Source organism: Mesorhizobium sp. M0136 (genome assembly GCF_040322515.1).
Classification (GTDB): domain Bacteria; phylum Pseudomonadota; class Alphaproteobacteria; order Rhizobiales; family Rhizobiaceae; genus Mesorhizobium.
Genome location: NZ_JAMYTP010000010.1, coordinates 112,219 through 166,048, shown reverse-complemented (window position 1 = coordinate 166,048; position 53,830 = coordinate 112,219). Strand labels below are relative to the sequence as shown.

Below are 53,830 nucleotides of genomic sequence, written 5' to 3'. Positions count from 1 at the left end.
GCCGCGTTGCCGTGTACGACAGGACGCATGTCGGCCGGGACGATCGTTCCGAGGTCGGTCAGCGTATGGCCGAGCTCGGTCAGTGCGGTGGCCAGGCCGGCCGTGCGCAGCGCACTCGGCCCCATCTCGCAGCCCATGCGGCCTGAGCCGGCCTGGATCGGTGCGCCCACGATCGTGCAATGCATTCTCATACCCCGCCAATTACGATGCCTTTATTGAAGCCCGCATCGCTGGCAGAATGAACATGTCAAATTGGCAAATTTGTCGAAATGCCTTACCATAGTGGCATCATCTACTTCCGTTGTGAGCAATCATGGACCAGCTCGACGAGCAGATCATCACCTCTCTGCGGCACGACGCCCGGCGCAGCATTTCCGATCTTGCCGTCGGCCTGGGTGTCTCCCGGGCAACGGTAAGGTCCCGGATCGAGCGACTTGAGAGGGACGGCGTCATCGTCGGCTACACCGTCATTCTGCGCGCCGACGCGGTCGATCAGCGCGTGCGTGGCATCATGATGATCGAGATCGAAGGCCACGCCGCCGATCGCGTCATTCGGGCGCTGGGTGGCTTCTCCGAGGTCTCGACCATCCACACCACCAATGGCCGCTGGGATCTGGTGATAGAACTCGGAACCCAGACCCTGAGCGAGTTCGACGCGGTGCTGAGACGTATCCGCCTGATCCCCGGAATTACCGGCAGCGAAACAAGCCTGCTCCTGGCAACGCCACGCACCACCAAGGCTCGGCTGTGACTTCGAGGAACTGCGCTTGACCTGCAGCGGTAACGAAATCCGCCAAGGAACCTTCAATTGCCGCCGCGGTTAGAGCAGTTCCAGTAAAAGTGTGGAACGGTTTTCCGTTCGGAATTGCATCAGAACGAAAAGATAGAGCGGGTCAGCGTTTCCGGGAAACGACGAACCGTTCTGGGCCGGACAGGCCTCCTTCGAGGGAGAACAATCATGGCTCACGCCCAGCAGGAACTGGTCGAATTCGTTATCAGCAAAGCCTTCAACCCGGTCATGCGAGCCAAACCGGACGGAAAATCCGATGCCGAGCGCAAGACGCTCGAACACGTCCAGCAGGCCACGAAGACCGAGATTGAGCGCTATCGCCGTTACGGCTCGGCCGAGGAGGTCGCGACCAACTTCAGGCGCGACCTGAATTCCGACGCTGCCAAAAAGTTGCACGCCCAGCTGCGCCGACTGCATCTGCCGACGATCGAGGACATTCGTGACGACTTCGAGGACAAGGCCCGCAAGCTCGGGGTCAAGGCCTCGTCGTAGATCCGCGACCGGTCGCCCCGGTGATGTCCGTCAGGCCGTCATCACAATCCATCCTTGGTCGGAGGCCACCCTGACCGAGCTGTCTCGGGGATGTTGTCCGACGTCAGCTCGCCGCGATTGAGCTTTTCAATCGCTTCATCGGCTTCGCTTTCGTCGAGACCGGAAAGCGGCAAGCCATCGACCACGACGGCTTCGTCGCTCTCGCTGTCATAGACCTCCCAGAGGCCTTCCGGATCCTGTCGTTTGTCGTAAACGGTTGGCATGGCCATTTCCGTAACCACTCCTGCAGGCAACGCCGCTATTGCACGCCCGCCACCCATTTCAGGGCCTGGGCCTTTTCTGACTTGCTGCCTGCCCGAAACAAACTCGGGCCATTTGTGGATGTTCCCTGCCGGAGGCGTGCTTGACTTCAACCTGACATGGCTAGAATCGGCCGGCTTCTCCGATCGGCCCTCGGATCGCCTGGGTCACGACGGTGTAACGCGTGACTTGACCCTCCTCCGGGTCCTCCCCGTGGAAATGGATTGCCGCGTTCGGCGGCAGCCGCGCAGTGCTGCCGAACTGCTTGACGGCGGAGACATGCACGATCTGCATGTCGGGGTCGCGCGTCATGGCGTCCATCGCTGCCAGCTCGGCGCTGCTGCTGCCACCGATCCGCCAGCTGGCTTCCAGCACACCCGATCGCCAGATGCCCGAGGAATCGACACCTTGGCCGATGTCGTAGTTGCGTCGCGAAGCGAAGAATCCTGGATAACCATCCATCGCTGCGTCATAGGTCCTCGCCTGCGCCACGGCCAAACCCAGCGCCGGAGATAATCGCAGCTCATCCAGCGCCTCCCATCCGCCGCGCACCACAACCAGATCGGATCCGCCGTAAACGGGCTGTCCGTCGTTGTCGGTCGTCGTCCGCTGGGTGCCGTAATAGCTGATCGACAATTCGTCGATCATGGTTCTGCCAACGCTCAGCGTAACGATGTCGCGAAGCTGCGTTTCGAGAACAAGGCCGTATTCGCTTAGCTCAGACGATGGATATTGGTCCAACAGCCTTTCGACATCGCCGACCGTCGCGGCGGTGTGCTGGTCGCGGCCCCGCGAAGCGCGCGGTGGCTTGAACCGGACCAGCCCGAGCTCCAGCAGACGTTGCGCTGCGCGCAGCGCGTCATGGCGTGAAAATGCAGTGTAGCCGGGCAGTACGGCCGCGGCGACGGCGCTGCCGAAGCCGGCGAGCCATTCTTTTGGCCGTGCCGCCGATCCGTCCACCAGCTCGTGGGTTATGGCCTTGGTGGTTGCGAGGCGCCAGGGCACCACCCCGCCGAAGAGATCGTCGGGCCCGTTTATGCCCAGTTGAACCGCATCGGCAGCAAGCAGGCTGTCGTCCGGCACGAAATACAGCCTGCCGCTGTCACGGCCACCGTCACGCAGGCCCTCGCGGAAGGAAAATCCCTTCAACGCTGCAATCGTGCGTGCGACGGCAGCGACGGTTTCCCGTTCGTGGGCGTAGATGGTCTCGCCGCCGGGCGCGGAGAATGCGACCACAACACCTTTCGCCCAGCTTGATTGCCTACCGCTTAGCCCGGTCATGTCGCGCCCTTCGTCCATTGCCGAGCCCATTGCCGTTTCCGCGGCAATGCGTCCGAACCGAAAAACCCGTTGACGCGGCGAATGTTCCGGCCAACGGCCGGCTGCGGGTTTGACCAGGTGGCTGCCCGGAGCCTCTTGCGGTCGACGTCGAGACGCTGCGTCCCGGCGAGAAGGCCGCCGTGGACGACGTGCTGAAGGAGGCCGCCCCACACGTCCTGGGAGACGCCGAGCTCGTCGGCACATTCGAATGGGCTTGAGACCGGAGTTCGCTGTCGCATGAACTGCGGCCGATGGCCGGAATAATCGCTAAATCAGCGGTTCATGTTCATGATCGCGTTCATCGGCATCAAATTGTGGTCGAGATTGGCCATGATCCAGATCGAGCCGCCGATCACCAGAACTACAATCAGCACGCCGAAGGCAAGCGCCAGGGCGTTGTTGGTGTTGTCCGGTCCCGTCGTGATGTGCAGGAAGAAGACGAGATGCACGCCCATCTGGGCGATCGCCAGCACGACCAGCGCCACCGGAACGCCGGGTGCCCATACCAGGTCGGTTCCGGGCAACCAGAACGAGGCGATGGTCAGCAGCGTTGCCAGCCCGAGGCCGATCACATAGCCGCGTAGCCCGGATCCGACGTCGGTGTCGCCGAGGTATTCGTCACCCGGCGCCGTATCTATGTCGTAGCGCTCCAGGCCATGGGTGTCGCGCCGTTGCGCGTGGCGATCGTCCGCATTGCTCATCGACTTGCTCCCAGGAGATAGACCACGGTGAACAGCGCGACCCAGATGATGTCGAGGGCGTGCCAGAACAGGCTGAAGCACATGAAACGCCGAAGAATATCGTCGCGGAATCCCTTGGCGAAGATCTGCGCCATCATCGTGAGCAGCCACAGCAGCCCCGCCGTGACGTGAAGGCCATGGCATCCCACCAGCGTGAAGAACGCCGACAGGAAAGCGCTGCGCGTCGGTCCGGCACCACTGGCAACCATATGCACGAACTCGCGCAACTCGAGCAGGATGAAGCTGGCGCCGAGCACGAAGGTAACAGTCATCGCGACATAGAACCAGGAGCTTCGCCGCGCTGTCACGGCAAGGCCGGCGAGACCGCAGGTAAAGCTCGACAACAGCAAAGCGGCCGTCTCGATCGCGACGTTGCGCAAGTTGAACAGCTCGGCCCCGCTTGGTCCGCCCGCCGTCTTGCCCGCCAGCACGCCATAGGCCGCGAAGAAGGCGGAGAACATCACGATGTCGCTCAGAAGGAAGATCCAGAAGCCATAGCCGACGACGATCCGGATCGGGGCCGGGCCGCCGAGTGCATGGCCGTGCCCGCCATGGATACGGTAAGGGTCACGCTCTCGAACGTCTATCGCGGTCATGGCCTTGGCCCCGTGTAGGTAGCCAGTGCCTCGCGGCGCGCGCTTCGGTTGGCGCGGTCGATCCGGGCGACTTCGGCGGCAGAAATGACGTATTCGGGTTTGTCGCGCCATGCGAATACGACGAAGGTAGCGAAAGCACCGAGCGCGCCGAGTGCCACCATCCACCAGATGTGCCAGATGAGAGCGAAACCCATCACGGTCGCAAAGAAGGCGCAGATGAACCCGGTGGGACTGTTGCGCGGCATCTCGATCGGCTCGTATTCAGGCTCGTCGCGCAGGCGGTTTTGCTCGCGTGCCCGCTGCTTGATGCTCCAGTAGGGCTCTTCGCCCTCGACGTGCGGAAGCGCGGCGAAGTTGAAGACCGGCGGCGGCGAGGGCGTGGCCCATTCCAGCGAGCGCCCGTCCCAGGGATCCCCTGTGGAATCTCGAAGCGCCGCACGCTGCCGGATGCTGACGACGAGCTGTATGATCTGCGCGACCACGCCGGCGGTGGTGATGATCATGCCGGCGCCCGCAACCAGCACCCAGGGATACCAGGCCGGCACGTCGAAATGCTGCATGCGGCGGGTCATGCCGAGCAGGCCGACGGCGTAGAGCGGCACGAAGGTGGCGTAGAACCCGATCAGCGTCAGCCAGAAGGCCAGCTTGCCCCAGCCCTCGTGCAGCCGGAAACCGAATGCCTTGGGAAACCAGTAGGTATATCCCGCGAAGGCGCCGAACAGCACGCCGCCGATGATGACGTTGTGGAAATGCGCCACCAGGAACAGGCTGTTGTGGAGCAGGAAATCGGCCGGCGGCACCGCCAGCAACACGCCCGTCATGCCGCCGATGACGAACGTGACCATGAAGCCCAGCGACCACAGCATTGGGGTCGCGAAGCGGATGCGGCCGCCATACATGGTGAACATCCAGTTGTAGATCTTCACGCCGGTACCGACAGCGATGATGCTGGTGGCGATGCCGAACGCAGCGTTGACGTCGGCGCCGGCGCCCATGGTGAAGAAGTGGTGCAGCCACACCATGAACGAAACGATGCAGATGAAGAGTGTCGCGGCCACCATCGAGCGGTAGCCGAACAGCGGCTTGCTGGAGAAGGTGGAGATGACCTCCGAGAAGATGCCGAACGCCGGCAGGACGAGGATGTAGACCTCGGGATGGCCCCAGGCCCAGATCAGGTTCACGAACATCAGCATGTTGCCGCCGGCTTCGTTGGTGAAGAAATGAAAGCCGAAATAGCGGTCGAGCGTCAGCATCGCGAGCGTGGCTGTGAGGATCGGGAACGCGGCGACGATGAGCAGGCTGGCGGCGAGCGAAGTCCAGCAGAACATCGACATCCTGAGGTAACTCATGCCGGGCGCCCGCATCTTCAGGATCGTGGTGACGAAATTGATGCCGGTGAGCAGCGTTCCGACACCCGCTATCTGCACCGCCCACAGATAGTAATCGACACCGACGCCCGGCGAGTAGGCGGTCTCGCTGAGCGGCGGATAGGGCAGCCATCCGGTGCGCGCGAACTCGCCGATCACCAGCGAGATGTTGACCAGCAGCGCGCCGGTGGCGGTGAGCCAGAAACTCACCGAGTTGAGCGTTGGAAAGGCAACGTCACGGACGCCGAGCTGCAGCGGCACGACCAGGTTCATCAGGCCGATGACGAACGGCATCGCCCCGAAAAAGATCATGATGGTGCCGTGGGCAGAAAAGACCTGATTGAAGTGGTCGGGCGGCAGATAGCCGGGCGCCTGGAAGGCGAGGGCCTGCTGGGACCGCATCATGACGGCGTCGCTGAAGCCGCGCAGCAGCATCAGCAGCGCCAGCAGCGTGTACATCACGCCAATCCGCTTGTGATCGACGCTGGTGATCCATTCGCGCCACAGATAGGGAAAATGGCCGGCCAGGAAGACCCAGGCCAGCACGCCGAGGATTGTCAGGGCGACGACCGCCGAGGCGATCATCGGCAGAGGCTGATCGAACGGAATGACGTCCCAGCTCAATTTTCCGAGCATTGTCAACCTCCTGTCTTGGGCGATACGCCCGGCTCGGGGCGATCGGCCTGGGGACCGGGCGCGGGCGGAACGCCCTGCGTCGCGATTTCATGGAAAAGGTCCGGCTCGACCGAGCGATAGGTTGAAGGTGGCACGTCGATGCTCTGTCTGGCTAGTTCGTGGTAGCTGGCCTTGTCGAGTGCCTGTCCCCGGCTTCGCGCCGAATTGACGAACGCGTCGAAGGCATCCGCTGCGACGGCATGCAGCACGAATTGCATACCTGGAAAACCGTCGCCGCTGAAATGGGCCGACCGCCCATAGAATTCGCCGGGCTGATCCGCCTGCAGGTGAAGCTGCGTCGTCATGCCGTTCATCGTGTAGATCATGCCGCCGAGCTGAGGCACGAAGAACGCATTCATCACGCTTGCCGAGGTGAGCGAGAAATGCACCGGCCTGCCCGCCGGCACCACAAGCTGGTTGATGCTCGCGACATTCTGCTCGGGGTAGATGAACAGCCATTTCCAGTCGAGCGAGATGACCTGCACCTCGAGCGGCTTTTGCTGGGAATCCAGCGGCTTCATTGGATCGAGGTCATGCGACCCGATCCAGATGATGCCGCTCAGAAACAGGATGACGAGGATGGGGATCGACCAGACCACCAGTTCGATGCGCCCGGAATAGGCCCATTCCGGCAGGTACTGCGCCCTTGTGTTGGTTTCCCGGAACCACCAGGCAAAACCGAGTGTCGCCAGGATCGTCGGGATGACGATGGCCAACATGATGGCGACCGAATTGAGCAGGATCGTCCGCTGCGCGGCGCCGACTGGTCCTTGCGGGTCGAGTACGCCGCCCTGGCAGCCGGCAAGCAGCGCGGCAAGCAGCATCGTCGCGCCGACGCGGCCAACACGGATGGCCGCACAATTTCGAACGATCGCTCTCAGCAACATGAGATCTCGCAGTGTCCTGAAAACCGATTGGAACGTTGCAGGCAGCGTGGCTGCCAACCCCGAATGTGCGCGCCGGTGTGCTCCTGGCGACAGTTTCTTCACGCACGGGGCCCCGGCTCGCAGAACCACATGCGGCGGATGTCATCGTTAAGCGGTCGACCTGTCGAGAACCCCTCCAAATCCTAAAAACCAGCGGCAAATCCCAAGCAACCAGAGCCAAATCCTAAGAAAACCAGAACCAAATCCCTAAGAAACCAGAAACAGTACCCAGATCGAAGTTATCGCCAGAAACGTGGCGAATGCCAAGGCGGCAAACCGGTTCATGGCCGCGCCCATAGTTGGTCCATTTAGTCCGCTCCCTGCGACGTGGCTGCTGATTCCAGTGATGCTGCTCTGGAGGGCTGCGCCAACCGAACGAATGTTCGTCGCGAAAGTTCCCAAAAACCTAGATCCACCGCAGCCTTTGGTTGCAGCGCAGGGCGGCAACGCGATGCGAACCAGGGGCGGCTGGGCGGCTTTCTGCCAAACCGGAAACGAGTTCGGCTTTGCGTATGTAAAAACTACTTGTGTAGGTGAAAATAGTTGCTACTAATCGGCTGGGCCGGCGCATGGGCGGCTCTGGGAGGAATTTCGGCATGACAAGACTGCGCGGCCTCGCGTGGGATCACCGACGCTGCTGGGGTCCGCTCGAGGCCAGCATCGGGCCGTATTGCGCCGCCAATCCCGGTCTTGAGATCGAATGGGACCGCCGCAGCCTCTATGAGTTCGGCGAGGGCGCGCTTGGTCCGGTGCTCGGCGCCTATGATCTTGTCGTGTTCGATCATCCGTTCATCGGCGATATTGCCGAAGGCGGGCTGATGGTGCCGTTCGATTTGTCGGCTGAGCAGCGCCGCGGCTTCGAACGGGATTCGGTCGGCGCATCCTGGCAATCCTACACGAGGGACGGGCGCCAATGGGCGTTGCCGATCGATGCTGCCTGCCAGGTTGCCTCGTATCGCCCTGATCTACTGGAGCGCTACGGTTCGCTGCCGCGTAGCCATGACGAGGTGCTGGAGCTCGGCCGGCGCGCCTTGAAGGACGGCAGATGGCTTGGGCTGCCGTTGGTGCCGACTGACGCCATGTGCCTGCTTTTGACGCTCGGTGAGCCCCGCGAAGACGGCGACGAGTTCATTGCGGGGGAAAAAATCGAGCAGGCCGTCGGGCAGTTGCGCCAGCTTGCGGCGCTGTCGCACCCGAACTCGCCGAAATGGAACCCGATCCGCTGCTACGATCATATGATCGCGCATGACGACGTGGTCTACGTGCCATTCGCCTTCGGCTATGTGAACTACGCCTCCAGGGCAGACAGGCCGTATCTGCGCTTCGCCGACGTGCCGACGCCGCGATCCGCCGGCGCCTTGCTCGGCGGCGCCGGCATCGGCGTCAGCGCTCAATCGAAACACAAGCAGGCAGCCGTCGATTACGCGCTGTTTCTGTGCTCGCCCGGCTATCAGCGCGGCGACTACGTGAAATCCGGCGGACAGCCGGGATCGCTGGCGGCGTGGCAGGATGCCGAGGTCAACGCTCTCTCAGGCGGCTTCTTCGCCTCGACGCTGGCGACGATCGAAGCTTCCTATCTTCGCCCGACCCATCCGGGCTTCATCAGCTTCTTCCGCCAATGCGCCCCTCACGCCGCGGCGGCCATCACCGGCGAATTGCCGGCGGCGGAGCTCGCGGACCGGCTGAACCGGCTCTATCGCGAGACCAGGCATGGCCAGCCGCAACGGAGCGTCGCGTAATGGCCACCGATATTGCCCAGATCGTCGACGAAGGCGAAAGCGGCCGCAACGGCTACCGCGTGCCCGCTGTGGAGAAGGCGCTCGACATATTGGAATTCATGGCTGCCAGCGGCGAGCCGCTGACCCAGACCGAGATCGCCACCGGAATGGGGCGTTCCATTCACGAGATCTATCGCATCCTGCTGCTGCTGGAGAAGCGCGGCTACATTTTCCGGACGCAATCGGACCGCTTCCGCCTGTCGCTGAAGCTGTTCGAACTGGCGCATATGCATCCCCCGGTGAACCGCCTGGTCGAATGCGCGCTGCCGGTGATGCGCGGCCTCGCCGCCAATGCCGACCAGAGCTGCCATCTCGTCGTGCGCGAAGGCAAGAGCGCACTGGTCGTGCTGCAGATCGATTCGCCTTTGCCGATGCGTTATTCGGTTGCCCTTGGCTCGCATTTCCCGATCCTCGAAACGAGTTCCGGCGCGGTGCTGCTGGCGCATTCGAGCCGCGCCGAGCGCGACCGCATCGTGGAGCGGATCGTCGCTGCAGGCGAAGGCCAAGGCAGCCGGGCGGAAATCGAAGCGCGGCTGAACGAAGTCGCAAGGCTCGGCTATGAAATGCGCGCCTCGCTGGCTGTCGAGGGCTGCATCAACATCTCGACGCCGGTGCGCGACCATACCGGCGCGGTCATTGCCGCGCTCACCGTCCCGTTCCTGCCGCAAAAGGCCGCGCGCTTCGATCGCAGCACCGTCTTTGAACGGACTAAGGCGGCGGCCGAGACGATATCGGCGGCGCTGGGCGCGGGCGAAGCTGCCGTCTCTTCACGTGCCGACCCGGAACGGCGGGACTATCCGTTCAGCAACTGACAAGAAATACAGGGAGAAGAAACATGAACTGGTCCAAATCGATGCTGTTTGCCTCGGCGGCCGTGCTGGCTCTGAGCGCCGCCGCGGCACAGGCCGAAAACATGCCGAAGCGCATCGGCTACGTCACCAACTACGCCACGCATGAGTGGTATCAGAACGTCATCAAGGGCATGCAGGCCCGCGCCAAGGAACTCGGTATCGAGCTCGAGGTGCAGGACGCCAATCTGGACGTCGCCAAGGAGGTCTCCGCCGCCGAAGATTTCATGGCCAAGGGCGTCGACGTCCTGATCATCACGCCCGTCAACGAGGAAGGCGTCGTGCCGCTGCTGCGCCAGGCGAAATCCAACAACGTTCCGGTCGTGCTCGAAGGCAATCCGGTTAAGGGCATGACCACAATGGTCGCGATCTGCGACTACGACACCGGCTACACCGCCGGCGTCGAAGCCGGCAAATACGCCCAGGAAAAGCTCGAAGGCAAAGCCAAGGTGATGAATGTCGGCCTGCCGCTGCTGTCCGCCACCGTCCTGCGGTCGCAGGGTTTCATGGACGGCCTGAAGACCATCATCCCCGACGCGGTCATGGTCCACGACCTCGACGGCGGCGGCAATCCCGATCGCGCACTCGAAGTCTCTTCGGCGGCTCTTGCCAAGAACGCCGACATCAACATCATCTACGGCATCAACGATTCCTCCTCGCTCGGCGGCCTTCAGGCCTGGAAAGCGGCCGGCAAGCCGCAGGACGGCCTGCTGACTGTCGGCACCGGCGGCGAAGGCCTCGCCTTCATCAATGCGATGCAGAACGAGCCGTCCTACCGGATCGAGGCCGCGATGTTCCCGGAAAAGGAAGGCTACACCGCCATCGATGCAGCGGTTAAGCTCTTCAACGGCGAAGAGGTGCCGGAACACATCGTCAGCCCGACCGCGCCGATGAACGGTGACGACTGGAAGAAGTTCTACGACTACGATGGCACCATACGCAAAATCAAATGGGATGCCGTCAATGCGCTTCAGCCACCGGAAAAATGCATGAAAACGTCCGCCGATCTGAAGAAGTAAGGATTCCGGGTAGCCCTTCCCACACGGCGGGAAGGGCAGCGGATCGGATATGCCGACGGAAAAACAGGGCAACCGTCCTGTTTTGGCCCGCAGGTTTCCAAACGGCGACGGCACCGATACGGGCCCGGAAATGAAATGGACATGAGCGAGCTTACGCAATCCTCTGCGCCAAGGCGTTTCATCGGCGGCCAGCTGCTGGGCAGCAGCCAGCTGGTGCTCGGCGTGATCCTGGCCGTGCTCTGCATCGCCATGTCGATTGCGGCGCCGCAATTCTATTCCGAGGCCAACATCATCGCCATCCTGCGCCAATGCGCGCTGGTGCTGATCGTTGCCTCCGGCATGACGATGCTGATCATCACCGCGGAAGTCGACCTGTCGGTCGGTGCATCGCTGGCTTTTGTCGGCTGTATCGGCATGGCCGTGCTCAATTCAACACACAGCCTGACGCTCGGCCTGCTGGCGGCACTCGCCTTTTCAGGCGCGGTCGGTCTGTTCAACGGGCTGGTCGTCACCATGCTCAAGGTGAACTCGCTGATCGCCACCATCGGCACCATGATGATGCTGCAGGGCGGCGTCTATCTGTTCACCCGCGAGGCGGTGCAGAACCACCACCGACTTGCCGGCTTCACCGATCTCGGCGCCGGTTACATCGGCGCGATCCCGCTGCCCGTGGTCGTTGCCGCGGTGATTTTCGCGCTGGCCGCAGCAACGCTGCGCTTCACCACGCTCGGCCGTTATCTCTACGCTGTCGGCGCCAACGAGCGCGCGGTTCGTCTCTCCGGCGTGCGCTCGCAACGCTTAAAACTCTTCGCCTTCGTCGTCACCGGCCTCTGCGTCGGCATTGCCGGCATGATCCTGTCGTCGCTGATGAATGCCGGCCAGCCGACCGCCGGCCGCGGCTTCGAGCTGACGGTGATTGCCGCGGTCATCCTCGGCGGCACCAGCCTGCTTGGCGGCCGCGGCTCGCTGCTTGGCACGTTGCTTGGCGTGCTGGTGCTGAAGGTCATCGACAACGGCATCATCATCCTCGGCTGGAACCAGGATCTGCAGATGGTGGTGCCCGGCATCGTCATCATCCTGGCGACCTATCTCGACATCGTGCGGAACAGAGCCAATGTCGGTTGATTTCCTTCACCCCGCCGAAACCGTGGCTGTCGATAAAAGCGTGCCGGCGCTGGAGATGCGCGGCATCGGCAAGCGTTTTCCGGGCGTGATGGCGCTGGATAACGTCGACCTGACCCTGGAACCCGGCAAAATCCATGCCCTGATGGGCGAGAACGGCGCCGGCAAGTCGACGCTGATCAAGATAATGGCCGGGGTCTACGGCAAGGATGCCGGCACCATCCGCCTGCGCGGCCGCGAGGCCGACATCAAGTCGCCGCGCGACAGCCTGAAAGAGGGCATCAAGGTGGTGTTCCAGGAGATCGCGCTGATCGCCGAATTCAGCGTCGCCGAGAACATCTTCCTCGAAGGCTATCCGACCGGCAAAGGCGGCTCGATCGACTGGAAGAAGATCCGTGCCGATGCGGCCGCTCTGTTCAAGCGTATCGGCTTCAATGTCGACCCGGCGGCGCGCACGGGATCGCTGCCGGTCAGCCAGCAGCAGATGGTCGAGATCGCCCGCGCACTCGCCCATGAAGCACGTGTCGTGGTGATGGACGAGCCGACCTCCTCGCTGACGCCGAACGAGGTCTCGCTGCTGTTCACCGTCATTCGCCGGCTGGCCGCGCTCGGCATCGCCGTGCTCTATGTCAGCCACAAGCTCGACGAGGTCTTCGAGATCGCCGACACGGTGACCGTGCTGCGCGACGGCCGCCACGTCTCGACCAGGCCGATCGGCGAGCACACCAACGATACGCTGATCCAGGAAATGATCGGCCGGCGCATCGAAAACCTGTTCCCGCGCAAGCGCGGTGCACCAGGCAGCAAGGTCGCCCTTTCCGTGCAAGGACTTAGCACGGCGAAGAAGCTGAAGGACGTGTCGTTCGAAGCGCATGCCGGCGAAGTCCTCGGCTTCTTCGGCTTGATGGGAGCGGGCCGGACCGAGCTCGCCAAGGCGATTGTCGGCTTCGATCCGATCACCTCCGGCACGATTTCGGTCGATGGCAGCCCGCTGCTGCCGCACGACACGCACACCGGCGTCCGGCTCGGCATCGGCCTGCTCACCGAAGACCGCAAGAGCGAAGGGCTGATGGGCGAGCTGCCGGTCTACCAGAATGCCAGCCTCGCCTCGCTCCGTGCCTTCGCCAGGATGGGCTTCGTCGATAAGGCAAGCGAACGCAAAGCGGTGCAGGACTATGTCGACCGTTTCCGCATCAGGACGCCGAGCTTGTTCCAGCAGGTCAAGAACCTGTCGGGCGGCAATCAGCAGAAAGTGCTGATCTCGCGCTGGCTGATGCGCGGTCTCAAGGTGATCGTCGTCGACGAACCGACCCGCGGCATCGACGTCGGCGCCAAATCGGAGATTTTTGCGCTCATCGACCGGCTCGCCGGCGAGGGCCTGGCGGTCGTCATGATGACGTCCGAAATGCCCGAGCTGCTGGGGCTTGCCGACCGCATCGCGGTGATGTGCGAAGGCCGCCTCACCGCGATCATGTCCCGCGACGAGGCCACGCAGGAGAACATCCTCAATGCGGCGATCGGCTAAGACGATGACGCTTCGCAAAGGGACCAAGTGATGAGCCTGGCAAGCACCGACACGATGAAAGCTGGGCCGTCCATGCTGGCACGGCTCGTCGCACGGCAGGAAGTGGCATTGCTCCTCTGCCTCATCCTGGTGATCGCGTTCTTTTCCTTCACCGCCGAGAATTTCTTCTCTGTGCGCAACATCACCAATGTGCTCGGTCAGGCTTCGCTAGCACTGACAGCCGGCATAGGCTGCGCCATCGTCTTCATCTCCGGCGAGGTCGACATCTCGATCGGGTCGCTGCTGGCGACGATCGCGCTGCCGCTGATCATCATCATGAACGACACCAGCTCGCTTGTGCTCGGCATCAGCGGCGCGTTGCTGTTCGGGCTGATCATCGGCGTTGTGAATGGTTATCTGACGGCCTATGCCGGCATCAACTCGCTGATCGTGACCCTGGGCACGATGTTCATCATGCGCGGCGGTGTCTACTTCTACACCGGCCAGCGCGCCATCCCCGACGATGCAGCGCTCGACAGCTTCATCGCGCTGTCGGACGGTCGCCTGTTCAACGTCGTTCCCTATTCGGCTGTCATTGCCATCGTTCTGCTCGCCGTCTTCGCCTACGTGATGCAGCACCGGCCGTTCGGACGGCAGATCTATGCCGTCGGCGGCAATCCGGAAGTGGCACGGCTGGCAGGCTACGACGTGCGCCGTGTCAAGTTCATCTGCTTCATCATCAGCGCGCTGCTGGCAACGGTAGCCGGCATTATCCTGGCCGCCCGCGTCGGCTCGGCGCAGCATACAGCCGGGCTGAATTTCGAGTTCCAGGTCGTCGCCGCCACCGTGCTCGGCGGGGTGAGCCTTGCCGGCGGCATCGGCAGCCTGACCGGCATGGCGCTCGGCGTGCTGATCCTGCAGTTCCTGTCCAACGGGCTGCGCGGGCTCGGCCTGCCGACCGAATGGCAATTGGTCATCACCGGCATGATCATCATAGCCGCCGTCGCTTTCGACGAAGCGAAGCGCCGGCGCGCCATTGGAGTCTGACATGGATCGTCTCAAAGGGAAAACCGCAATCGTCACCGGCGCCGCCGACGGCATCGGCCATGCGATCAGCGAGGCAATGGCGAGTGAGGGCGCGCACGTCTTCCTCGGCGACATCGATGATGAGAAGGGCGAAAAATTCGCAGCCGAGCTGCGCGCCGCCGGCCACCGCGCCGACTACATCCATTGCGACGTGGCGGAGGAGGCCGACATCGCCGCCCTGGTAGACGGCGCCGTCGGCAGGACCGGCCATCTCGACATTCTGGTCAACAATGCCGCCCTCGCCATCGGCGGCATGCCGGTCCATGAGATGACCGACGAGCAGTGGCACCGGCTGATCGCGGTCAACCTGACCAGCGTGTTCCGCGGCTGCAAATATGCGCTGCCGCATATGATCGCGCAGAAATCGGGCTCGATCATCAACATGGCCTCGGCGCAAGGGCATATCGGGCTCGACGGCTGGACCGCCTATGCCGGCGCCAAGGGCGCGGTGATGGCGATGACGCGTCAGATGGCGGTCGAGTTCGGCCCGCTCAACATCCGCGTCAACTCGATCTCGCCCGGAACCATCAACACGCCGATGAACGACAAACTGATCAAGGAGATCGGCGGCAATCTCGCCAAGGCCTGGGTGAAAATGCATCCGCTCGGTCGCATCGGCAAACCGTCCGAAGTGGCAGAAGCCGCCGTCTATCTCGCCTCCGACGCCGCCGGCTTCACCACCGGTACGGACCTGCGCGTCGACGGCGGCCTCACCGCGGCACCCCGCTACGTACCCGACCTGCTTTGACAACCAATGAGACAAAAATGAACAAGGCCCTCGAAGGCGTCCGCATCCTCGATTTCAGCCATCTGCTGCAGGGGCCGTTCGCCACGCAACTGCTCGGCGACATGGGCGCCGACGTCATCAAGATCGAGCGTTCAGGCGCCGGCGACATGTTCCGCGGCATGACCTTCTTCGCCAAATGGGTCGGCGGCTCCGAAAGCCCGAATTTCCTCGCTTGGAACCGCAACAAGCGCTCCATCGCGCTCAACCTGAAAAGCCGCAAGGTGCATGCCATCATCATGGACATGGCCAAGAAGGCGGACGTGGTGGTGCAGAATTTCCGCCCCGGCGTGCTCGCCAGGCTCGGCTATGGCTACGAGGATTTCAAGGCTGTCAACCCCGCCATCATCTATTGCTCTGGCTCCGGTTATGGCGAGGAAGGCCCCTATGTCGAGCGTCCCGGCCAGGACATGCTGATCCAGGGGCTGTCCGGGCTGATCTCCAACACCGGCCGCGGCGATCAGGCTCCTGTCCCGGCCGGTGCCGGCCTCGCCGACCAGATCGGCGCCATGAACATGGTCTACGGCATATTGTCGGCGCTCTACTATCGCGAGAAGACCGGCAAGGGCCAGAAGATCGAGGTCAATCTGCTGGCCGGGATGCTGGCGCACCTCAATCAGGAATATGTCGCCGTGCTCAATCTCGGCGAGGATTTCGTGCGTCCGAAATCAGGCATCGGCCACCCCGGCATGCAGGCGCCGTTCGGTATCTACGAAGCGAAGGACGGTGGCTATGTGTCGATCGCCATGAGCCCGTTCAAGACGCTGTATGAAGTGCTGGAGGCGCCGCAGCTTGCTGTCTACGATGATCTGAAGACGCTGTTCGACAAACGCGACGAGGTGTTCGACAAAGTCAACGCCGAAACCAGGAAGTTTGCCACGCAGGACCTGCTGGCGCGGCTGCTGGCAGTCGACATCTGGTGTGCCGAGGTGAAGGACATAAGGCGCGCAGCCGAGGACCCGCAGGTCAAGCACTTGGGCATGATCACCAGCTACGATCATCCGCGCGGCGGTAAGGTCAGGGTGGTCGCACCGGCGGTCAAGATGAGCGAGACGCCGCCCACCATAGAGCGGCCGGCGCCGCTGGTCGGCCAGCATAGCCGCGAGATACTGGCCGAGTTCGGCCTCTCCAGCGGCGAGATTGCAGCGCTTGAGGCGTCCGGCGACATGACCGTGGATGCTGTCTGACGATGAGCGTTTACCAGACACTCAGCTTGGAAATATCCGGGCGCGTCGCAGTCGTCACCTTCCGGCGCGCCGATCAGCTCAACGCCATGAACCGGCTGATGCAAAGCGAGATCACCGATGTTTTCGAGGTGCTGTCGCGGGATGACGGGGTCGGCGCGATCGTGGTGACCGGCGAGGGGCGCGGCTTCATGGCCGGCGCCGACATCAAGGAATACGCCGCCCAGACAGCTGCCGAGTTCGATGCCTTCCAGGCTGCCGGCACCCGCATGTATGCGGCGGTCGAGAACAACCGCAAGCCGGTCATCGCCGCGGTCAACGGTTTTGCGCTCGGCGGCGGCATGGAGCTGGTGCTGTGCTGCGACATCGTCATCGCCAACCAGTTCGCGAAGCTCGGCCTGCCCGAGATCAAGCTCGGGCTGGTCCCCGGCGGCGGCGGCACGCAGCGCAGCGTCCAAAAGCTCGGCCGCAACCGCGCCAGTCTGCTGCTGATGACCGGCGCCATCGTGCCGGCTTCCGAGTTCGTAGGCGCCGGGCTGGTCAACGAGATTGTCGACGCCGAACGGCTGATGCCGCGGGCGCTGGAACTCGCCGGCATGATAGCCGCCGAACCGGCTGCCGCGATCGAGGCATTGAAGGCGCTTACAGCGCACGCCGTGTCGGGCGACTTGGCGAGAGGCCTTGCCATGGAGCGCGACGTACTGGGCCGGCTTTATCGTAGCGAGACCGGCCAGCAGCGGGTGAAGGCGTTTGCCGAAAAAAGTGCCGCGCGGGCGAAGGCTGGGCAATGACATCCCTGGTCAAGCCGAACCGGCCGCGCTTCACCGATGTCGAGAGCCTGGCCGCGATGGTCGGCGGCGGCGATGTCTTCGGCGTCGGCGGGCATCATTTTGCCCGGTTGCCGATCGCCCTGCTGCGCGCCATCGCCCGCTCGGGCGTCGAGGGCCTACGCTATGTCTGCTGGGCCGGCGGCCTGCCGCTCGAACTGCTCCTCGAAGCGGATGCCGTGGCGGAGATCGACATCTGCTTTTCCAGCCTCGACATTTTTGGCTTGCCGCCGCGCTTCCGCGCGGCCGCCGAGACAAATGTCGTGCCGGTCCGCGACTGGACGGCGCTGGCCATGATCCAGGCGCTGCGGGCGGCGCAGCAGAACCTGCCGTCGATGCTGTTTCAGCTTCCCGAGGGCTCGGACATGCTGGCGCGCGTGCCGGGCGCGATCGCCGTGCCAGATCCCATTGCCAGAACCGAGATCGGATTCATCCCCGCCTTGCGGCTCGACACGTTCGTCGTCCATGCCCAGCGCGCCGACGAGAGCGGCAATGTCCAGATCATCGGGCCGCGGGCGCTGGATTTCGCCATGGCCGGCGCGGCGCGCCAGGTGCTGGTCACGGTTGAGGAAATTGTCCCGGTCGGGGCGCTGCGGCATGACGGCCGGCAAAGCATTTTGACCCGCAATCAGGTGTCGGCCATAGCGCTGGCGCCGGGCGGCGCCTATCCCGCTTCCTGCCTGCCATTCTATGTGACGGATTATCAAGCGTTGGCGGGGACGTTCGCGGCCAAGGAAACACCTTTGTCGGACAGCCTGAGCATGCCTTCGGAAGGCGTGCCGGAGCGGGTTCAAGACGCTGCAAAAGTCCGGGCTGAGACAGTCCTCGCCATGCCCGGGCTCGTGCACGGTGAAAAGCAGGCGTCCATCGACGAGATCATCGCCGCTCGCATCGCCGCCGAACTCGACAATGACAGCTTTGCCAGTGCCGGCGCGGTGTCGCCGCTGGCCAATGTCGCCTATCGGCTGGCCAAAGCGGCGCACGCGCCGGACATGATCATCGCCACCATGAGTTGCGGCCATCTCGACATCGCGCCGAGCCCGATGATCCTGTCGCTGATCGAAAGCCTCGATTGCGAAACGGCGGTGGCGCATGCCGGCGGCGACGACACCTATTCGACCTACTATCAGGCCGGCGCGGTTACGCATGAGATCGTCGGTGCCGCGCAGGTCGATCGACGCGGCCGCGTCAACACCATAGCCTTGCGCAAACGCGATGGCAGCGCCATCCGGCTGCCCGGGCAAGGCGGCATGGCCGATGTCGCCAACATGCACCGCGATTATCTGCTCTACGTCCCCCGCCATTCGGTGCAGTCGCTGGTCGAGAGGGTCGAGATCGCCAGTTCGGCGCGCGGACTGTTGACGCAGGCCGAACGCGAGCCGATGGGCTACCGGACCGGCGCGGCATTGCTGTTCACCGACCTTTGCGTGTTTCGGCTCGACCGGGAGAGCCGGCAATTGGTAGTCGTCGAGACGATGCCGGGCGTGACCCGCCGGCAGATCCAAGATGCCACCGGCTTTGCTCTGGTATTCGCTGCCGATTGCCGCGACGTTCCGCTGCCCGCGAACGAAACGCTCGATGTCCTGCGAAACCGGATCGACCCGCTCGGCCTGCGGCGACTGGAATTCGTCAGCGCCAAGGAGCGCGGCGCGCTGATCGCCGAGATCCTCGCCGCCGACCGCATCATGGTCGAGCGCTGCATCGCCGCGCAGCAATCGCATACCGAAACAGGCTGAAGAGGGGGCGGCGCATGGCAAAGCCGTTGCTCGAAATGTCGGCCGCGAAGGTCTTCTTCGACGGCATCTTCACCAGCCCGCGCGTCGCGCATGCTGAAGGCGTGGCCATCCATCGCGACGGCTCGATCTGGTGCGGCACCGAAACCGGCGACCTGTTGCGGCTGGCCGCCGATGGCAGCTCGGTCGAACGCATGGGCGGCACGGAGGGCTTTCTGCTTGGCATCGCTTTCGATAGCGCAGGCAACTGCTTTGCTTGCGATCTCAGACATGCGGCGGTCTTTCGCTGGGATGCCGCGGTGGCCGAGATGCAACGCTTCGCTTCGGCCGGCATCCGCGTGCCGAATTATCCGATCGTCGACGAGGCGCGCGGCTGGCTCTATGTCTCCGATAGCCTCGGCGAAGACAACCGTTCCGGTATCTTCCGCTATGATCTGAAGACCGGCGAAGGCGGCCTGTGGTGCCGCGAGGCCATGGCCTTCGCCAACGGCATGGCGTTGGCGCCGGATGGCAATGGGCTTTACGTCGTGGAAAGCCACGCGGCCTGCGTCAGCTATGTGCCGATCCGTGCCGACGGCACGGCAGGACCTCGCCAGCTCGTCGTGGACGGCGTGAACAACGTCCCCGATGGCGTCGCCGTGGCGCCGGACGGTTCGCTGTTCATCTCGTGCTACGAGCCGAGCCGCATCTATCGCTGGCGACAAGATAGCGGGCTCGAGGTGCTGATCGAGGATCCGGCGGCAACCACGCTCGCCCATCCCACCAACATCGCCTTCAAGGGCGATAAGCTCTACACCGCAAATCTCGGCCGCTGGCACATTACCGAGATCGACCTGACGGCGATTTCCTAGATCAGGCGGGCGGCGCTCACCAGGGCTATTGCAGGCGACCGTGACTGGTGCGGATGCGCAGCACCTGCACCCGCGACGGCAGCTCGATCAGGAACTCTTCGTCCCGCTCCAGATGATGGATTTTTGTCGGATCGCCACCGGTGAATGCCGCCATCGCCTCGACATTTTCCCAATAGGAGATCGTCACGAATTCCGAATGGGTGGGCGTGTCCTCGCGAAAGGTCTGCACGCCCAGGGCCTTCTCGATCAGCGGCTTGATGCCGACTTCGTAATTGTAACTCTCGTAGGCATCCGCCTTTTCAGGCATTGTTCTGCCGCGCCAGATACGGGCGATGGTCGGAGTTTTCTCCGTAATTTTCTCTGTCATGGCCAACGAATCCCTGCTGGTCTGATTGGTCCGCCGGCGTTCGAATGCCAGCCAAGGAACGGATCTCCCCGGCTGACAGCCTGGTATCCCGTTGCCAGCGGCGGTTTTCATCTTCCCGGCCGACGTAGGTGGCGCTGCCCAGACAGGGCTTCCTCGCCGACCGCTAGGGACTTACTCCTGATCCTCCGCGCCGCCTCCGTGAAAGAAGGACCGGATTTCCTGCATGTCGACGCTGCCGTCACCGTCCTCATCGACGGCGTTGAATATCCGCCCGACGAAATCCTGGACTTCGCTCTGGGAAAGCGCGCCATCGCCGTCGGCATCTACTATGGCGAACATCATTCGCATCCTCGCGCCGTGCATCCCGCGTCCCATGCCACCGCGGCCTCCCGTCTCCCAATCTCGGTCAGGCGGGCCCATCCTGTAGTCGTGATGCCAGCGGTCGCGACCGCGCCGTTCCGCCCGGGGCGCGCGATCCTCTTGCATTCTCTCCTCCAGCATCTCGGTCATCATCTGGCGCATCATATCGCGCATGGCATCCTGGCTCTGCCCGCTCATTCCGGGCGCCGGAGCTGCGGGCGCGGGCGGGCTCGTCTGGCCGAATGCCGGCGCGGCCAACATGGCCAGCACCGCGGCAACTACAGTGGTTTTGCTTGCGAGCGTCATCGTAATCTCCATCGGTATGAATTGGTGGCTGCTGCATCCAAGCCAAACCGGCTGCTCGCCTCATGGTTCCTGGTCAGTCGGCTCAACGGCGCAAAAGTCCGCCTGGTCGCGGCAACGAAAGCCGCTTGCCCACGTTGCCGTTGATGCGAAGCTCCACCAGGAGGAAGAAATGGCCGACGACAAGAGCAAGCGAGATTTCCGCGACCGCGATCGCGTTTCGGCGGAAGACGACCGTGAAGTCGAGTATTTTGCCCAGCAGAACGGCATCACCGCCGACCAGGTCCGCCAGCTGATCAAGAGCTTCGGCAATGATCGCGGCCGCCTGGTCGAAGCCGCGAAGGCGTTGCGGGGGATTTCACCTGCCGGAGCCGACGAGGTGACCAGGGAAGCCCGCCAGCAGGCAACACCCATGCATCTCGGTAAACCCGACGAGTGATGCCAGGCAGCTGCTCTGCCGCTGCCGCAGGCGTCAGAATTTGCGGCTCAGATAATCCGAGCCGCGCAGCCCGAACCGCCACTCGGCATCGACAGCCTTGGAAATGCCGATCCGGCGGCCTGTAAGAATGGCGCTGGCGTCGCCCGGCTGCCTGAATTCGAATGGCGGCGCGTCCAGTGGCAGCCCGTCATGGGATTTGTCGATTGCCAGCGCCTGGCAAAGGCGACCCGGTCCCGAGCAAAGCAGCCGGGGGTCGTCAATGCCGCGATTGGCCCGCATCACCTCCAGCCCGGATTGCGGTTCGATTGCGCGGATGAGCACGGCGCTGCCGGGCAGGCACACGGCATTGAGACACCAGTGCAGGCCATAGGAGCGATAGACATAGGCGCTGCCCGGGGTGCCGAACATTGCGCCATTGCGCACCGTCCTGCCACCGAAAGCATGCGAAGCCGGGTCATCGGGGCGATAGGCCTCGGTCTCGACGATGATGCCGCCAACGCCGTGCAAAAGCAGCGCCGCGCCAATCATGTCGCGCGCCACGGTGGTGGCGTCTCGGGCAAAGAATTCGTGGTTCGTGGTCACGTGCACCGGACTGATCGCGCCTCAACCTGGCGCGTCAGCAAATTCTCGGACCGGAAGCAAAATGTCCAGCCATTGCGTTGTATTCAGCGCAGCATGGCTGCGCCGATGAAAACCGCAGCGGCGAGCACGACGATGGCGGCAATCACCATGACTGGCCCATATCTGCTCGGTTGGACGTCGGGCGCATCGTTCAGCGGGCGCATCGCATTGGCATAGCTCGCCTGGTTGGTGAACTCCTTTTCATGAGGCGCAGACCGATCGTTTGCCGGAACGCTGCCGGCCGATTCCGCGTCCGTCTCCATGGGAGCCGCGGCTGGGTCGATTCCCGGTGTCTTATCCCCTCCGCGTCCGGCGTCGATATCGCCCCGCGCTTGAGCCGGGCTTCGCCCAACAGGTGCTGCGTCGGTCATCGTCGAGGTCCTTTCAGAGCATCGGCCTCAAGCATTCTAACCTGCGTCTCATTCCAAAGTTCCCCCGTTTCAAAGTTCCCCCTCTTAAAGTTCTCCCTTCTTAAAGTTCCAACAAGCGGAAGCCACCTGGGCCTGCTTACAGGAACAACCGGCGATCGAGCGGGTTGAGCAAGCATTGGAGAGAGCAAGATGGACTTGGTGCGCCACGCGCCTACATGCGCGGCAGTTCGACAACGGCCCCCAGCGAGCGCGCATGATCTACTTCACCGCCGACACGCATTTCAGCGACCCGCGCATTTTGCGCATTGATCGCCGCCCGTTCGGCTCGCTGGCGGAGCATGATCGGGCGCTCATTGCGTTCTGGAACGAGACTGTCGGCCCGGACGACGAGGTCTGGCACCTCGGCGATTTTGCCAAGGGCTCGGCGTCCTTCGTGTCGTCGCTGCTGGCGTCTCTTCATGGCAGCAAGCACTTGATCATCGGCAACAACGATGCTGCGGCCACCATTGACGCGACGGGTTGGGCGAGCACGCAACACTACAGGGAGCTGAGCCTCGACGGCAGCCTGCTGATCCTTTGCCACTATCCTTTTCGCACCTGGAACCAGATCGGCCGGAAATCAATCGACCTGCATGGCCATTCGCACGGCCGGCTCACCCCGGTCACGCGCCAGTATGACGTCGGTGTCGACAGCTGGGATTTTCGTCCGGTCACGCTTCCCACCATCCTCACCAGCCGCGGCCGCCGGCCGGCGCGGGCAAAACCCGGCTGAAGGCGGCTGGCCGCAACCGGAACCTCTGCGGAGCTGAGGCGTTCGAAAAATTGCAAGGCGTAAAGGCAACGGCAATGGCTCAGAAGATCACGACAGGCGCGAACGACCGGCCGCGCAATGAAACCATCGGCCAATCCGGCGTAGGCCTGCCGGACGATAGCAGCAGGCCGCTCGAGGTCGACGAAGGCTGGGTCGCCCGGTTGAGAAACAAGCTGCAGGGCAAGCCCCGGCAAGCCGCTCAAACCAACATGGACGAGGTTCCGGCAGGCGTCCCCGGCGCTGGCGAGAACATTTGCCGCCGCTGTGCAGGGTCAGGCATGATCGACGGCCGAACCTGCCCCGAATGCGGCGGAACCGGCAAGGTGACGACGCCGATAGGCTGATGCTAGAGCAATTCCAGGAAAAGTGCGAAACGGTTTTCCGTCCGGAATTGCGTCAAAAAAGATAGACCGGTTCTGCGTTTCCGTAAAACGATGAACCGTCTAGCGCCGGTCAGATCGCCGGCACCCACTTCCAGAACACGCCTTCCTTGCGGTCGGGGTAGTGCTTGAAGTCGCATTCGAAGCGCCAACCGTAATTCTTGGCGGCGGCAAGCGCCTCCTTGCTGACCGGGTTCATGCCCGTTCCCGGCGCAAACCAGTCCTCCAGCAGGTCGTCAGGTATGTAGGCGCCGATCCTCAACGGCAACTTTTCGAGAACGACATCCATTTCGGGCGGTGCGGGCACGGGGCGCTCCCTTCGGGGTCTGTTGACGAAGAAGTCACTTGAGGCCGATTGAGTTCCAGACTTGCAAACGCCTTCATTTTTTGCCCCTCTCAACAGGCCAACCCGATATGAATGCGCGGTGCATTTGAGATTGCAAAGCCAGCGTTGGGCTGATGTATTCCACCGATTCGATAGGGGGGCATGATGGCAGCTGGCAAAGTTACACAAGCAGAAATCAACAAGGCGGCGTGGGCTGCCTGCGACACCTTCAGGGGCACGGTCGACGCGTCGGTCTACAAGGACTACGTGCTGACCATGTTGTTCCTGAAATACATCTCCGATGTGTGGAAGGATCACTACGAGACCTACCGCAAGGAGCACGGCGACCATCCCGACCTGATCGAGGCCCTGATGAAGAACGAGCAGTTCGTGCTGCCGAAAGGCGCGAGCTTCTATGATCTCCACCGCGACCGACATAAGGCCGGCAATGGCGAGCGCATCGACACCGCGCTCCAAGCGATCGAAGAGGCGAACGGCAACAAGCTCCGCGACGTTTTCCAGGACATCTCCTTCAACGCCAACAAGCTGGGCGACGAAGAGCAGAAGAACGATATCTTGCGGATGCTGCTGGAGGACTTCGCCAAGGACAGCCTGGACCTAAGGCCAAGCCGGGTCGGCAGCCTCGATATCATCGGCGGCGCTTACGAATATCTCATCTCCCGCTTCGCAGCATCGGCCGGCAAGAAGGCGGGCGAGTTCTATACCCCGGCCGAAGTCTCCACCTTGATGGCGCGGCTGGTTGAGCCCCAGGAAGGCGACGACATCTGCGATCCGACATGCGGCTCTGGCTCGCTCTTGATGAAATGCGGCCGGGAAATCGCGCTGCATACCGGTTCCAGGAAATACGCGCTCTATGGTCAGGAGGCGATCGGCTCGACATGGGCGCTGGCCAAGATGAACATGTTCCTGCATGGCGAGACCAACCACCAGATCGAATGGGGCGACACCATCGGCAACCCAAAGCTGCGCACGGCGGACGACCAGTTGCGCCATTTCGACGTAGTCGTCGCCAACCCGCCCTTCAGCCTCGACAAATGGGGTGCCGAAAAGGCCGCCACCGATCGCTTCGGCCGCTTTCGTCGGGGCCTGCCGCCGAAGACCAAGGGCGACTATGCCTTCATCCTGCATATGATCGAGACCATGAAGCCGCGCACCGGCCGCATGGCCGTTGTGGTGCCCCATGGCGTTCTCTTCAGAGGCTCAAGCGAGGGCGAAATTCGCCGCAAGTTGATCGAGGAGAACCTTCTAGATACGGTCATCGGGCTGCCCGAAAAACTATTCTTCGGCACCGGCATTCCAGCCGCTATCCTGATCTTCCGCAAGAAAAAGCCCGACGACACGGTGCTCTTCATCGACGCCAGCCGCGACTACGAGGAAGGCACCAACCAGAATCGGCTGGGCGAGGAGCAGCTACTGAAGATATTCGCTGCCTTCGATGACCGCGTCTCCATCGACAAATATGCCTATCTGGCGACAACCAAGGAGATCGCAGGCAACGACTTCAACCTCAACATTACGCGCTATGTCGACACCTTCGAGGCGGAGGAGGAGATCGACCTCACGGCGGTGAGAACTGAGCGGCTGAAGCTGAGCGCGGAGATCGCCGAGCTTGAGGCCAAGATGGAGAGATACCTACTGGAGATCGGGTTAGCGTGAACTTCGTATCCAAAGCGACGGCCTTTCCCGCAACGGTTCAGCCGGGCCATCCTTCCATAAGGAGAACCCCTGAGGGCTGGGCTCGTATTCCTATGGGACGGCTCCTGAAGGAAGTTCGCCGGCCGGTTCGGATGGTGGACGAACAGGTCTATGATCTTGTGACGGTAAAGCGAGCGCGAGGCGGCATCGTTCGACGGGAGCATCTTACGGGCAAAGAGATATCGGTCAAATCTCAGTTCCGGATTGAGCGAGGAGACTTCCTCATATCAAAGCGTCAGATCGTGCATGGCGCCTGCGCCCTAGTCCCAAGCCAATTCGCGGGCTCAATAGTTTCCAATGAATATGCTGTGCTGCAACCCGACGACAATCTCGACAACCAATTTCTGGCCTACCTGTCGCACACACCGTACTTCCAGCAGACCTGCTTCCATTCGAGCATTGGTGTTCATATCGAAAAAATGATCTTCAAACTGGATCGCTGGTTTCGATGGGAATTCAACATTCCCCCGCTCGCTGAACAGAAACGGATTGCTGAAATCCTCTCGACCTGGGATGCGGCCATCGAGACTACCGAAAGGCTGCTAGCCAATGCAGAGGCCCAGAAGCGAGCTCTCATGCAGCAATTGCTCAAGGGCAAGCGACGGCTAAATGGTTACGTCAGCAATGACTGGCGGGAATCTCTGCTGGTCGATGCGTTTGACTTCGTAAACGGCAGAGCATTTAAGCCGTCGGACTGGGGTGTGTCGGGCTTGCCAATTGTCCGCATCCAGAATCTCACCAAGAGTACCGATACGCTGAACCGGTTTTCGGGCCACGTGGAGGATAAACACCTCGTGCGTTACGGAGACTTCTTGTTATCTTGGTCTGCCACTTTGGAAACATTCATTTGGAAGGATGAAGATGCGGTCCTAAATCAACACATTTTCAAAGTAGTCCCGCGAACAGATATCGACCGCAATTTCGGTTTTTACCTCATCAGTTTCGAAATCGATAACCTGAGATCGAAGGTGCATGGGACAGGCATGAAACATATAACTAAGAAGTCTCTATCTAAGATTTCTGCGCGGTTGCCGCCCTATCGTGAGCAGGTTGAGATATCTGACGTACTAAATATTGCCGCCAATATTGAAGAAGACTATCGCCTGGAACTCGCGAAATTGATATGTGAGAAAAAAGGTCTTACGCAGCAACTGCTTACTGGCAAGCGGCGAGTAACAATGTGAACGCCCCCGAGCGCCCACGGACTGACGAGGAAACCCAGGCTAAGGTTCCGGCACTCGCTTTGATGATGAAGCTCGGTTGGTCCTATTTGTCACCGGCCGACTGCTTGAAGCTGCGCGGCGGAGAACGGGCAGTGTTGCTCGATACGGTGCTGTGCGGCCATCTCTCAGCCTGGCGCTTCGTCTATCGCGGCGCAAGCCATGCGCTCTCCCTCAGCGGCATCGCACAGGTCTTGAAGGCGCTCAATGACACTGGCCTCAATGAGGGGCTGACGCCGGCCAACGAGCGGGTCTGGAAGCATCTCGCTCTTGGCGTCACCGTCTCCGAGTTCATGCCGGACGGGTACAAGCATTCCGTCACCGTGCCGCTGGTCGACTTCGCGAACCCCGCAACAAATCGCCTCCACGTCACCGAGGAGCTTTCTGTCGAACGAGAGGGCGGGCATGGCCGCTTCCGGCCCGACATCGTGCTCTATGTCAACGGCATCCCGCTGGCTATCATTGAGGCCAAGCGCCCGACAGGAAGCCATGCCGAAAAACTGATGCTGGCCGAAGGGGTCTCGCAGCACCTCCGCAACCAAAAGCCTGACGGCATCCCCGCGCTCTATGCGTATGCCCAGCTCCTCCTCTCCATCTCCGGGCAGGATGGCAAATACGCCACCACCGAGACCCCGGCAAAGTTCTGGTCGCTATGGCGCGAGGAGGAGTTTCCTGTCGCTGACATCGACTCAATGGTGAACGCGAGGCTGACGGCCCAGCAACATTCCGCCCTCTTCGCCGAGCGCCCGGCCCATGTCCGCGCCTTCTTCGATGGCCTCTGGTCGAATCCAGTCGCCGCGACCGGACAGGATCGGCTCGTCACCTCCCTTTTGCGGCCCGATCGTCTCCTTGAGTTTGTTCGCTACTTCCTCCTCTTTGATAGCAAGCTGGGCAAGATCGCCGCCCGCTACCCACAGGTGTTCGGCATCAAGTCGATGCTGGCGCGGATGGAAAAGCGCAACCGCGACGGCGGGCGCGAGGGCGGCGTCATCTGGCATACGACCGGCTCGGGCAAGTCCTTCACCATGGTCTTTCTGCTCAAGGCGCTGCTGATCCACGACGCGCTGGCCCGCTGCCGCATTATCGTCATCACCGACCGGGTCGACCTGGAGCGCCAGCTGTCGAGCACCTTCATGGCGGGCGGCGCTTTCGGCTCTGCGGTGGCGACGAAGAAGGACGGCGAGAACGCCAAGGCCTCATCAGGTCGCGACCTGGCGCGGCGCATCGGCTCCGGCACGGAGCGCATAATGTTTACGCTGCTTCAAAAGTTCAACTCGGCGACACGCTTCAAGGAATGCCACAACGCGTCCGAAGACCTCATCGTGCTGGTCGACGAGGGGCACCGCAGCCATGGCGGTGAGAACCATGAGCGGATGCGCACGGCCCTGCCTAACGCCGCATTCATCGCTTTCACCGGGACGCCGCTACTGAAGGACGACAAGACGCAGAACAAGTTCGGGCCGATCCTCCACGCCTATACCATGCAGCGGGCGGTGGAGGACGGGACCGTAACGCCGCTTCTTTACGAGGAGCGCCGGCCGGTGGTCGACGTGAACGCCGAGGCGATCGACAAATGGTTCGACAAGACAACGGGGCTCTCCGAGAAGCAGCAATCCGACCTGAAGAAGAAGTTCGCCACCCGAGGCAGCGTCTATCGCGCCGGCAATCGCATCGACCTTATCGCCTGGGACATCGCCACGCACTTCTCTCAGAATTTCAAGGAGCTTGGCACCGGCCTGAAGGCGCAACTCGCGACCGACAGCAAGCTCTCCGCAATCCGCTACAAGCAGGCGCTCGACGCCACGGGTCTTGTTACCAGCGCAGTCATTATCTCGCCGCCCGACACGCGCGAAGGACATGAGGACACCGACGAGGCAAAGACCCCGGAAGTCCAGAAATGGTGGGCGGCCAATGTCGGCAACGATGCGGAAGGATACGAGCGGCGAGTCATCGAGGATTTCGCCACGCCCGGCAGGCCCGACATCCTCATCGTCGTCGACAAGCTGCTGACCGGCTTCGACGAGCCGCGCAATGCGGTGCTATACATCGACAAATATCTCAAGGAACACAATCTGCTCCAGGCCATCGCGCGGGTGAACCGGCTGCATGAAGCCAAGCAGTTCGGCTTCCTGATCGACTATCGCGGCATCCTGACAGAACTCGACACGTCGCTGAAGGACTACCAGGACCTCGCCGAGCGCACCCAGGGCGGCTACGACATCGAGGACATCGAAGGCACCTTCGCCAGCGTTGCGACCGAGTACAAGCGCCTGCCTGGCCTCCATGCCTCGCTGTGGGCAATTTTCGGCAGCGTCAAGAACAAGGGCGACCGCGAGCAGTTCCGCCTTGTGTTGACCCCGGATTCGGTTCTTGGCGAAGACGGCACAAGCCACGATCGCAATCAGAAAGTGCGCGAGGATTTCTACGCCGCGCTGACCGAGTTCGGCATGTGCCTGAAACTGGCGCTTTCATCCCGCGCCTTCTTCGAGGACGGCTCCTTCAGCGAGGCGACGATCGCCGGCTATAAAAAGGATCTGAAGTTCTTCACCGAGTTGCGTATCCAGGCCAAGCAGGACGCCATGGAGACGGTCGACTTTTCGGCCTATGAGGAGCAGATACGCAAGCTGGTCGACAAGCAGGTCGTCGGCGTCGAGATCAGGGAGTCGGAAGGAGTTATCGACCTTACTGGCTTCACGGACCACAAGCAGGCCGGCTATGATGCGTCAGGGTGGAGCGACGACAAGGTCCGCGCCGAGACCGATGTCATCAAGACACGACTGACCAAGACCATCGAACAGACGCTCGCCGATGATCCTTATGCACAGGCGGTATTTTCTGACCTGTTACGGCAGGCGATCAAGGAGGCAGAATCCCTTTTCGATCACCCGCACAAACAATACATCCTGTTCAAGGACCTTGAGGAGAAGGCGCGGATGCGGGCCAACCCTCATGTCCCCGACCGCTTCCCGGACAATCCGCATGCGCAGGCCTATTTCGGTTTGTTCCCGATTGTCCTAGGCGAGGTCGCCGCGCGGGATCGGGGTGAGGACTGGCTTGTCGCCGAGGCCTTTCACATTGACGGGATCGTGAGCAATGCGGTAGCGACGTTCTCGATCAATCCGGCCAACATCGAGGCCGACATCAGGACTAGGCTCCTGCCGCGCTATTTCAAGGCGCTGGGAGGGCTGGACAAAGCCGGGGCGCTGGTAGACCGGATCGTGGAGATCGTTCGCCTGGGGGCGTCCCGTGGCACTCTCTGAGCGCAACCTGTCGACGCTGCGCTATGGCGACCAAAACATCGCCTATGCCGTGCGGATCGACCCAGCCCGGCGCGAGCGCATTGCCATCCATGTCCATCCGGATGGAGCCGTCGAGGTCGAGGCCCCCGAGGACGCCAGCGAGGAGGCCATCCGCAAGGCCGTGATGAAACGCGCCCGCTGGGTTCTCCGGCACGTCAACGATGCGCGAAAGCGCTTCGAACATGTCCTGCCACGGCAATATGTCAGCGGCGAGCAGGCGCTCTATCTCGGCCGCCGCCATGTCCTGAAGGTGATCCAGGTGCCCAAGGCAGAGCGGTCCATCAAGCTGAAGCGTGGCCTCCTCATCGTCGCGACGGAGAACACCGACAAAGCGGCGCTCCGGGCTCGCTTGCGGGCCTGGTATCGCGTCAAGGCGCGGGACTACTTCGCCGGCCGCATCGAGGCAATTTCCAAGGCGCTGCCCTGGGTCCAGGAGCCGCCGCCTTTCCGGCTGCTCGACATGAAGCGGCAATGGGGAAGCTGCGCGACCGGCGGTTCGGTCACCCTCAATCCGTTCCTGGTCAAGGCTCCGCGCGAGGCGGTCGACTACGTGATCACCCACGAGCTTTGCCATCTAAGGGAACACAATCACAGCCCCGAGTTCTTCCGCCTTCTCACGCGCTCCATGCCAGGCTGGGAGGCGATCAAGTCCCGCCTGGACCACAGTGCCGAGATTGTCTTGAACGACTGAGAGGACCGTCAGAGTGGCTACTGAGTAGAAACCGTAACCTATGTGTCCGGAACCGGCCGTGGCATTTTGGCGCACCCGACAGGATTCGAACCTGTGACCTCTGCCTTCGGAGGGCAGCGCTCTATCCAGCTGAGCTACGGGTGCTTTCAGGATCGGCGATCCGGAAAACGAACCAGCCGGTAAACCGGCCAGCTCCGGCTTCTTAGCGGAAGCCGGGCCGGGCTTCAACGGGCAATCGCGGACGGGCTCAAACTGCCGTAGCAGCCCATGGGATAGATACCTGTCCCGTCCGGTGGCCGCGGCTGCTCATGCGGTCACGGTAAGCACCGCCTTGCCGCTGATGCTGCGCTGCCGCAGCGCGTCGAGGGCCTGGCCGACGTCCCGCCACGGCACGGTCAGCACGACGCGCGTTTCGAGCCGGCCGGCCGCGATCAGCGCGAGCAGCGAGGCGATGTCGGCGCCGACCTCCGGACCGGACGTGTAGTAGGCGAAGGTCTGCAGCCGCGCGCCCTCGTGACCAGGCACGAATTGGCGGAAGCCGATGGGCGTGAGTTCGCCGCTGCTCGAGCCGAACATGACGACGGTCCCGCCAGGCGCCACCCGTTCGATCGCGTGGGCGAGGCTATCGCCGCCGACCGATTCGGTAATCAGCGAGAACAGTCCTTCGGCCAGCTCGATCGTTTCGACGACCCGCTCGGCTCCCAGGTTGCGGAGATCCGCGGCATGCCGGGAGGCGGCGACCGCCGTCACCGACGCGCCCTGCCAAGCAGTCTCGCACGTCTCGTGGTCAAGGAGACAGGGCTGACCTTCGGGCGCTGGCGCCAGCAATTGCACTTGATCGTCGCGATGCGCGAGCTGGCCTCCGGCGCCAGCGTGCAGCAGGTTTCGGCCGATCTCGGCTATGAATCGGTCACCGCCTTCATCACCATGTTCAAGAAAGCGCTTGGCAAGCCACCGGCAAAGTATCTCAGCAGTGTCGCGCAAAACGGCGGTTCTGCGTTTGTCGCCTGATGAGCCCCCGATCCGCCGCCCACCCGGACGTCAACCCTCACTGCTGCTCGGCATACAGCAGCCGCGTCGTCGCATTCGCCGTCGCCGTCGACAGGCTGCGCTGGATCAGCGCCTCGACGTGGTCGTTGCGCTGGCGCGCGCTGTCGGCGCCCATCACCACGATGATCAGCCTGTGCCCGTCCGCATTATAGGAGGTGACGATGTTGAAGCCCGAAGCCCTGATATAGCCGGTCTTGATGCCGTCGACGCCGCGCACCCGGCCGAGCATGTCGTTGTGGCCGCGCACCAGCCTGCCGCGGAACATGAAGTCGCTGTCGGAGAAATAGTGGAAATGCTGCGGGAAGCGCGTGTGCAGCGCCATGCCGAGCACCGCCATGTCACGCGCCGTCGTGTGCTGGTCGCCATCCGGCAGGCCCGAGGCGTTGCGGAAGACGGTGCTGCTCATGCCGATCTGGCGCGCCTTGGCGGTCATCATGCCGGCGAACGCCTCTTCGCTGCCGCCGAGATATTCGGCAACGGCGACCGCCACGTCATTGGCCGATTTGACGACGATGGCGCGGATCGCCGAATCGACGTCGATCGTCTCGCCGCGCCTGAACCGCAGCTTGGTCGGCGGCTGCCGCGCGGCGTTGTCCGATACCGGAATTTGCGTCTCCTTGCTGATCCTCCCCGACTCCAGCGCCTCGAACAGCAGGTAGAGCGTCATCATCTTGGTCAGTGACGCCGGATAGCGTGGCGCCGTGGAATTGACCTCGAACAGCGTCTTGCCTGTGCCGGCGTCGATGACCATCGCGGCATATTTCTGCGGCGGCGCCGGCACGGCCAGCACGCTGTCGGGCGGCGTCACCGTCGTGCAGCCGGCGGCAAACAGCAGCAGCGCCAGCACCGCGACGTAATTGTGGATGAGCGAAAAGAAGCGCAAGGCGGACAAGTCAGTTCCGAAGGCAGGCTGTTTCCGAGACGAGGCGAAGCTATCCTACCGCAAAGGCGCAGTCCATTTGGTTAATATCGGTCGGGGCCCTGGATTGGTGCCCTGTCCACAGGCCGACATGGCCGCTGTGCCGAGCCGGCTGATGAGAATTGCCGGCCACCACGCTTGCGCAACCGGCGGCGAGTGGGCTTTGTTGGCCCCGGCAGAATCGGTAGGTGCACATGAATACGGTCACGATCACGGCAAAAGGCATTTCGGTATCGGTCGATCTTGCCGTCGGCCATCTCGCCGACATGGCGGTCGATATCGATGGCCGTCGGCTGAAGCCGTTGCATCGCGCACCCTGGGTCGGCGAGCCGCGCGAGACGCTGCCGAAAGATCTTCCTGAAGGTACGGTCCACCTGTCCGGCGATTTCCTCTGCGCGCCGTTCTCGATCAGCGACGTCGAAGCGGCACCTTTGCATGGCTGGCCGGCCAATAGTCGCTGGGACGTCGTCGACAGCGCGGCAACGGTCGATGGCTGGCGCGCCGTCTTGCGGTTGCAGCGCCGGGTCATCGGCGCAACCGTCGACAAGATCCTGATCGTGCGCGACGATCATCCCTTTCTCTATCAGGAACACGTCTTTTCCGGCGGGGCCGGCGCCATTCCGGTCGCCCATCACCCGATGACGGTGATGAAGGCCGGCGGCAGCCTGGCCTTCTCGCCGAAGCGCCTTGCCGCGACGCCGAACGAAGCGCCGGAGCCCGATCCGGCCCGCGGCCGCTCTTTGCTCGCGTACCCGGCGCGCAGCACCGACCTGACGCGCTTTCCCGCCGCCGACGGCGGCACGATCGACCTGACCGCCTATCGCATGGACCAGCTGCGTGAGGACTTCGTCACGCTGGTCGAGGCCGACCATGGCGGACCGGGCTGGACCGCGCTGGCGCGCCAGGCGGAAGCCGACCTCGTGCTGGTGCTGAAGAACCCGGCCGAACTGCCGGTCACCATGCTGTGGGTCAGCAATGGCGGGCGCGATTACGCGCCATGGAGCGGCCGCCACCGCGGCGTGCTCGGCATCGAGGACGGCCGCACCGCCGTCGGCCACGCCGCATCGCTCGGCGACAACTGGCTGAAGCGCGAAGGCGTGGCAACCGCCTTTGCCATTGCTGAAGGGCGCCGCTTTTCGTTCCGCCATGTCATCGGCGCACTGCCATGGCCATCCGGCGAGCCGCCGCGCGACGTCACGACCTCGCCGGGCCGCATGCGCATCCTGGCGGCTGACGGTGCCGAGCGCGACATCGGCTTCGACAGCGATTTCCTGCGGATCGGCCAGTCCAGGCCCGATTGAAGGCCTGGCACAAGCCGCGTTTGAAATTTTCGAAAACTGCCGCCAAAATGCGCCAGAACCATCTTAACGGATGCCAATGTCTGAGATCGCCCATCTCGCCGCTACCATTTTCAAGCGCGCCGGCAAGGCGCCGCGCTTCATTGTTGCCATTGCGGGTCCGCCCGGCGCCGGCAAGTCGACATTGTCGGCAGGCTTGCACGACCTGCTGCCGGAAGGCACGGCGGAAGTCGTGCCGATGGACGGGTTCCACTACGATGACGTCGTGCTCGAGCGGCGCGGCCTTCGCCAGCGAAAAGGTGCCCCGGAAACCTTTGATTTTGCCGGCTTCGAAGCGCTGCTGAAGCGCATCCGCGCCGGCGAGCCGGATATCGCCATCCCGGTGTTCGACCGCAGCATGGAGCTGTCGCGCGCTGCCGCTGCGATCATCGCCGCCGAGACCAAATTCATCCTGGTCGAAGGCAATTACCTGCTGCTCGACGAAGAGCCATGGACGCGGCTGGCGCCGCTGTTCGACTACTCGATCTTCGTCGACGTGCCGCGCGCCGAGCTCGAGCGCCGACTGCTCGAGCGATGGCACGAGCACGGCCGGTCCGACCAGGACGCGCGCGCCTGGATTGCTTCCAACGACATGCCGAACATCGATCGCGTGCTTGCCCGTCGGCGGCCCGCCGACCTGGTGGTCGGTGGACAGGCCTGATCTGTAAGGACTGTTCGGCCGGAACCTTAACACTTTCAGGCCGTTATCCCTGACACGGCAATTGTGCCGCATGAGGGAACGGTTCGATGGAGACCATGGCAAGAAAGCCTGCGCCCGCCAAGGGCAAGGTAACACGATCAAAAATCACTCGAGCGAAAACCAGCGCCGGCCCGGCAGGGGCGGCCCGCTCCAAGGATGCGGCAAAGCCCAGCTTTGGCAAGGCGGCGCCGAAAAAGGTGATGCCTGCCGCGGCCAAAGCCGCTGAACCCAAGGCCAAAAGGTCGGCAAGCAGCAGAGGATCGATCGCCGGCAGCGCAATGCGCACCGTTAAGGCAACGGCCAATGTCGCCGCCGGTGCCGTGCTTGCGACCGCCAAAGGTGCGGCGTCGCTTGCCGCTTCCGTAGTCGGCAAGAGCGGCTCGAAATCCCGGACCAAGGCAAAATAGCCGGGGCAGTCAGGGTTCTGATCAGGCTCTGGCCGGAATGGTGAGGCCCCTCTGCACCGCCGGCCGGGCAAGGCCACGCTCCAGCCATGCGCCCACGCCGGGGAAATCGTCGAAACCGACGAGGTCCCGCGCCTCGTAAAAGCCGATCAGATTGCGCACCCATCCAAGCATCGAAATGTCGACGATGGTGTAATCGTCGCCCATGATCCAGCTGCGGCCCTTGAGCCTCGTTTCGAGGACGCCGATCAGCCGTCGCGACTCGTCGCGATAACGCTCCAGCGGGCGCTTGTCGGCGATTTCGCGCCCAGCGAATTTGTGGAAGAAACCGACTTGGCCGAATATCGGCCCGATGGAAGCCATCTGGAAGAACACCCACTGGATCGTCTCGTAACGCAGCGTTGCGTCTGCCGGGACCAGCTTGCCGGTCTTGTCGCTGAGATAGAGCAGAATGGCGCCGGATTCGAACAGGCCGATCGGCTTGCCGCCCGGGCCGTCCGGATCGATCATCGCCGGGATCTTGCCGTTCGGGTTCAAAGACAGGAATTCCGGCGTCCAGCTCTCGTTCTTGCCGATGTCGACGGCATGCGGCTCGTAGGGCAGGCCAAGTTCCTCCAGCGCGATCGATATTTTCACCCCGTTCGGCGTCGGAAACGAATAAAGCTGGATGCGGTCGGGGTGGCTCGCCGGCCAGCGCCTGGCGATCGGAAACGCGGACAGATCGGTCATCGAAACTCCTGGTCGGGGACCGCGCCGAGCGGCATGGTCATGGCGGGTCGCAGAGAGTTAGGCGCGACGCCTGGCGCGATCAATATGCGCATGGAAAGTTTCACCGGCCCCGGTGAAGGTCCGCAAGGGGTGTGGTCACACGGCCTTGACCGCCAGCACCGCATTGGTGCCGCCGAAGGCGAAGCTGTTGCTCATTGCGGTGCGCACTGCGCGCTCGCCTGCCACGTTCGGCGTGATGTCGAGATCGCAGTCGGTGTCGGCTTCCCGATAATTGGCGGTCGGCGGCACGATGCCTTCGCGGATCGCCATCACGCAGGCGATCATTTCCAGCGCGCCGGATGCGCCGAGGCAGTGGGCATGCATCGATTTGGTCGAGGAGATGGAAAGCTTGTAGGCATGGTCGCCGAACACGCGTTTGATCGCCGCCGTCTCGATCTGGTCGTTGGCCTTGGTGCCGGTGCCATGCGCGTTGAGATAGTCGACGTCCTCCGGATTGAGCCCGGCATCGACGAGGCAGAAGCGCATCGCCGCCTCAGGCCCTTCGATAGTTGGCGCGACGATGTCGGAGGCGTCGGCGGAAAGGCCGACGCCGGCGATTTCGGCAAGGATGGCGGCGCCGCGCGCCATGGCATGCTCATACGTTTCCAGCACCACCATGCCGGCGCCTTCGCCGAGCACGAGCCCCTGGCGGTCGGCCGAAAACGGCCGGCAGGTGTCCGGCGACAATACCCGCAGGGCTTCCCAGCCCTTGAGGATGCCCCAGACCAGCGGCGCATCGGTGCCGCCGGCGACCATGACGTCGGCCCGGCCGAGCCTGATCTGATCGACCGCCGAGGCAATGGCGTGGTTGGATGACGAGCAGGCAGAGGTGATGCCGAACACCGGTCCACGCAGACCAAGATTCATGCTGACATGGCCGGCGGCTGCGCCCGGCATTACTTTCGGTACGGTGAAGATGCCGGCGCGGTTCTTGCCTTCGAGCAGGATGGCGCGATAGTTCTCTTCGATTGCCTCCCAGCCGCAGACGCCGACGCCGACGATGGTGCCCATCCGGTAGGTGTTGGCCGCGTGCGGGTTCAATCCCGCCTGCTGTGCCGCCTCCCGCGCGGCGATCGTCGCCAGAAGGCTGAAGCGGTCCATCGACACGACCTGTTTGCGGTCGATGCCGTGCTCGGGAAGCGCCTTGATTTCGCAGCCGACCTTGACCTTCAGATCATGCAGCAGCGGATTGTCGATCGCGCCGATTGCCGAACGGCCGGCACGCATCTCATTCCAGATTGCCGGTGCATTGGTGCCGAGGCCGCATAACCCGCCGATGCCCGTGATGACGATGCGCTTGTGCATTCAGTCAGGCTTTTTTCGCGATCAGCGCGCGAACCGCCTCGACCATGTCGCCGACATTCTTCAGATTGCTCCAGGCATCGACCGTGTTCATCTCGATTTCGATGCCATACTCTTCCTCGAGGTCGAAGATGATCTCCGTCAGTTCCAGCGAATGGATGCCAAGCGCGGTCAGTTCGGTACTGGTGGTGATTTCCTCGCCGCCCGGCTCGGCATGAGCCTTGATCTTGGCGATGATATCGTTTGCCAGCTGGTCAGCCATTCGGTTTCTTCCCCAACTCTGTCGTTTCCCGACGCCAACTGATCAGCGCCCCTTTTGTGCTCGATTACGTCGTCATCGTCGCCTTTTACCCCCGCCAGGCGCCGGTGACCGTACCAAGGTGGCTCCCTCTATAGAAACCGAAACGCTGTCAAGCAACAAGCTATATATCGACAAAGCCGCCGCAGTGCTTAACGTTGGTGTCGTGGACACGATCGCATATAGCTTGACCTCAGTGCCGCCGGCCCAGCGCGTTGCCGGCGTTGCGCGGCTTGGCTGCGACTGGAACGGAGGCCGCACGCGTCTTCGGAGCCTGTACCAGGACGGCTCGGCCAAGATCCGCATGCCGGCAGTCTCGGCCGATCCGCTCGAAGTCGTCCTGATCAACACCGCCGGCGGGCTGACCGGTGGCGACCGTCTCGCCTGGGAGGTCGATGTCGGTGCCGGCGCGTCCGCAACGATAACGACGCAGGCCTGCGAGAAAATCTACCGCGCCGCATCCGACCGCGCCGAAGTGCGGGTGCAGCTGAGCGCCGGCGAAGGCGGCCACATTGCCTGGCTGCCGCAGGAAACCATCGTCTTCGACCGCTCGGCCTTTGCCCGCACGCTTGACGTGGAGCTTGCCGCCGGAGCCGAGGCGCTGATCCTGGAAGCTACCGTCTTCGGCCGCCTGGCCATGGGTGAACGGGCTTCGCAAGGTCAATTCCATGACCGCTGGCGCGTCCGCCAGGAGGCGGCGCTGATTCACGCCGAGGAGTTCCGCATCGGTCCCGACGTTGCCGGTACCTTGAATCGTCCGGCGGTTGCCGGTGGTGCCGCCGCCGTAGCGACGCTGCTGATGGTGTCGCCGCGGGCAGAAGCTTTGCTCGAGCCGGCCCGGGCCATGGTCGGCGGCCAGGGCGGCGTCAGTGTCTGGAGCGTGCGGAAATCTGGCAAGCTTCTTGCTCGGCTGTTCGCCGAGGACGGCTACCAGCTCCGCAAGCGGCTGGTGCCGCTTGTCGAATTGCTCAACGGACGGGCGGGCCTGCCCAAATTATGGTCACTCTGATTTCGATTGTGCCACTGCAGGAAAACGCATGAATCTGACGCCGAGGGAGAAAGACAAGCTGCTGATCGCCATGGCGGCGATCGTGGCCCGCAAGCGGCTCGAACGCGGCGTCAAGCTCAACCATCCGGAAGCGATCGCGCTGATAACCGATTTCGTCGTCGAGGGTGCCCGCGACGGCCGCGCCGTCGCCGAGCTGATGGAGGCCGGCGCCCACGTCGTCACCCGGGCCCAGGTGATGGAAGGCATTGCCGAAATGATCCACGATGTGCAGGTCGAGGCGACGTTTCCAGACGGCACCAAGCTGGTGACCGTGCACGAGCCGATTAGATAAAAGCGCCAAGGAGAGGAAAATGCTTCAGCTGCGTCCGAACTGCGAATGCTGCGACAAGGATCTGCCGCCCGATGCGACGGACGCGGTGATCTGCACCTTCGAATGCACCTTCTGCGCCGACTGCGCACAAAACGTGCTCGGCGGCGCCTGCCCGAATTGCGGCGGCAACTTCTCGGCCCGCCCGATCCGTCCGGCAGCGCTGCTGACGAAATATCCGGCCTCGACCAAGCGCGTCCAAAAGGCAGAAGGCTGCGGTCCGGCCCGCAAGGCGGCGTGAGAGGCATGATGATCTCGAAGATGGAAGCTACGCCGATGATCCCCGCTACGATGAAATGCACGACGCTGTCGGCGGCCCTGCTGCTGGCGGCAGCTATGCCAGCCTATGCCCATGTCGGCGTCGGCACGGTTTCGTCCTTCACCGCCGGCTTCTCCCACCCGCTCTCCGGCCTCGATCATATGACGGTGATGATTGCCGTCGGCCTATGGGCGGCGCTCAGGGGCGGCAAGGCGATCTGGGCATGGCCGCTGGCTTTCGTCGGCGTCATGCTGGCCGGCGGCGCGCTTGGCATGCTGCATGTGCCGATGCCTTTCGTCGAGCCGGCCATATTGGCGTCCGTCGTGGCACTCGGGCTGCTGGTTGCGCTCGCCGTCGATCTTCCCGTCTCGGCCGGCGTCGCCGTCATCGGCCTGTTTGCGCTGTTCCATGGCTACGCCCACGGCACCGAGGTGCCTGAAAATGCCGCTGGGCTTGGCTATACCGCAGGCTTTGCCGTTGCCACCGCGTTGCTCCATGCCGTCGGCATCACGGCTGGTCTCGGCCTCGGCTGGCGCTTCAGTGGGGTTGCCCGCGCCGCTGGCGCCGCCTGTGCCGCGATTGGCGCCGGCCTCGCCTTCGGCGTCCTGTGAGGCCGCGATGATCCCCGGCGAAATCATCACGGCAAGCGGCGAGATCGAACTGAACAAGGGACTGCCGACGGTCACCATGAAGGTGGCCAACAGCGGCGACCGGCCGATCCAGGTCGGCAGCCACTATCATTTCTTCGAGACCAATGAAGGGCTGAGATTCGATCGCGACAAGGCGCGGGGCATGCGCCTCGACATCGCCGCCGGCACCGCGATGCGCTTCGAGCCCGGCCAGGAGCGCGATGTTACGCTAGTGCCGTTCGGCGGCAAGCGCGAGGTCTACGGATTTCAGCAGAAGATCATGGGCAAGCTGTGAGATCGAAGGCGTCGAGCAGTTTCGGCTCAGCCGGGCGGCTTGGCCGCCGCATAGATGACGACCTTTCCCGAATCGTCGAATTCAACCGCCAGAACGTCCTCGGTCTGCACTCGCCGCGAGTCGATAGCGTTGAACAGCAATGCGTTCGCCTCGATCTCCTTGCGCAGCTCGGCAATGTCGTCCCGATGTTGCCTGACCTTGCTTTCGATCGCCGGCGGCGGGCCGCCTTCGGTGCGCGCGGCGTCGGTAAGAAACACGATATCGACTTTGTCGAGCTTGGATGTCTTTCGCACGGCAGCGATGTTCTCACGCGTGCGGTCGATCGCCGAGCTGACCTTGCCGGCTTCCGCATTTGTCTTGGTCTCCTCCTGGCCGACCTCCGAGCCGACGATCCGGTTGACGGTCTCGGCGCTGTCGAGGCTCTGCGCGTTCAGCGCGGCGTGCGGAATGCTGGCGGCCAGAAACGCGGTCGCGGCAATGCCATGCAGCCATCTGGTGTCGGAGAAGGTGGTGATCGCCATCGCTCGTTCTCAGGGTCCTTTTCGAGGCTTGTGTCAGGGCGACAGGACCGAAACGAAACGTCCCCCGTGAAGGTTCCCTTTGCGAGGCGGCGGGCTGACCGGGCGCCGGCCCGCCGCCTTGTCTCGTCAGCTCGCTTTCTTGGTGATCAGCGTCAGCGCGCCATTGGTGCTCATGCTCGCGGCGATCACCTGCGCCGAGGTGAGCCCCTTGGCTTCGAGTGCGGACTTGACCTGCGGTGTCGCGTCGATCGAGCCGCGCAGTTTCTGCAGATCGGCGTCGCTGCGCTTGGCGATCACCTCGTTGACCTTGGCTTGAGTGTCCGCCGGCAGATCCTTGATGTCGACGACGTTGATCGCCTGGATGGTGGGCGCCTGTGGCTGCGCTCCGGGCGCGGCAGGAGCAGGCGCGGCCGGCGCCGGACTGGGCTGCTGCGCAGGCTGTTGCTGGGCGCTGGCGGCGGTTGCGAGCACCAGCGTGGCGGCGGCTGCCAAAAGGGTCGTTTTGCGCATGGATGTTCCTTTCCATCGATTGGCAAATGGTCGTTTTGGGGTGACCCGGCCACCTCAAACGCCAAATGGGATCGGAAAGTGTCGCTCAGCGGGTCATTGCGTGATCATAGGATGGCAGCAATGTGGGGCCCGCCTTCGACAAGCGGTATTTTCGGGCTGTATTTCGGGAGCAATTGCTGATGGCTAAAATCACCCGCGCCGCCTATGCGCAGATGTACGGCCCGACCGTTGGCGACAAAGTCCGGCTCGCCGACACCGAGCTGTTCATCGAGGTCGAAAAGGATCTCACCGTTCACGGCGAGGAGGTGAAATTCGGCGGCGGCAAGGTCATCCGCGACGGCATGGGCCAGAGCCAGGTTTCACGCGCGCAAGGCGCGGTCGACACCGTCATCACCAATGCGCTGGTCGTCGATGCCACCGCCGGTATCGTCAAGGCCGACATCGGCTTGAAGGACGGCCGCATCGTCGCGATCGGCAAGGCCGGCAATCCGGATACCCAAGGCGGCGTCACCATCATCATCGGTCCCGGCACCGAGATCATCGCCGGCGAAGGCAAGATCCTGACCGCCGGCGGCTTCGACGCGCATATCCACTTCATCTGCCCGCAGCAGATCGAGGAAGCCCTGATGTCGGGCATCACCACCATGCTCGGCGGCGGCACCGGCCCGGCGCACGGCACGCTGGCGACCACGTGCACGCCGGGGCCGTGGCATCTGGCGCGCATGATCCAGTCTTTCGACGCCTTCCCGATGAATATCGGCCTGTCGGGCAAGGGCAACGCGTCGCTACCTGCCGCGCTCGAGGAGATGGTGCTCGCCGGCGCCTGCTCGCTGAAGCTGCATGAGGACTGGGGCACGACACCGGCTGCAATCGACTGCTGCCTGTCGGTCGCCGACGATTACGACGTGCAGGTGATGATCCACACCGACACGCTGAACGAGTCCGGCTTCGTCGAAAACACGGTCGCGGCGATCAAGGGCCGCACCATCCATGCCTTCCACACCGAAGGCGCCGGCGGCGGCCACGCGCCTGACATCATCAAGGTCTGCGGTCTGCCCAACGTCATTCCGTCCTCGACCAATCCGACGCGTCCCTACACGGTCAACACGCTGGCCGAGCACCTCGACATGCTGATGGTCTGTCACCATCTGTCGCCGTCGATCCCCGAAGACATCGCCTTTGCCGAAAGCCGCATCCGCAAGGAAACCATCGCCGCCGAAGACATTCTTCACGACATCGGCGCCTTCTCGATCATCTCGTCGGACAGCCAGGCCATGGGCCGCGTCGGCGAAGTGGCGATCCGCTGCTGGCAGACCGCCGACAAGATGAAGCGCCAGCGTGGTTCGCTGCCGCAGGAGACCGGCAACAACGACAATTTCCGGGTCCGCCGCTACATCGCCAAATACACCATCAATCCGGCCATCGCGCATGGCCTGTCGAAGGACATCGGCTCGGTGGCGGTGGGAAAACGCGCCGACCTTGTGCTGTGGAACCCGGCCTTCTTCGGCGTTAAGCCGGACATGGTGCTGATCGGCGGCATGATCGCCGCCGCCCCGATGGGCGATCCCAACGCCTCGATCCCGACGCCGCAGCCGATGCACTATCGGCCGATGTTCGGCGCCTACGGCAAGGCGATGACCAATTCGTCGGTGACCTTCGTTTCGAAGGCCGCGCTCGACGCCGGCCTGCGCGGCAGGCTCGGCGTCGACAAGCAGATGGTGGCGGTCGAGAACACCCGCGGCGGCATCGGCAAGCATTCGATGGTGCTCAACGACGCCACGCCGCATGTCGAGGTCGACCCCGAAACCTATGAGGTCCGCGCCGACGGCGAGTTGCTCACCTGCGAGCCGGCCACCGTGCTGCCGATGGCGCAACGCTACTTCCTGTTCTGAACCATAGGCGTTAGAACGACCGATGTAGAACATGCCGCGCCAGGCCTATGGACCAGCAACTCCCCTACGCCCACGACATTTTCCCGCATATCCGCATCGTCCTGGGCATGGTGATCGGCCTTGGCGTCACCCGGCTTTTGTCGGGGCTTGCCCGTATCGTCCAGCATCCCGGCCAGTACCGGCTCTATCCCGTGCATCTCGCCTGGGTTGCGTCGGTGCTTTTGATGCTGGTGCATTTCTGGTGGTGGGAGTTCGGCCTGTTCCAGATCGAGAATTGGACCTTCGGCAAATACCTGTTCATCATCTTCTACGCCGTCACGCTGTTCCTGCTCTGCGCGCTGCTGTTTCCGGACTCGATGCTGGACTACACCAGCTATGAGGATTTCTTTTATTCGCGCCGGGCCTGGTTCTTCGGCCTGCTGGCGGCGACCTATCTGCTCGACGTGGTCGACACGCTGCTGAAAGGGCCGGCGCATTTCGCCCATTTCGGCGTTGAATATCTGATCCGCACGCCGGTTTTCGTCGCGCTTTGCGTCATTGCGGTCCTGCTGCGCGACCGCCGCTTTCACATCGCCTTTGTCGCCGGCGCGCTCGTCTATCAGGTATCGTTTATCATGCGGCTCTTCGACACGATCGTTTGAGCGCCATTGGGGCGGCGCACGCGATAGGCTAGGCTTTTGGGAGAGGCAGTTTTTACATGAAGCTCGATATTCGCACCGACTTCACCAAATTCCCGCGCGCCGTCGCCGTCCTGGCCGCAGGCGAAGCCGGAACCACCACGCCATACGACCGGGCGGTGCTTGCCCATGACGAGCGGCATCTGCGCCGTCGTGCCATCGAAACGGCCGGTAGCGACAAGGTGCTGGTCGACCTGCCCGAACCGGTGACGTTGAACCATGGTGACCGGCTGGTGCTGGAGGATGGCCGCCACATCGAGATCATCGCGGCCGAAGAGCCGCTCTACGATATCAGGGGCAGCGACCCGATCCATCTCGCCGAGCTCGCCTGGCACATCGGCAACCGCCATCTCGCCGCCGCCATCGAGGCTAACCGCATCCTCATCCTGCGCGACCATGTCATCAAGGCGATGCTGGAGGGATTGGGCGCCATTGTGAGCGACGTCTCCGAACCGTTCAAGCCGGTGCGCGGCGCCTATTCCGCGCTTGGCGGGCACGGCCATGCCCATGCCGAGGCACATGCGCACAGCCACGCCGAAGCGCATTCCCATAGCCATAGCGATTCGCATTCCCACAGCCATTCGCACGACCATGACCATGACTGACCGGCCTTCCAGCGTTGCCCAGCCTTCCAATATTGCTTTGTTGCGGCTGATGGCGTGGCTGTCGCCTTCCTTCCCGGTCGGCGGCTTTTCCTACAGCCATGGCCTGGAACAAGCCGTGCATGCCGGGCTGGTTGCCGACAGCAAAGACCTCGCCGCGTGGCTGGAAACGCTGGTCGAAATGGGTTCGGGCTGGAATGATGCGGTGCTGTTTGCCGAAAGCTGGCGCAGGGCGCGCGAAACCGGCGATCTCGATGAAATCGTCGCCCTTGCCGAAGCTCTGGCAGGCTCGCGCGAGCGTCATACCGAGACGATGCTGCAGGGCGCCGCTTTCCTGAAAGCAGCCTCCGCCTGGCCGTGCCAGGTGCTGGATCGCCTGCCGACCGAATGTGCCTATTGCGTTGCCGTCGGCGCTGTTGCCGGCGATCACGGCATTTCGCTGCGGGACGCCCTGGCCGCCTTCCTGCAGGCCTTCTTCTCCAACCTTGTTCAGGCCGCGATCCGGCTCGGCGCCGTCGGCCAGACCGGCGCCACCGCGCTGCTCGCCGGCTTCGAGCCGCTTGCCCTGGCTACGTCCGACCGCGCTGCCGGCTCGACCCTCGATGATCTCGGCGGCTGCGCTTTTATCTCCGACATCACGGCGATGAAGCACGAGGCCCAGTATTCGCGGCTGTTCCGCTCATGATCGTCCTCGCTTTCGCCGTCTCGCTCGTCCTGCTGCTGATCACAGCACTGCATGTCTATTGGGGCATTGGCGGCATCTGGCCGGGCAGGGACGCCGCCTCCTGCGCTCGTGCGGTCATCGGCTTTCATGGCGTCGACGAGATGCCGGCACCCTTCGCCAGCTTCGCCGTTGCCGCCTGCCTTGGCCTGGCGACACTGTGGCCGATGGCGCTCGAGGGCATCTTTGCCACGCCGTTTCCCAAAGCCGGGCTTGCCGCCACGTCGCTGCTCATCGCGCTGGTTTTCCTGGCGCGCGGCATTGCCGGCTTCACGCCCTGGTGGCGCCGGCTGACGCCCGAACAGCCTTTCGCGCGGCTCGATCTGCGTTATTATTCGCCGCTGTGCCTGCTGATCGGGCTTGCCTTCGCCATTCTTGCCGTCACGGAGTTCCCCGCATGATATCGCCCAACGGTCCTCTTCGCATCGGCATTGGCGGCCCGGTCGGCTCGGGCAAGACGACGCTTACCGAAAAGCTCTGCAAGGCACTGCGTGATGAGTTTTCGATCGCCGTCGTCACCAACGACATCTACACCAAGGAAGACGCCATGATGCTGGCCAGGTTGCAGGCCCTGCCCGAGGATCGCATCGTCGGCGTCGAGACCGGCGGCTGTCCGCACACCGCCATCCGCGAGGACGCCTCGATCAATCTGCAGGCGATCGCCGAGATGACCAGAAAATTCCCCGATCTCGACATCGTCTTCATCGAATCGGGCGGCGACAATCTCGCCGCCACCTTCTCGCCGGATCTTGCCGACCTGACGCTCTATGTCATCTCGGTTTGCCAGGGCGAGGAGATCCCGAGGAAGGGCGGACCGGCGATCACCCGGTCCGATTTCCTGGTCATCAACAAGAGCGACCTTGCGCCCTATGTGAACGTAAATCTCGACATCATGGAACGCGACGCTGCCCGCATGCGCGGCAAGCGGCCGTTCGGCTTCACCGACCTGTCGCGCGGCAAGGGGCTGCAGGAGGTGATCGATTTCATCGTCGAGCATGGCGGGCTTCGGGTCGGCGCGGCCACCAGCACGGCGGCATAACGGCGCTCGCCTGTACCAAACGAAACCGGTTGCGCGTGTTCCAGCCGCGCGGCATCCTTGCTTCTTTCACGGAGGTTTACGATGAGCATCACGCGCCTGCAGAAGGAAGTGCTGACCAACCTGCCGTTCTATGAGGAGCGCGTCGACCTCGCTTGCGCCTTCCGCTGGACGGCGCGGCTCAACATGCACGAGGCGGTGGCCAATCATTTCTCACTGGCCGTCAACGACGATGGTTCGCAATTCCTGATGAATCCCAACCAGGTGCATTTCTCGCGCATCAAGGCGAGCGATCTGCTTCTGATCGACGCCAACGATCCCGGCACGCTCTCCGGCCCGAATGCGCCCGATCCGACGGCGTGGGGCCTGCATGGTGCCATTCATCGCAATGTGCGTCATGCGCGCTGCGTCATGCATGTCCACTCGATCCACGCCACCGTGCTTGCCTCGCTCGCCGACTCGACGCTTCCGCCGGTCGACCAGAACTCGGCAATCTTCTTCAACCGCCATGTCGTCGACGCTCATTATGGCGGGCTGGCCTTCGAGGAAGAGGGCGAGCGCTGCTCGCAGCTTCTTGTCGACCCGAAGGTCAAGGTGATGGTGATGGGCAACCATGGCGTGCTGGTCATCGGCGACAGCGTCGCCGACACCTTCAACCGCATGTTCTATTTCGAGCGCGCCGCCGAAACCTATATCAAGGCGCTGTGGACCGGGCGGCCGCTGCGGGTACTGTCGGATGAGATCGCCGAAAAGGCGGCAAGGGAACAGGAAGACTATCCCGGCCAGGCCGAACGCCACCTTTCCGAACTGAAGGCGATCCTCGACGAGCAGGAGCCTGCCTACCGGAGTTGAGCGCGGTCCCGCCGGGCCTGGCTTAAAGCCCGAGTTCGGCTCGCAATTCGTCGGCGCTGTTGATGATTATCGCCCCCGGCGGCCCCTCCATGGGCGCTTCTGGCCAGAAGATCGTCTTCATTCCCGCTGCCAGCCCCGCCGTGGCGCCGGTCACGCTGTCGTCGACCGCCACGGCCTCGGCGGGATCGACGTCGGCCAGCCAGGCGGCGCGCAGGAAAGGTTCGGCATGCGGCTTGCCTTCACGCACGTCGTTGCGGCTGACCGTCTTCATGCCGGGATAGACGAGGCCGACGGCGCGCAGATTGGCATCGACGATCAGCCTGTCCGAGTTGGAGACCACCGCTTGCGGTATGCCAACCGCGCGCAGCTCGTTGAAGATCTCGATCGCGCCTCTGCGCGGCGTCAGCGTTTCGGCCATCGGCAGATAGTGATCGTATTTGCGCACGATCCAGTCGTCGAAAGGCAGGTCGAGGCCGAACTCGTCGCGCAGCATTTCGTAGACCGGCCATGCGGCGATGCCGAGCACGCGGTCATGCAGGTCGGCCGGCGGTACGATGCCGACACTGTGCAGCGCCGCGATCAGCGCCGCTTCGTGCAGCGGCTCGCTGTCGACCAGCGTGCCGTCCATATCCCAGAAAACCGCTTTCGGCGTCATGCAAGGCTCCATTCTCAAAAATCCCTTAAAGCGTTTGGCGCGGGAGATAAACCGCGGCGTCCCCGCTAATGCATGTCGCGCAACAGTGTGCAGCGGTTTTGCGATACGGACATGCATAGAAAGCAAGAGTCTAAAGCGCATCGCATAAGCCCGATTGAACGCGACGCGCTTTGGACCGAGATTATGCGACCTCCACAGCCTTGCTGTTGCGACGAGACTGGGTCGACCCGCCACTTCGCTCCAAATACCCAAGTCTCAGCCCTAAGCAATTGCTCTTGCAATAGGCAATTGCGCGCAAGTTCATTCCCTGCGAAACTACGGCGCTCCGCCTCTTATGCCCGGCGGGGTTGGGAGGCAGGAACTTGAATTCGCGGCAGGATAGCGGCGGCAACAGGCTGGACGATGCGGCGCGCGCCGGCTGGCTTTATTACGTTGCCGGCAACACCCAGGACCAGATCGCCGCCACGCTTGGCATCTCCCGCCAGACGGCGCAGCGGCTGGTGTCGCTCGCAGTCTCCGAAGGATTGATCAAGGTGCGCGTCGACCATCCGATCGCCAATTGCCTTGACCTTGCGGCACGGCTGAAATCGCGCTTTGCGCTTGATCTGGTCGAGGTGGTGCCCAGCGACCCTTCCTCTTCCTCCACCGTCATCGGCGTCGCCGAGGCTGCGGCGGCCGAGATCGAACGGCGGCTGCGGTCGCCGACGCCGATCGTCATGGCGATCGGCACCGGCCGCACGCTGAAGGCCGCGATCGAGCAACTGCCGCCGATGGAATGTCCGCAGCACAAGGTGGTGTCGCTGACCGGCAACATCTCGCCGGACGGCTCGGCCGCCTTCTACAACGTCATCTTCACCATGGCCGACAGGGTCAAGGCGCGCTCGTTTCCGATGCCTTTGCCGGTCATCGCCTCCTCGCCGGAGGAGCGCGAGATGCTGCTGAGCCAGCCGATGATCCAGCCGACGCTGGCGCTTGCGGCCGAGGCCGACGTCACCTTTGTCGGCATAGGCGATCTCGGCCCGAAGGCGCCGCTTTACGAGGACGGCTTCATTTCGGAGGGTGAATTAAAGGCGTTGCAGAAGGCCGGCGGCGTCGCCGAGATCGTCGGCTGGGTGTTCGATCGTGACGGCCGTATGATCGAGGGTATTACCAATGATCGGGTGTCGTCGGCACCGCTGCCGTCGCGCGAAAAGTCGCTGGTGATCGCGCTTGCCATGGGCGACCGCAAGCTGCCGGGCATCTTTGCCGCCGTCAACCGGCGGCTGGTCAACGGCCTGATCACCGATGAGCGGACCGCCGCCGCCTTGCTAGCGGGCGCATGATCTCCGAGCCGCTGGCGGTCGGAAACGATCATGTGAAATCGAAACGCATCTGAATCCCTGATAAAAACGAGCGTCACTACTGGTGCCGGCCGCATGGATCGTTGCCGTCGAGAAAGCCCATGTCGCGCTGCAGATGCGGCGGCAGCTCCCGGACGTCGAGATAGGCCCGTTTCCGCGCCGCGTGCCTTGCCAATCCCCGCGCCAGCCGTGAAAACCAGCCATGGGCTGGAGCAAGAAGCAGCTTTTCCTGTATTGTGGTCATGATCGTCAGCCTTCGCTATCTCTAGGCGTAGTTGATCTTCAATACGGAATATCGGTAGGCCCGGCCGGTGCCGCCAATCAAACGTCGATCACTGCCCATAAGGAGGGCTTATGCCGGAGCTCAATTCACGACAGCTGGTTTCGCAGCTTCCTCCGCTTCAGGCGATCCGGGTATTCGAAGCGGTGGCGCGGCATCTCTCGTTCACCAAGGCCGCCCAGGAGCTTGGCATGACGCAGGCGGCGGCAAGCTATCAGATCAAGCTTCTGGAGGAGCGCATCGGTGCGCCTTTGTTCCTGCGCCAGCCAAAACAGATCGTGCTGACCGAACCCGGCCAACGCCTGGCGCCCGCGGTCAGCGAAGCATTCGCGCTGTTGAGCGGCGCCTATGCCGCCGCGCGCACCGGCGCCGACGGCGTGCTTTGCGTTTCGACGCTGCTGACCTTTGCCTCCAATTGGCTGGCCCAGCATCTCGGTTCGTTCCAGGTCGCGCATCCGTCGCTGGCGGTGCGCGTCGATACTTCGAACAGGGTTGTCGACTTTGCCAGAGAGGATATCGACATCGCCATCCGCTCCGGCGGCGGCAACTGGCCGGGCGTCGAGACCCATATGCTTTTCAGGGCCGATTTCACGCCGGTCCTTAGTCCAAAGCTCGCGGCAAGCATCGGCGGCGTCAAGGAGCCGGCCGACCTGCTGCGGCTGCCGATCCTCGACCCGGGCGACATCTGGTGGCGGGACTGGTTTGCCGCCGCCGGCCTGCCGGTCGAGGAACTGGCCAAGCGCCCCGGCACCAGCATGGGCGCGCAGGCCTATGAGGCCAATGCCGCGATTGCCGGCCACGGCGTGGCGATCGTCACCAAGGCGCTGTTCAAGGCCGAACTTGCCGACGGCCGCCTGATCCAGCCCTTTGATCTGGTCGGTGACGACGGCCACGCCTATTGGCTGGTCTATCCGACGGCGCGGCGCAACGTGCCGAAGATCCGCGCCTTCCGCGATTGGATCCTGAGCGAGATCGCTTGCCAATAGGCTGAATCCCAGCAAGCCCGACAGCAAAGCTCCGGGCCCAATCAGCCCGGCTGAAATTCTTCGTCAGACCTGCCGCAAACGTCCCGGCTTGTCGCCGCACGAGACCCGGCGTGCTGCGCTGCAGCAACGATTCCGTCTTGACATATTTCATCGCAAGTGAGTAATTGCCCACAGCCAAGGCAAATGCTCATCTTGGTTTATGGGAGGAATTTTGATGAAACTTCGCACGTTCACCCTAGGCCTGTTCTCGGCCAGCGCCCTCGCTTTCGCCGCGCATGCCGAATCCATCACCATCGCCACGGTCAACAATGGCGACATGGTCCGCATGCAGAAGCTGACCGACGACTTCACCGCCAAAAATCCCGACATTCAGCTGCAGTGGGTCACGCTCGAGGAAAACGTCCTGCGCGAGCGCGTCACCACCGACATCGCCACCAAGGGTGGCCAGTACGACGTGATGACCATCGGCACCTATGAGGTGCCGATCTGGGCCAAGCAGAACTGGCTTTTGCCGCTCGACAAGCTCGGTGACGATTATGACGTCAAGGACATCATCCCGGCCATAGCCGGCGGCCTGTCGGTCGACGGCAAGCTCTACGCAGCGCCGTTTTATGGCGAAAGCTCCTTCGTCATGTACCGCAAGGACCTGATGGACAAGGCCGGGCTCAAGATGCCCGACGCACCGACCTGGGACTTCATCAAGCAGGCCGCCGACAAGATGACCGACCGCGCCAACGGCGTGAACGGCGTCTGCCTGCGCGGCAAGGCCGGCTGGGGCGAGAACATGGCCTTCCTGACCGCCATGTCGAACTCCTTCGGCGCGCGCTGGTTCGACGAGAACTGGAAGCCGCAATTCGACCAGCCCGAATGGAAGAACACGCTGCAGTTCTATGTCGACCTGATGAAGGCCGACGGCCCCGAGGGCGCGTCGTCCAACGGCTTCAACGAAAACCTGGCGCTGTTCCAGCAGGGCAAATGCGGCATGTGGATCGACGCTACCGTCGCTGCGTCCTTCGTCTCCGACCCGAAGAACTCGACCGTCGCCGACAAGGTCGGCTATGCGCTGGCCCCGGACAATGGCCTCGGCAAGCGCGGCAATTGGCTGTGGGCCTGGTCGCTGGCCATCCCCGCCGGCACGCAGAAGGCCGACGCCGCTCAAAAGTTCGTTTCCTGGGCGACTTCGAAGCACTATCTCGAACTGGTCGCTTCAAAGGAAGGCTGGGCCAACGTTCCGCCCGGAACGCGCACCTCGCTCTACAACAACCCGGAGTACCAGAAGGCGGCGCCTTTCGCGAAAATGACGCTGGATTCCATCAACGCCGCCGATCCGACGCACCCGACCGTCAAGCCGGTGCCTTATGTCGGCGTCCAGTTCGTCGCCATTCCTGAGTTCCAGGGCCTCGGCACCACCGTCGGCCAGCTCTTCTCGGCGGCCCTTGCCGGCCAGACGAGCGTCGACGACGCCTTGAAGCAGGCACAGGACGCCGCCACCGCGACGATGACCGAGGGCGGGTACATCAAATAAGGCGCCTCCCGGTGCCGGTTGCCCATGGCAGCCGGCACGGGCCGCCCGAATCCCAGTTCGGGCGGCCAACTTTACGCCGCTGAAAAACTTGGCCGACCTCGAAGGGTGACCGTCATGGCTACTCAGCAGACCCGTTCGCTTGCCCGCTTCATGATGGCGCCATCCGTGGTGCTGCTGCTGGTTTGGATGATTGTGCCGCTGGCATTCACGCTGTGGTTCTCCTTCCAGCAGTACAACCCACTCAATCCGATGCGCGACGGCTTCGTCGGGTTTTCGAATTACGCGCTGTTCTATTCCAACCCGGCATTCCTGCAGTCGATCCTCAACACGCTCACCATCGTCGTCAGCGTGCTTTTGATCACGGTGATCGGCGGCATCCTGCTGGCCCTTCTGCTCGACCAGCCGATGTGGGGACAAGGCATCGTCCGCATCCTCGTCATCTCGCCGTTCTTCGTCATGCCGCCGGTGGCGGCACTTGTCTGGAAGAACATGATCATGCATCCGCAATACGGCGTCTTCGCCGATATTGCGCGTTTCTTCGGCGGGCAGCCGATCGACTGGTTCGGGCAGCACCCGCTCCTGGCGATCATCATCATCGTCGCCTGGCAGTGGCTGCCGTTTGCGACGCTGATCCTGTTGACCGCGCTTCAGTCGCTCGACGGCGAGCAGAAGGAAGCCGCCGAAATGGACGGCGCCGGCTTCATCAGCCGCTTCATCTATTTGACGCTGCCGCATATGTCGCGCGCCATAACCGTCGTCATCCTGATCCAGACGATCTTCCTGCTGTCGGTCTATGCCGAGATCCTGGTCACCACCAATGGCGGCCCGGGTTATGCCTCCACCAACCTGCCCTTCCTCGTCTACCAGAAGGCCTTGCTGGAGTTCAAAATCGGCCAGGCGTCCGCCGGCGGCATCATCGCCGTCATTCTCGCCAACATCGTCGCCTTCTTCGCCATGCGCGCCGTCGGCAAGAACCTGGACAAATAAGGGAGGATAAGATGGCACGTGCAGTCACCACCCGGCACAAGACGATTGCGACCGCGGCCGCCTGGATCGTCGCCCTGCTGATCTTCTTCCCGATCCTCTATACGATCATCACCTCGTTCAAGTCGGAGCAGGAGGCCATCCAGGGCTTCAACCTGTTCCCGTCGGGAACCATGGAGAGCTATTCCGAGGTCCAGGCGCAGAACGGCTATTTCAAATTCTTCCTCAACTCGGTGTTCCTCTCGGTCGGCTCGACCGTCCTGGCTCTGCTCGTCGCCATACCGGCGGCTTGGTCGATGGCGTTTTCGCCGGGCAAACGCACCAAGGACATTCTGATGTGGATGCTTTCCACCAAGATGATGCCGGCCGTCGCCGTGCTGTTTCCGATCTATCTGATCTTCCGCGACACCGGATTGCTCGACAGCCGCATCGGCCTGATGGTCATGCTGATGCTGATCAACCTGCCGATCGTGGTCTGGATGCTCTACACCTATTTTCGCGAGATCCCTGGCGAGATCCTGGAAGCGGCGCGCATGGACGGCGCATCGCTGTGGAACGAGATAATCTACGTGCTGACACCGATGGCGGTGCCCGGCATCGCCTCGACCATGCTGCTCAACATCATTCTCGCCTGGAACGAGGCGTTCTGGACGATCCGGCTGACCACCACCGAGGCAGCGCCGCTCACCGCGTTCATCAGCTCCTTCTCCAGTCCGCAGGGGCTGTTCTGGGCCAAGCTTTCGGCCGCCTCGACGCTGGCGATCGCGCCGATCCTGATCATGGGCTGGTTCAGCCAGAAGCAGCTGGTCCGAGGCCTGACATTCGGTGCGGTAAAGTAGCGGGCATCGCCTGACGCAAAACGAAAAGGATAGCCCTTCGGGGGAGGAAACCATGGGAAACATCACGCTCAAGAACGTCTCCAAATCCTTCGGGGCGACGTCCATCATCCCCGGCCTCGATCTGGTCATCGAGGACGGAGAGTTCGTCGTCTTCGTCGGTCCGTCGGGCTGCGGCAAATCCACCCTGTTGCGTCTGATCGCCGGTCTGGAGGATACCAGCGGCGGCAC

General features: G+C 63.0%; 62 protein-coding genes, 1 tRNA gene and 2 pseudogenes (2 of these 65 running past the window's edge). 42 read left to right on the top strand and 23 right to left on the bottom strand.

Going from position 1 to position 53,830, the window contains the following annotated elements; genetic code table 11:
* Positions 1-185, bottom strand: partial view of an arginase gene (gene rocF / locus NKJ35_RS14760; RefSeq protein WP_352647927.1) — the start only. The gene continues 736 nt to the left of window position 1, outside the view; only the first 185 of its 921 coding nucleotides appear in the window; the start codon lies at positions 183-185; its stop codon lies off the left edge, out of view.
* A 128-nt stretch (positions 186-313) separates the two neighbouring features.
* Between rocF and NKJ35_RS14755 the strand changes: the two genes are divergently transcribed.
* Together NKJ35_RS14755 and NKJ35_RS14750 are read left to right on the top strand one after the other, a co-directional pair.
* Positions 314-751: an Lrp/AsnC family transcriptional regulator gene (locus NKJ35_RS14755; protein WP_352476949.1), complete on the top strand. Its 438-nt coding sequence runs from the start codon at positions 314-316 to the stop codon at positions 749-751.
* Between the two features lie 207 nt (positions 752-958).
* A complete protein-coding gene (locus NKJ35_RS14750; protein ID WP_352476950.1) occupies positions 959-1,282 on the top strand; it encodes a hypothetical protein in 324 nt (107 codons plus the stop codon).
* Between the two features lie 41 nt (positions 1,283-1,323).
* On the opposite strand, the gene NKJ35_RS14745 is transcribed toward NKJ35_RS14750, so the two are convergent.
* The 6 genes from NKJ35_RS14745 to cyoA all read right to left on the bottom strand — a co-directional run bounded on the left by NKJ35_RS14745 (position 1,324) and on the right by cyoA (position 7,167).
* Positions 1,324-1,545 (bottom strand): hypothetical protein, encoded by a 222-nt coding sequence (locus tag NKJ35_RS14745; protein WP_254815792.1) that lies wholly within the window; start codon positions 1,543-1,545, stop codon positions 1,324-1,326.
* Positions 1,546-1,705: 160 nt separating this feature from the next.
* On the bottom strand, positions 1,706-2,893 hold the full coding sequence (locus NKJ35_RS14740; RefSeq protein WP_352647925.1) for a DUF3182 family protein: 1,188 nt from the start codon (positions 2,891-2,893) through the stop codon (positions 1,706-1,708).
* Between the two features lie 281 nt (positions 2,894-3,174).
* The gene (gene cyoD / locus NKJ35_RS14735; protein WP_352476953.1) at positions 3,175-3,603 is read right to left on the bottom strand and encodes a cytochrome o ubiquinol oxidase subunit IV; all 429 of its coding nucleotides are present in this window, start codon (positions 3,601-3,603) and stop codon (positions 3,175-3,177) included.
* Positions 3,600-4,238: a cytochrome o ubiquinol oxidase subunit III gene (gene cyoC / locus NKJ35_RS14730; protein ID WP_352647923.1), complete on the bottom strand. Its 639-nt coding sequence runs from the start codon at positions 4,236-4,238 to the stop codon at positions 3,600-3,602. The genes cyoD and cyoC overlap by 4 nt, the downstream gene beginning before the upstream one ends.
* A complete protein-coding gene (gene cyoB / locus NKJ35_RS14725) occupies positions 4,235-6,241 on the bottom strand; it encodes a cytochrome o ubiquinol oxidase subunit I (RefSeq protein ID WP_352647920.1) in 2,007 nt (668 codons plus the stop codon). Before cyoB ends, cyoC begins: the two co-directional genes overlap by 4 nt.
* 2 nt (positions 6,242-6,243) lie before the next feature.
* On the bottom strand, positions 6,244-7,167 hold the full coding sequence (gene cyoA, locus NKJ35_RS14720; protein ID WP_352647918.1) for a ubiquinol oxidase subunit II: 924 nt from the start codon (positions 7,165-7,167) through the stop codon (positions 6,244-6,246).
* A gap of 635 nt (positions 7,168-7,802) precedes the next feature.
* On the opposite strand from cyoA, the gene NKJ35_RS14715 reads away from it, so the two are divergent.
* From NKJ35_RS14715 to NKJ35_RS14665, 11 genes are all read left to right on the top strand, one after another.
* Positions 7,803-8,945, top strand: a complete 1,143-nt coding sequence (locus tag NKJ35_RS14715) for an ABC transporter substrate-binding protein (protein ID WP_352647916.1) — start codon at positions 7,803-7,805, stop codon at positions 8,943-8,945.
* A complete protein-coding gene (locus NKJ35_RS14710; RefSeq protein ID WP_352647913.1) occupies positions 8,945-9,796 on the top strand; it encodes an IclR family transcriptional regulator in 852 nt (283 codons plus the stop codon). The genes NKJ35_RS14715 and NKJ35_RS14710 overlap by 1 nt, the downstream gene beginning before the upstream one ends.
* A 23-nt stretch (positions 9,797-9,819) precedes the next feature.
* Positions 9,820-10,851 (top strand): sugar ABC transporter substrate-binding protein, encoded by a 1,032-nt coding sequence (locus NKJ35_RS14705; RefSeq protein WP_352647911.1) that lies wholly within the window; start codon positions 9,820-9,822, stop codon positions 10,849-10,851.
* A gap of 141 nt (positions 10,852-10,992) precedes the next feature.
* The gene (locus tag NKJ35_RS14700; RefSeq protein WP_352507024.1) at positions 10,993-11,976 is read left to right on the top strand and encodes an ABC transporter permease; all 984 of its coding nucleotides are present in this window, start codon (positions 10,993-10,995) and stop codon (positions 11,974-11,976) included.
* Positions 11,966-13,498: a sugar ABC transporter ATP-binding protein gene (locus tag NKJ35_RS14695; protein WP_352647908.1), complete on the top strand. Its 1,533-nt coding sequence runs from the start codon at positions 11,966-11,968 to the stop codon at positions 13,496-13,498. Before NKJ35_RS14700 ends, NKJ35_RS14695 begins: the two co-directional genes overlap by 11 nt.
* A gap of 30 nt (positions 13,499-13,528) precedes the next feature.
* Positions 13,529-14,524, top strand: a complete 996-nt coding sequence (locus tag NKJ35_RS14690) for an ABC transporter permease (RefSeq protein WP_352647905.1) — start codon at positions 13,529-13,531, stop codon at positions 14,522-14,524.
* Position 14,525: 1 nt separating this feature from the next.
* Entirely contained in the window at positions 14,526-15,311 is a 786-nt protein-coding gene (locus NKJ35_RS14685; RefSeq protein WP_352647903.1) for an SDR family NAD(P)-dependent oxidoreductase, read from the top strand.
* Positions 15,312-15,328: 17 nt separating this feature from the next.
* Positions 15,329-16,534, top strand: a complete 1,206-nt coding sequence (locus tag NKJ35_RS14680; protein WP_352647900.1) for a CaiB/BaiF CoA transferase family protein — start codon at positions 15,329-15,331, stop codon at positions 16,532-16,534.
* A 2-nt stretch (positions 16,535-16,536) separates the two neighbouring features.
* Positions 16,537-17,322 (top strand): enoyl-CoA hydratase/isomerase family protein, encoded by a 786-nt coding sequence (locus tag NKJ35_RS14675; RefSeq protein WP_352647898.1) that lies wholly within the window; start codon positions 16,537-16,539, stop codon positions 17,320-17,322.
* The gene (locus NKJ35_RS14670; protein ID WP_352647895.1) at positions 17,319-19,094 is read left to right on the top strand and encodes a CoA-transferase; all 1,776 of its coding nucleotides are present in this window, start codon (positions 17,319-17,321) and stop codon (positions 19,092-19,094) included. Before NKJ35_RS14675 ends, NKJ35_RS14670 begins: the two co-directional genes overlap by 4 nt.
* Positions 19,095-19,108: 14 nt before the next feature.
* On the top strand, positions 19,109-19,942 hold the full coding sequence (locus tag NKJ35_RS14665) for an SMP-30/gluconolactonase/LRE family protein (protein ID WP_352647893.1): 834 nt from the start codon (positions 19,109-19,111) through the stop codon (positions 19,940-19,942).
* 25 nt (positions 19,943-19,967) lie between these two features.
* On the opposite strand, the gene NKJ35_RS14660 is transcribed toward NKJ35_RS14665, so the two are convergent.
* Positions 19,968-20,309 carry an antibiotic biosynthesis monooxygenase family protein gene (locus NKJ35_RS14660; protein ID WP_352647891.1) on the bottom strand — a complete coding sequence of 114 codons (342 nt, stop codon included), beginning with the start codon at positions 20,307-20,309 and terminating at the stop codon, positions 19,968-19,970.
* Between the two features lie 171 nt (positions 20,310-20,480).
* Positions 20,481-20,975, bottom strand: a complete 495-nt coding sequence (locus NKJ35_RS14655) for an EF-hand domain-containing protein (protein WP_352647888.1) — start codon at positions 20,973-20,975, stop codon at positions 20,481-20,483.
* A 169-nt stretch (positions 20,976-21,144) separates the two neighbouring features.
* Here NKJ35_RS14655 and NKJ35_RS14650 point away from each other — a divergent pair, with 169 nt between their 5' ends.
* Entirely contained in the window at positions 21,145-21,411 is a 267-nt protein-coding gene (locus NKJ35_RS14650; protein WP_352476970.1) for a DUF3606 domain-containing protein, read from the top strand.
* A 33-nt stretch (positions 21,412-21,444) separates the two neighbouring features.
* Here NKJ35_RS14650 and NKJ35_RS14645 read toward each other — a convergent pair whose 3' ends face one another.
* Positions 21,445-21,993 carry a DNA-3-methyladenine glycosylase gene (locus NKJ35_RS14645; protein WP_352647886.1) on the bottom strand — a complete coding sequence of 183 codons (549 nt, stop codon included), beginning with the start codon at positions 21,991-21,993 and terminating at the stop codon, positions 21,445-21,447.
* An 83-nt stretch (positions 21,994-22,076) separates the two neighbouring features.
* Positions 22,077-22,403: a hypothetical protein gene (locus tag NKJ35_RS14640; RefSeq protein WP_352647884.1), complete on the bottom strand. Its 327-nt coding sequence runs from the start codon at positions 22,401-22,403 to the stop codon at positions 22,077-22,079.
* A gap of 253 nt (positions 22,404-22,656) precedes the next feature.
* Between NKJ35_RS14640 and NKJ35_RS14635 the strand changes: the two genes are divergently transcribed.
* Positions 22,657-23,175, top strand: a complete 519-nt coding sequence (locus tag NKJ35_RS14635) for a metallophosphoesterase (protein WP_352647882.1) — start codon at positions 22,657-22,659, stop codon at positions 23,173-23,175.
* A 74-nt stretch (positions 23,176-23,249) separates the two neighbouring features.
* Complete coding sequence (locus NKJ35_RS14630; RefSeq protein ID WP_352648025.1) at positions 23,250-23,558, top strand: hypothetical protein; 309 nt, start codon at positions 23,250-23,252, stop codon at positions 23,556-23,558.
* A gap of 109 nt (positions 23,559-23,667) precedes the next feature.
* Here NKJ35_RS14630 and NKJ35_RS14625 read toward each other — a convergent pair whose 3' ends face one another.
* Positions 23,668-23,901, bottom strand: a complete 234-nt coding sequence (locus tag NKJ35_RS14625; protein ID WP_254815811.1) for a hypothetical protein — start codon at positions 23,899-23,901, stop codon at positions 23,668-23,670.
* Between the two features lie 183 nt (positions 23,902-24,084).
* Between NKJ35_RS14625 and NKJ35_RS14620 the strand changes: the two genes are divergently transcribed.
* The 4 genes from NKJ35_RS14620 to NKJ35_RS14605 are packed head-to-tail and all read left to right on the top strand — an operon-like array spanning position 24,085 to position 30,845.
* Positions 24,085-25,596, top strand: a complete 1,512-nt coding sequence (locus NKJ35_RS14620) for a type I restriction-modification system subunit M (protein WP_352647879.1) — start codon at positions 24,085-24,087, stop codon at positions 25,594-25,596.
* Positions 25,593-26,819, top strand: a complete 1,227-nt coding sequence (locus NKJ35_RS14615) for a restriction endonuclease subunit S (protein WP_352647877.1) — start codon at positions 25,593-25,595, stop codon at positions 26,817-26,819. The genes NKJ35_RS14620 and NKJ35_RS14615 overlap by 4 nt, the downstream gene beginning before the upstream one ends.
* A complete protein-coding gene (locus tag NKJ35_RS14610) occupies positions 26,816-30,115 on the top strand; it encodes a type I restriction endonuclease subunit R (protein ID WP_352647875.1) in 3,300 nt (1,099 codons plus the stop codon). Before NKJ35_RS14615 ends, NKJ35_RS14610 begins: the two co-directional genes overlap by 4 nt.
* Complete coding sequence (locus NKJ35_RS14605; RefSeq protein WP_352647873.1) at positions 30,102-30,845, top strand: M48 family metallopeptidase; 744 nt, start codon at positions 30,102-30,104, stop codon at positions 30,843-30,845. Before NKJ35_RS14610 ends, NKJ35_RS14605 begins: the two co-directional genes overlap by 14 nt.
* Before the next feature lie 67 nt (positions 30,846-30,912).
* Here the strand turns inward: NKJ35_RS14605 and NKJ35_RS14600 are convergent.
* Both NKJ35_RS14600 and NKJ35_RS14595 read right to left on the bottom strand, forming a co-directional pair.
* A tRNA-Arg gene (locus NKJ35_RS14600) sits at positions 30,913-30,989 on the bottom strand.
* A 162-nt stretch (positions 30,990-31,151) separates the two neighbouring features.
* Positions 31,152-31,607, bottom strand: a pseudogene (locus NKJ35_RS14595) (zinc-binding dehydrogenase); the annotation flags it as partial.
* A 3-nt stretch (positions 31,608-31,610) separates the two neighbouring features.
* Between NKJ35_RS14595 and NKJ35_RS14590 the strand changes: the two are divergent.
* Positions 31,611-31,856: pseudogene (locus tag NKJ35_RS14590) on the top strand (helix-turn-helix domain-containing protein); the annotation flags it as partial.
* Between the two features lie 37 nt (positions 31,857-31,893).
* On the opposite strand, the gene NKJ35_RS14585 reads toward NKJ35_RS14590, so the two are convergent.
* Entirely contained in the window at positions 31,894-32,787 is an 894-nt protein-coding gene (locus NKJ35_RS14585) for a D-alanyl-D-alanine carboxypeptidase family protein (protein WP_352509371.1), read from the bottom strand.
* A 221-nt stretch (positions 32,788-33,008) separates the two neighbouring features.
* Here NKJ35_RS14585 and NKJ35_RS14580 point away from each other — a divergent pair, with 221 nt between their 5' ends.
* Both NKJ35_RS14580 and NKJ35_RS14575 read left to right on the top strand, forming a co-directional pair.
* Positions 33,009-34,115 carry a hypothetical protein gene (locus tag NKJ35_RS14580; RefSeq protein WP_352647871.1) on the top strand — a complete coding sequence of 369 codons (1,107 nt, stop codon included), beginning with the start codon at positions 33,009-33,011 and terminating at the stop codon, positions 34,113-34,115.
* Between the two features lie 76 nt (positions 34,116-34,191).
* The gene (locus NKJ35_RS14575; RefSeq protein WP_254815818.1) at positions 34,192-34,812 is read left to right on the top strand and encodes a nucleoside triphosphate hydrolase; all 621 of its coding nucleotides are present in this window, start codon (positions 34,192-34,194) and stop codon (positions 34,810-34,812) included.
* Between the two features lie 43 nt (positions 34,813-34,855).
* Here the strand turns inward: NKJ35_RS14575 and NKJ35_RS14570 are convergent, their stop codons facing one another.
* Positions 34,856-35,137, bottom strand: a complete 282-nt coding sequence (locus NKJ35_RS14570) for a hypothetical protein (RefSeq protein WP_352647869.1) — start codon at positions 35,135-35,137, stop codon at positions 34,856-34,858.
* On the opposite strand from NKJ35_RS14570, the gene NKJ35_RS14565 reads away from it, so the two are divergent.
* Positions 35,130-35,258 (top strand): hypothetical protein, encoded by a 129-nt coding sequence (locus tag NKJ35_RS14565; RefSeq protein ID WP_352647868.1) that lies wholly within the window; start codon positions 35,130-35,132, stop codon positions 35,256-35,258. The genes NKJ35_RS14570 and NKJ35_RS14565 overlap by 8 nt on opposite strands.
* A 21-nt stretch (positions 35,259-35,279) precedes the next feature.
* Here NKJ35_RS14565 and NKJ35_RS14560 read toward each other — a convergent pair whose 3' ends face one another.
* The 3 genes from NKJ35_RS14560 to NKJ35_RS14550 form a co-directional block, all read right to left on the bottom strand.
* Positions 35,280-35,984, bottom strand: a complete 705-nt coding sequence (locus NKJ35_RS14560; RefSeq protein ID WP_352647867.1) for a glutathione S-transferase family protein — start codon at positions 35,982-35,984, stop codon at positions 35,280-35,282.
* A gap of 135 nt (positions 35,985-36,119) precedes the next feature.
* Positions 36,120-37,328, bottom strand: a complete 1,209-nt coding sequence (locus NKJ35_RS14555) for a beta-ketoacyl-[acyl-carrier-protein] synthase family protein (protein ID WP_352647865.1) — start codon at positions 37,326-37,328, stop codon at positions 36,120-36,122.
* A 4-nt stretch (positions 37,329-37,332) separates the two neighbouring features.
* Positions 37,333-37,587, bottom strand: a complete 255-nt coding sequence (locus NKJ35_RS14550; protein WP_023677013.1) for an acyl carrier protein — start codon at positions 37,585-37,587, stop codon at positions 37,333-37,335.
* A 202-nt stretch (positions 37,588-37,789) separates the two neighbouring features.
* Between NKJ35_RS14550 and NKJ35_RS14545 the strand changes: the two genes are divergently transcribed.
* From NKJ35_RS14545 to NKJ35_RS14525, 5 genes are read left to right on the top strand one after another with little or no spacing between them, the layout of a single operon-like run.
* A complete protein-coding gene (locus NKJ35_RS14545) occupies positions 37,790-38,632 on the top strand; it encodes an urease accessory protein UreD (protein WP_502904639.1) in 843 nt (280 codons plus the stop codon).
* A 28-nt stretch (positions 38,633-38,660) separates the two neighbouring features.
* Positions 38,661-38,963 carry an urease subunit gamma gene (locus NKJ35_RS14540; RefSeq protein ID WP_023677011.1) on the top strand — a complete coding sequence of 101 codons (303 nt, stop codon included), beginning with the start codon at positions 38,661-38,663 and terminating at the stop codon, positions 38,961-38,963.
* Between the two features lie 19 nt (positions 38,964-38,982).
* A complete protein-coding gene (locus tag NKJ35_RS14535) occupies positions 38,983-39,240 on the top strand; it encodes a DUF1272 domain-containing protein (RefSeq protein ID WP_352647864.1) in 258 nt (85 codons plus the stop codon).
* A 35-nt stretch (positions 39,241-39,275) separates the two neighbouring features.
* On the top strand, positions 39,276-39,869 hold the full coding sequence (locus NKJ35_RS14530; protein WP_352648021.1) for a HupE/UreJ family protein: 594 nt from the start codon (positions 39,276-39,278) through the stop codon (positions 39,867-39,869).
* A 7-nt stretch (positions 39,870-39,876) separates the two neighbouring features.
* Entirely contained in the window at positions 39,877-40,182 is a 306-nt protein-coding gene (locus NKJ35_RS14525; RefSeq protein ID WP_352476983.1) for an urease subunit beta, read from the top strand.
* Between the two features lie 26 nt (positions 40,183-40,208).
* On the opposite strand, the gene NKJ35_RS14520 is transcribed toward NKJ35_RS14525, so the two are convergent.
* Positions 40,209-40,703 (bottom strand): hypothetical protein, encoded by a 495-nt coding sequence (locus NKJ35_RS14520; RefSeq protein ID WP_352476984.1) that lies wholly within the window; start codon positions 40,701-40,703, stop codon positions 40,209-40,211.
* A gap of 126 nt (positions 40,704-40,829) precedes the next feature.
* Positions 40,830-41,213, bottom strand: coding sequence for a hypothetical protein (locus tag NKJ35_RS14515; protein WP_023677006.1), 384 nt, complete (start codon positions 41,211-41,213; stop codon positions 40,830-40,832).
* A 179-nt stretch (positions 41,214-41,392) separates the two neighbouring features.
* Between NKJ35_RS14515 and ureC the strand changes: the two genes are divergently transcribed.
* From ureC to NKJ35_RS14480, 7 genes are all read left to right on the top strand, one after another.
* Entirely contained in the window at positions 41,393-43,105 is a 1,713-nt protein-coding gene (gene ureC / locus NKJ35_RS14510; RefSeq protein ID WP_502900436.1) for an urease subunit alpha, read from the top strand.
* Between the two features lie 47 nt (positions 43,106-43,152).
* On the top strand, positions 43,153-43,746 hold the full coding sequence (locus NKJ35_RS14505; protein WP_352476985.1) for a hypothetical protein: 594 nt from the start codon (positions 43,153-43,155) through the stop codon (positions 43,744-43,746).
* Between the two features lie 56 nt (positions 43,747-43,802).
* Positions 43,803-44,387, top strand: a complete 585-nt coding sequence (gene ureE / locus NKJ35_RS14500) for an urease accessory protein UreE (RefSeq protein ID WP_352476986.1) — start codon at positions 43,803-43,805, stop codon at positions 44,385-44,387.
* Entirely contained in the window at positions 44,380-45,069 is a 690-nt protein-coding gene (locus NKJ35_RS14495; protein WP_352476987.1) for an urease accessory protein UreF, read from the top strand. The genes ureE and NKJ35_RS14495 overlap by 8 nt, the downstream gene beginning before the upstream one ends.
* Positions 45,066-45,506 carry a DUF3995 domain-containing protein gene (locus NKJ35_RS14490; protein ID WP_352476988.1) on the top strand — a complete coding sequence of 147 codons (441 nt, stop codon included), beginning with the start codon at positions 45,066-45,068 and terminating at the stop codon, positions 45,504-45,506. Before NKJ35_RS14495 ends, NKJ35_RS14490 begins: the two co-directional genes overlap by 4 nt.
* Complete coding sequence (gene ureG, locus NKJ35_RS14485) at positions 45,503-46,144, top strand: urease accessory protein UreG (RefSeq protein WP_254815829.1); 642 nt, start codon at positions 45,503-45,505, stop codon at positions 46,142-46,144. Before NKJ35_RS14490 ends, ureG begins: the two co-directional genes overlap by 4 nt.
* A gap of 81 nt (positions 46,145-46,225) precedes the next feature.
* A complete protein-coding gene (locus tag NKJ35_RS14480) occupies positions 46,226-46,993 on the top strand; it encodes a class II aldolase and adducin N-terminal domain-containing protein (RefSeq protein ID WP_254815830.1) in 768 nt (255 codons plus the stop codon).
* Between the two features lie 22 nt (positions 46,994-47,015).
* Here the strand turns inward: NKJ35_RS14480 and NKJ35_RS14475 are convergent, their stop codons facing one another.
* Positions 47,016-47,648 (bottom strand): HAD family hydrolase, encoded by a 633-nt coding sequence (locus NKJ35_RS14475; protein ID WP_352476991.1) that lies wholly within the window; start codon positions 47,646-47,648, stop codon positions 47,016-47,018.
* Positions 47,649-48,010: 362 nt separating this feature from the next.
* Here NKJ35_RS14475 and NKJ35_RS14470 point away from each other — a divergent pair, with 362 nt between their 5' ends.
* A complete protein-coding gene (locus NKJ35_RS14470) occupies positions 48,011-48,970 on the top strand; it encodes a sugar-binding transcriptional regulator (RefSeq protein WP_023722533.1) in 960 nt (319 codons plus the stop codon).
* Between the two features lie 76 nt (positions 48,971-49,046).
* Here the strand turns inward: NKJ35_RS14470 and NKJ35_RS14465 are convergent, their stop codons facing one another.
* Positions 49,047-49,232: a hypothetical protein gene (locus NKJ35_RS14465; RefSeq protein ID WP_254815832.1), complete on the bottom strand. Its 186-nt coding sequence runs from the start codon at positions 49,230-49,232 to the stop codon at positions 49,047-49,049.
* Positions 49,233-49,342: 110 nt separating this feature from the next.
* Here NKJ35_RS14465 and gcvA point away from each other — a divergent pair, with 110 nt between their 5' ends.
* The 5 genes from gcvA to NKJ35_RS14440 form a co-directional block, all read left to right on the top strand.
* Positions 49,343-50,254 (top strand): transcriptional regulator GcvA, encoded by a 912-nt coding sequence (gcvA, locus tag NKJ35_RS14460; RefSeq protein WP_352647861.1) that lies wholly within the window; start codon positions 49,343-49,345, stop codon positions 50,252-50,254.
* A 214-nt stretch (positions 50,255-50,468) separates the two neighbouring features.
* Entirely contained in the window at positions 50,469-51,779 is a 1,311-nt protein-coding gene (locus NKJ35_RS14455) for an ABC transporter substrate-binding protein (RefSeq protein ID WP_254815834.1), read from the top strand.
* 114 nt (positions 51,780-51,893) lie between these two features.
* Positions 51,894-52,766, top strand: a complete 873-nt coding sequence (locus NKJ35_RS14450) for a carbohydrate ABC transporter permease (RefSeq protein ID WP_031195183.1) — start codon at positions 51,894-51,896, stop codon at positions 52,764-52,766.
* A gap of 11 nt (positions 52,767-52,777) precedes the next feature.
* Complete coding sequence (locus NKJ35_RS14445) at positions 52,778-53,602, top strand: carbohydrate ABC transporter permease (protein ID WP_352476993.1); 825 nt, start codon at positions 52,778-52,780, stop codon at positions 53,600-53,602.
* A gap of 52 nt (positions 53,603-53,654) precedes the next feature.
* Positions 53,655-53,830, top strand: partial view of an ABC transporter ATP-binding protein gene (locus tag NKJ35_RS14440; RefSeq protein ID WP_352647859.1) — the 5' end (the start) only. It continues 829 nt past the right edge of the window; 176 of the gene's 1,005 nt are visible here — the first part of the coding sequence; the start codon lies at positions 53,655-53,657; the stop codon falls past the right edge of the window.

What these genes read in the sequence shown, in the direction of transcription:
- NKJ35_RS14755 (WP_352476949.1), top strand. Translation starts at nt 314, where the DNA reads ATGGACCAGCTCGACGAGCAGATCATCACCTCTCTGCGGCACGACGCC.
- NKJ35_RS14750 (WP_352476950.1), top strand. Translation starts at nt 959, where the DNA reads ATGGCTCACGCCCAGCAGGAACTGGTCGAATTCGTTATCAGCAAAGCC.
- NKJ35_RS14745 (WP_254815792.1), bottom strand. Translation starts at nt 1,545, where the DNA reads ATGCCAACCGTTTACGACAAACGACAGGATCCGGAAGGCCTCTGGGAG.
- NKJ35_RS14740 (WP_352647925.1), bottom strand. Translation starts at nt 2,893, where the DNA reads ATGGGCTCGGCAATGGACGAAGGGCGCGACATGACCGGGCTAAGCGGT.
- cyoD (WP_352476953.1), bottom strand. Translation starts at nt 3,603, where the DNA reads ATGAGCAATGCGGACGATCGCCACGCGCAACGGCGCGACACCCATGGC.
- cyoC (WP_352647923.1), bottom strand. Translation starts at nt 4,238, where the DNA reads ATGACCGCGATAGACGTTCGAGAGCGTGACCCTTACCGTATCCATGGC.
- cyoB (WP_352647920.1), bottom strand. Translation starts at nt 6,241, where the DNA reads ATGCTCGGAAAATTGAGCTGGGACGTCATTCCGTTCGATCAGCCTCTG.
- cyoA (WP_352647918.1), bottom strand. Translation starts at nt 7,167, where the DNA reads ATGTTGCTGAGAGCGATCGTTCGAAATTGTGCGGCCATCCGTGTTGGC.
- NKJ35_RS14715 (WP_352647916.1), top strand. Translation starts at nt 7,803, where the DNA reads ATGACAAGACTGCGCGGCCTCGCGTGGGATCACCGACGCTGCTGGGGT.
- NKJ35_RS14710 (WP_352647913.1), top strand. Translation starts at nt 8,945, where the DNA reads ATGGCCACCGATATTGCCCAGATCGTCGACGAAGGCGAAAGCGGCCGC.
- NKJ35_RS14705 (WP_352647911.1), top strand. Translation starts at nt 9,820, where the DNA reads ATGAACTGGTCCAAATCGATGCTGTTTGCCTCGGCGGCCGTGCTGGCT.
- NKJ35_RS14700 (WP_352507024.1), top strand. Translation starts at nt 10,993, where the DNA reads ATGAGCGAGCTTACGCAATCCTCTGCGCCAAGGCGTTTCATCGGCGGC.
- NKJ35_RS14695 (WP_352647908.1), top strand. Translation starts at nt 11,966, where the DNA reads ATGTCGGTTGATTTCCTTCACCCCGCCGAAACCGTGGCTGTCGATAAA.
- NKJ35_RS14690 (WP_352647905.1), top strand. Translation starts at nt 13,529, where the DNA reads ATGAGCCTGGCAAGCACCGACACGATGAAAGCTGGGCCGTCCATGCTG.
- NKJ35_RS14685 (WP_352647903.1), top strand. Translation starts at nt 14,526, where the DNA reads ATGGATCGTCTCAAAGGGAAAACCGCAATCGTCACCGGCGCCGCCGAC.
- NKJ35_RS14680 (WP_352647900.1), top strand. Translation starts at nt 15,329, where the DNA reads ATGAACAAGGCCCTCGAAGGCGTCCGCATCCTCGATTTCAGCCATCTG.
- NKJ35_RS14675 (WP_352647898.1), top strand. Translation starts at nt 16,537, where the DNA reads ATGAGCGTTTACCAGACACTCAGCTTGGAAATATCCGGGCGCGTCGCA.
- NKJ35_RS14670 (WP_352647895.1), top strand. Translation starts at nt 17,319, where the DNA reads ATGACATCCCTGGTCAAGCCGAACCGGCCGCGCTTCACCGATGTCGAG.
- NKJ35_RS14665 (WP_352647893.1), top strand. Translation starts at nt 19,109, where the DNA reads ATGGCAAAGCCGTTGCTCGAAATGTCGGCCGCGAAGGTCTTCTTCGAC.
- NKJ35_RS14660 (WP_352647891.1), bottom strand. Translation starts at nt 20,309, where the DNA reads ATGACAGAGAAAATTACGGAGAAAACTCCGACCATCGCCCGTATCTGG.
- NKJ35_RS14655 (WP_352647888.1), bottom strand. Translation starts at nt 20,975, where the DNA reads ATGACGCTCGCAAGCAAAACCACTGTAGTTGCCGCGGTGCTGGCCATG.
- NKJ35_RS14650 (WP_352476970.1), top strand. Translation starts at nt 21,145, where the DNA reads ATGGCCGACGACAAGAGCAAGCGAGATTTCCGCGACCGCGATCGCGTT.
- NKJ35_RS14640 (WP_352647884.1), bottom strand. Translation starts at nt 22,403, where the DNA reads ATGACCGACGCAGCACCTGTTGGGCGAAGCCCGGCTCAAGCGCGGGGC.
- NKJ35_RS14635 (WP_352647882.1), top strand. Translation starts at nt 22,657, where the DNA reads ATGATCTACTTCACCGCCGACACGCATTTCAGCGACCCGCGCATTTTG.
- NKJ35_RS14630 (WP_352648025.1), top strand. Translation starts at nt 23,250, where the DNA reads ATGGCTCAGAAGATCACGACAGGCGCGAACGACCGGCCGCGCAATGAA.
- NKJ35_RS14620 (WP_352647879.1), top strand. Translation starts at nt 24,085, where the DNA reads ATGGCAGCTGGCAAAGTTACACAAGCAGAAATCAACAAGGCGGCGTGG.
- NKJ35_RS14580 (WP_352647871.1), top strand. Translation starts at nt 33,009, where the DNA reads ATGAATACGGTCACGATCACGGCAAAAGGCATTTCGGTATCGGTCGAT.
- NKJ35_RS14575 (WP_254815818.1), top strand. Translation starts at nt 34,192, where the DNA reads ATGTCTGAGATCGCCCATCTCGCCGCTACCATTTTCAAGCGCGCCGGC.
- NKJ35_RS14565 (WP_352647868.1), top strand. Translation starts at nt 35,130, where the DNA reads ATGCGCACCGTTAAGGCAACGGCCAATGTCGCCGCCGGTGCCGTGCTT.
- NKJ35_RS14560 (WP_352647867.1), bottom strand. Translation starts at nt 35,984, where the DNA reads ATGACCGATCTGTCCGCGTTTCCGATCGCCAGGCGCTGGCCGGCGAGC.
- NKJ35_RS14555 (WP_352647865.1), bottom strand. Translation starts at nt 37,328, where the DNA reads ATGCACAAGCGCATCGTCATCACGGGCATCGGCGGGTTATGCGGCCTC.
- NKJ35_RS14550 (WP_023677013.1), bottom strand. Translation starts at nt 37,587, where the DNA reads ATGGCTGACCAGCTGGCAAACGATATCATCGCCAAGATCAAGGCTCAT.
- NKJ35_RS14540 (WP_023677011.1), top strand. Translation starts at nt 38,661, where the DNA reads ATGAATCTGACGCCGAGGGAGAAAGACAAGCTGCTGATCGCCATGGCG.
- NKJ35_RS14535 (WP_352647864.1), top strand. Translation starts at nt 38,983, where the DNA reads ATGCTTCAGCTGCGTCCGAACTGCGAATGCTGCGACAAGGATCTGCCG.
- NKJ35_RS14530 (WP_352648021.1), top strand. Translation starts at nt 39,276, where the DNA reads ATGATCCCCGCTACGATGAAATGCACGACGCTGTCGGCGGCCCTGCTG.
- NKJ35_RS14525 (WP_352476983.1), top strand. Translation starts at nt 39,877, where the DNA reads ATGATCCCCGGCGAAATCATCACGGCAAGCGGCGAGATCGAACTGAAC.
- NKJ35_RS14520 (WP_352476984.1), bottom strand. Translation starts at nt 40,703, where the DNA reads ATGGCGATCACCACCTTCTCCGACACCAGATGGCTGCATGGCATTGCC.
- NKJ35_RS14515 (WP_023677006.1), bottom strand. Translation starts at nt 41,213, where the DNA reads ATGCGCAAAACGACCCTTTTGGCAGCCGCCGCCACGCTGGTGCTCGCA.
- ureC (WP_502900436.1), top strand. Translation starts at nt 41,393, where the DNA reads ATGGCTAAAATCACCCGCGCCGCCTATGCGCAGATGTACGGCCCGACC.
- NKJ35_RS14505 (WP_352476985.1), top strand. Translation starts at nt 43,153, where the DNA reads ATGGACCAGCAACTCCCCTACGCCCACGACATTTTCCCGCATATCCGC.
- ureE (WP_352476986.1), top strand. Translation starts at nt 43,803, where the DNA reads ATGAAGCTCGATATTCGCACCGACTTCACCAAATTCCCGCGCGCCGTC.
- NKJ35_RS14495 (WP_352476987.1), top strand. Translation starts at nt 44,380, where the DNA reads ATGACTGACCGGCCTTCCAGCGTTGCCCAGCCTTCCAATATTGCTTTG.
- NKJ35_RS14490 (WP_352476988.1), top strand. Translation starts at nt 45,066, where the DNA reads ATGATCGTCCTCGCTTTCGCCGTCTCGCTCGTCCTGCTGCTGATCACA.
- ureG (WP_254815829.1), top strand. Translation starts at nt 45,503, where the DNA reads ATGATATCGCCCAACGGTCCTCTTCGCATCGGCATTGGCGGCCCGGTC.
- NKJ35_RS14480 (WP_254815830.1), top strand. Translation starts at nt 46,226, where the DNA reads ATGAGCATCACGCGCCTGCAGAAGGAAGTGCTGACCAACCTGCCGTTC.
- NKJ35_RS14475 (WP_352476991.1), bottom strand. Translation starts at nt 47,648, where the DNA reads ATGACGCCGAAAGCGGTTTTCTGGGATATGGACGGCACGCTGGTCGAC.
- NKJ35_RS14465 (WP_254815832.1), bottom strand. Translation starts at nt 49,232, where the DNA reads ATGACCACAATACAGGAAAAGCTGCTTCTTGCTCCAGCCCATGGCTGG.
- gcvA (WP_352647861.1), top strand. Translation starts at nt 49,343, where the DNA reads ATGCCGGAGCTCAATTCACGACAGCTGGTTTCGCAGCTTCCTCCGCTT.
- NKJ35_RS14455 (WP_254815834.1), top strand. Translation starts at nt 50,469, where the DNA reads ATGAAACTTCGCACGTTCACCCTAGGCCTGTTCTCGGCCAGCGCCCTC.
- NKJ35_RS14450 (WP_031195183.1), top strand. Translation starts at nt 51,894, where the DNA reads ATGGCTACTCAGCAGACCCGTTCGCTTGCCCGCTTCATGATGGCGCCA.
- NKJ35_RS14445 (WP_352476993.1), top strand. Translation starts at nt 52,778, where the DNA reads ATGGCACGTGCAGTCACCACCCGGCACAAGACGATTGCGACCGCGGCC.